Source organism: Polaribacter sp. Z014 (assembly GCF_023555435.1).
Lineage (GTDB): Bacteria > Bacteroidota > Bacteroidia > Flavobacteriales > Flavobacteriaceae > Polaribacter.
This window is the reverse complement of sequence record NZ_JALCZP010000001.1, coordinates 288,356-346,026: the sequence shown is the minus strand read 5'-3', so window position 1 is coordinate 346,026 and position 57,671 is coordinate 288,356. Positions and strand designations below refer to the sequence as shown.

Annotated in this window: 55 protein-coding genes (2 of these 55 running past the window's edge); 14 read left to right on the top strand and 41 right to left on the bottom strand. The window is 29.8% G+C overall.

What is annotated here, in order from left to right; translation table 11 throughout:
• The 21 genes from MPF19_RS01585 to dinB form a co-directional block, all read right to left on the bottom strand.
• Positions 1 to 2,536: the 5' portion of a SusC/RagA family TonB-linked outer membrane protein gene (locus MPF19_RS01585; protein WP_249986493.1), read on the bottom strand. The gene continues 755 nt to the left of window position 1, outside the view; only the first 2,536 of its 3,291 coding nucleotides appear in the window; it begins with the start codon at positions 2,534 to 2,536; its stop codon lies beyond the left edge, outside the window.
• A 205-nt stretch (positions 2,537 to 2,741) separates the two neighbouring features.
• The gene (locus MPF19_RS01580; protein WP_249986491.1) at positions 2,742 to 3,914 is read right to left on the bottom strand and encodes a FecR family protein; all 1,173 of its coding nucleotides are present in this window, start codon (positions 3,912 to 3,914) and stop codon (positions 2,742 to 2,744) included.
• A 120-nt stretch (positions 3,915 to 4,034) separates the two neighbouring features.
• On the bottom strand, positions 4,035 to 4,592 hold the full coding sequence (locus tag MPF19_RS01575) for an RNA polymerase sigma-70 factor (RefSeq protein WP_249986490.1): 558 nt from the start codon (positions 4,590 to 4,592) through the stop codon (positions 4,035 to 4,037).
• Positions 4,593 to 4,771: 179 nt separating this feature from the next.
• Positions 4,772 to 5,512: a succinate dehydrogenase/fumarate reductase iron-sulfur subunit gene (locus MPF19_RS01570; RefSeq protein ID WP_203392905.1), complete on the bottom strand. Its 741-nt coding sequence runs from the start codon at positions 5,510 to 5,512 to the stop codon at positions 4,772 to 4,774.
• A 22-nt stretch (positions 5,513 to 5,534) separates the two neighbouring features.
• Complete coding sequence (locus tag MPF19_RS01565; protein WP_203392825.1) at positions 5,535 to 7,547, bottom strand: fumarate reductase/succinate dehydrogenase flavoprotein subunit; 2,013 nt, start codon at positions 7,545 to 7,547, stop codon at positions 5,535 to 5,537.
• 10 nt (positions 7,548 to 7,557) lie between these two features.
• Positions 7,558 to 8,223 carry a succinate dehydrogenase cytochrome b subunit gene (locus MPF19_RS01560; RefSeq protein ID WP_249986488.1) on the bottom strand — a complete coding sequence of 222 codons (666 nt, stop codon included), beginning with the start codon at positions 8,221 to 8,223 and terminating at the stop codon, positions 7,558 to 7,560.
• Positions 8,224 to 8,387: 164 nt separating this feature from the next.
• Positions 8,388 to 10,004 (bottom strand): aspartate:alanine exchanger family transporter, encoded by a 1,617-nt coding sequence (locus MPF19_RS01555; RefSeq protein ID WP_203392827.1) that lies wholly within the window; start codon positions 10,002 to 10,004, stop codon positions 8,388 to 8,390.
• Between the two features lie 207 nt (positions 10,005 to 10,211).
• Positions 10,212 to 10,829, bottom strand: a complete 618-nt coding sequence (locus tag MPF19_RS01550; protein WP_203392828.1) for a DUF6973 domain-containing protein — start codon at positions 10,827 to 10,829, stop codon at positions 10,212 to 10,214.
• 149 nt (positions 10,830 to 10,978) lie between these two features.
• Positions 10,979 to 11,437, bottom strand: a complete 459-nt coding sequence (locus tag MPF19_RS01545) for a 3-oxoacyl-ACP synthase (RefSeq protein WP_203392829.1) — start codon at positions 11,435 to 11,437, stop codon at positions 10,979 to 10,981.
• Positions 11,418 to 11,633, bottom strand: a complete 216-nt coding sequence (locus tag MPF19_RS01540; RefSeq protein ID WP_215602587.1) for a hypothetical protein — start codon at positions 11,631 to 11,633, stop codon at positions 11,418 to 11,420. Before MPF19_RS01540 ends, MPF19_RS01545 begins: the two co-directional genes overlap by 20 nt.
• Before the next feature lie 213 nt (positions 11,634 to 11,846).
• Positions 11,847 to 12,407: a 4'-phosphopantetheinyl transferase family protein gene (locus MPF19_RS01535; protein ID WP_249986487.1), complete on the bottom strand. Its 561-nt coding sequence runs from the start codon at positions 12,405 to 12,407 to the stop codon at positions 11,847 to 11,849.
• On the bottom strand, positions 12,400 to 12,651 hold the full coding sequence (locus MPF19_RS01530) for an acyl carrier protein (protein ID WP_249986486.1): 252 nt from the start codon (positions 12,649 to 12,651) through the stop codon (positions 12,400 to 12,402). The genes MPF19_RS01535 and MPF19_RS01530 overlap by 8 nt, the downstream gene beginning before the upstream one ends.
• Before the next feature lie 62 nt (positions 12,652 to 12,713).
• The gene (locus tag MPF19_RS01525; RefSeq protein WP_203392832.1) at positions 12,714 to 13,985 is read right to left on the bottom strand and encodes a beta-ketoacyl-[acyl-carrier-protein] synthase family protein; all 1,272 of its coding nucleotides are present in this window, start codon (positions 13,983 to 13,985) and stop codon (positions 12,714 to 12,716) included.
• Positions 13,986 to 14,038: 53 nt separating this feature from the next.
• The gene (locus MPF19_RS01520; protein ID WP_249986485.1) at positions 14,039 to 14,479 is read right to left on the bottom strand and encodes a 3-hydroxyacyl-ACP dehydratase FabZ family protein; all 441 of its coding nucleotides are present in this window, start codon (positions 14,477 to 14,479) and stop codon (positions 14,039 to 14,041) included.
• Positions 14,480 to 14,532: 53 nt separating this feature from the next.
• On the bottom strand, positions 14,533 to 15,093 hold the full coding sequence (locus MPF19_RS01515) for a transposase (RefSeq protein WP_249986482.1): 561 nt from the start codon (positions 15,091 to 15,093) through the stop codon (positions 14,533 to 14,535).
• Positions 15,094 to 15,167: 74 nt separating this feature from the next.
• On the bottom strand, positions 15,168 to 16,220 hold the full coding sequence (locus tag MPF19_RS01510) for a type III polyketide synthase (RefSeq protein ID WP_249986481.1): 1,053 nt from the start codon (positions 16,218 to 16,220) through the stop codon (positions 15,168 to 15,170).
• Between the two features lie 118 nt (positions 16,221 to 16,338).
• Positions 16,339 to 17,049 (bottom strand): methyltransferase domain-containing protein, encoded by a 711-nt coding sequence (locus MPF19_RS01505; RefSeq protein ID WP_249986480.1) that lies wholly within the window; start codon positions 17,047 to 17,049, stop codon positions 16,339 to 16,341.
• Positions 17,049 to 18,212 carry an NAD(P)/FAD-dependent oxidoreductase gene (locus MPF19_RS01500; RefSeq protein WP_249986479.1) on the bottom strand — a complete coding sequence of 388 codons (1,164 nt, stop codon included), beginning with the start codon at positions 18,210 to 18,212 and terminating at the stop codon, positions 17,049 to 17,051. Before MPF19_RS01500 ends, MPF19_RS01505 begins: the two co-directional genes overlap by 1 nt.
• Positions 18,213 to 18,228: 16 nt before the next feature.
• Positions 18,229 to 18,531, bottom strand: a complete 303-nt coding sequence (locus MPF19_RS01495; RefSeq protein ID WP_502924829.1) for a GNAT family N-acetyltransferase — start codon at positions 18,529 to 18,531, stop codon at positions 18,229 to 18,231.
• A 39-nt stretch (positions 18,532 to 18,570) separates the two neighbouring features.
• Positions 18,571 to 18,696 carry a hypothetical protein gene (locus MPF19_RS19450; protein ID WP_502924828.1) on the bottom strand — a complete coding sequence of 42 codons (126 nt, stop codon included), beginning with the start codon at positions 18,694 to 18,696 and terminating at the stop codon, positions 18,571 to 18,573.
• Positions 18,697 to 18,777: 81 nt separating this feature from the next.
• Positions 18,778 to 19,860 carry a DNA polymerase IV gene (dinB, locus tag MPF19_RS01490; RefSeq protein WP_203392838.1) on the bottom strand — a complete coding sequence of 361 codons (1,083 nt, stop codon included), beginning with the start codon at positions 19,858 to 19,860 and terminating at the stop codon, positions 18,778 to 18,780.
• 295 nt (positions 19,861 to 20,155) lie between these two features.
• Here dinB and MPF19_RS01485 point away from each other — a divergent pair, with 295 nt between their 5' ends.
• From MPF19_RS01485 to MPF19_RS01465, 5 genes are all read left to right on the top strand, one after another.
• The gene (locus MPF19_RS01485; RefSeq protein WP_203392839.1) at positions 20,156 to 20,485 is read left to right on the top strand and encodes a HesB/IscA family protein; all 330 of its coding nucleotides are present in this window, start codon (positions 20,156 to 20,158) and stop codon (positions 20,483 to 20,485) included.
• A gap of 15 nt (positions 20,486 to 20,500) precedes the next feature.
• Positions 20,501 to 21,949: a Fe-S cluster assembly protein SufB gene (gene sufB / locus MPF19_RS01480; protein ID WP_249986478.1), complete on the top strand. Its 1,449-nt coding sequence runs from the start codon at positions 20,501 to 20,503 to the stop codon at positions 21,947 to 21,949.
• A gap of 80 nt (positions 21,950 to 22,029) precedes the next feature.
• Positions 22,030 to 22,779, top strand: a complete 750-nt coding sequence (gene sufC, locus MPF19_RS01475) for a Fe-S cluster assembly ATPase SufC (protein ID WP_203392841.1) — start codon at positions 22,030 to 22,032, stop codon at positions 22,777 to 22,779.
• Positions 22,780 to 22,920: 141 nt separating this feature from the next.
• Positions 22,921 to 24,234: a Fe-S cluster assembly protein SufD gene (sufD, locus tag MPF19_RS01470; RefSeq protein ID WP_249986477.1), complete on the top strand. Its 1,314-nt coding sequence runs from the start codon at positions 22,921 to 22,923 to the stop codon at positions 24,232 to 24,234.
• Between the two features lie 93 nt (positions 24,235 to 24,327).
• A complete protein-coding gene (locus MPF19_RS01465; RefSeq protein WP_249986476.1) occupies positions 24,328 to 24,531 on the top strand; it encodes a hypothetical protein in 204 nt (67 codons plus the stop codon).
• A 46-nt stretch (positions 24,532 to 24,577) separates the two neighbouring features.
• Here MPF19_RS01465 and MPF19_RS01460 read toward each other — a convergent pair whose 3' ends face one another.
• Together MPF19_RS01460 and MPF19_RS01455 are read right to left on the bottom strand one after the other, a co-directional pair.
• Positions 24,578 to 25,933, bottom strand: a complete 1,356-nt coding sequence (locus MPF19_RS01460; protein ID WP_249986475.1) for a hypothetical protein — start codon at positions 25,931 to 25,933, stop codon at positions 24,578 to 24,580.
• Between the two features lie 75 nt (positions 25,934 to 26,008).
• Complete coding sequence (locus MPF19_RS01455; RefSeq protein WP_249986474.1) at positions 26,009 to 27,328, bottom strand: serine hydrolase domain-containing protein; 1,320 nt, start codon at positions 27,326 to 27,328, stop codon at positions 26,009 to 26,011.
• A gap of 100 nt (positions 27,329 to 27,428) precedes the next feature.
• Here MPF19_RS01455 and MPF19_RS01450 point away from each other — a divergent pair, with 100 nt between their 5' ends.
• Positions 27,429 to 28,643, top strand: a complete 1,215-nt coding sequence (locus MPF19_RS01450; RefSeq protein WP_284041328.1) for an aminotransferase class V-fold PLP-dependent enzyme — start codon at positions 27,429 to 27,431, stop codon at positions 28,641 to 28,643.
• 78 nt (positions 28,644 to 28,721) lie between these two features.
• Here MPF19_RS01450 and MPF19_RS01445 read toward each other — a convergent pair whose 3' ends face one another.
• On the bottom strand, positions 28,722 to 30,356 hold the full coding sequence (locus tag MPF19_RS01445; protein ID WP_249986473.1) for an SGNH/GDSL hydrolase family protein: 1,635 nt from the start codon (positions 30,354 to 30,356) through the stop codon (positions 28,722 to 28,724).
• Between the two features lie 14 nt (positions 30,357 to 30,370).
• A complete protein-coding gene (locus tag MPF19_RS01440; protein ID WP_203392847.1) occupies positions 30,371 to 33,226 on the bottom strand; it encodes a TonB-dependent receptor in 2,856 nt (951 codons plus the stop codon).
• A 193-nt stretch (positions 33,227 to 33,419) separates the two neighbouring features.
• Here MPF19_RS01440 and MPF19_RS01435 point away from each other — a divergent pair, with 193 nt between their 5' ends.
• The gene (locus tag MPF19_RS01435; RefSeq protein WP_203392848.1) at positions 33,420 to 34,355 is read left to right on the top strand and encodes a bifunctional riboflavin kinase/FAD synthetase; all 936 of its coding nucleotides are present in this window, start codon (positions 33,420 to 33,422) and stop codon (positions 34,353 to 34,355) included.
• Positions 34,356 to 34,363: 8 nt separating this feature from the next.
• Here MPF19_RS01435 and MPF19_RS01430 read toward each other — a convergent pair whose 3' ends face one another.
• The 4 genes from MPF19_RS01430 to MPF19_RS01415 all read right to left on the bottom strand — a co-directional run bounded on the left by MPF19_RS01430 (position 34,364) and on the right by MPF19_RS01415 (position 37,121).
• A complete protein-coding gene (locus tag MPF19_RS01430) occupies positions 34,364 to 34,804 on the bottom strand; it encodes a GNAT family N-acetyltransferase (RefSeq protein ID WP_203392849.1) in 441 nt (146 codons plus the stop codon).
• 99 nt (positions 34,805 to 34,903) lie between these two features.
• Positions 34,904 to 35,338 (bottom strand): ribose 5-phosphate isomerase B, encoded by a 435-nt coding sequence (gene rpiB / locus MPF19_RS01425; protein WP_249986472.1) that lies wholly within the window; start codon positions 35,336 to 35,338, stop codon positions 34,904 to 34,906.
• A 622-nt stretch (positions 35,339 to 35,960) separates the two neighbouring features.
• Complete coding sequence (locus tag MPF19_RS01420; protein ID WP_249986471.1) at positions 35,961 to 36,134, bottom strand: hypothetical protein; 174 nt, start codon at positions 36,132 to 36,134, stop codon at positions 35,961 to 35,963.
• A gap of 81 nt (positions 36,135 to 36,215) precedes the next feature.
• Complete coding sequence (locus MPF19_RS01415; RefSeq protein ID WP_249986470.1) at positions 36,216 to 37,121, bottom strand: diacylglycerol/lipid kinase family protein; 906 nt, start codon at positions 37,119 to 37,121, stop codon at positions 36,216 to 36,218.
• Between the two features lie 115 nt (positions 37,122 to 37,236).
• Between MPF19_RS01415 and rnr the strand changes: the two genes are divergently transcribed.
• From rnr to tatA, 3 genes are all read left to right on the top strand, one after another.
• Positions 37,237 to 39,462, top strand: coding sequence for a ribonuclease R (rnr, locus tag MPF19_RS01410; protein WP_249986469.1), 2,226 nt, complete (start codon positions 37,237 to 37,239; stop codon positions 39,460 to 39,462).
• Positions 39,463 to 39,748: 286 nt separating this feature from the next.
• Complete coding sequence (locus MPF19_RS01405) at positions 39,749 to 40,438, top strand: head GIN domain-containing protein (protein WP_249986468.1); 690 nt, start codon at positions 39,749 to 39,751, stop codon at positions 40,436 to 40,438.
• 56 nt (positions 40,439 to 40,494) lie between these two features.
• Positions 40,495 to 40,683, top strand: coding sequence for a twin-arginine translocase TatA/TatE family subunit (gene tatA / locus MPF19_RS01400; protein ID WP_203392855.1), 189 nt, complete (start codon positions 40,495 to 40,497; stop codon positions 40,681 to 40,683).
• 197 nt (positions 40,684 to 40,880) lie between these two features.
• Here the strand turns inward: tatA and MPF19_RS01395 are convergent, their stop codons facing one another.
• From MPF19_RS01395 to MPF19_RS01365, 7 genes are all read right to left on the bottom strand, one after another.
• Positions 40,881 to 41,750 (bottom strand): LytTR family DNA-binding domain-containing protein, encoded by an 870-nt coding sequence (locus tag MPF19_RS01395; protein WP_249986467.1) that lies wholly within the window; start codon positions 41,748 to 41,750, stop codon positions 40,881 to 40,883.
• Positions 41,751 to 41,769: 19 nt separating this feature from the next.
• Positions 41,770 to 42,435: a LytTR family DNA-binding domain-containing protein gene (locus MPF19_RS01390; protein ID WP_249986466.1), complete on the bottom strand. Its 666-nt coding sequence runs from the start codon at positions 42,433 to 42,435 to the stop codon at positions 41,770 to 41,772.
• Between the two features lie 223 nt (positions 42,436 to 42,658).
• Positions 42,659 to 42,976, bottom strand: coding sequence for a heavy metal-binding domain-containing protein (locus MPF19_RS01385; protein WP_203392858.1), 318 nt, complete (start codon positions 42,974 to 42,976; stop codon positions 42,659 to 42,661).
• Between the two features lie 172 nt (positions 42,977 to 43,148).
• Complete coding sequence (locus tag MPF19_RS01380; RefSeq protein ID WP_197482032.1) at positions 43,149 to 44,078, bottom strand: SPFH domain-containing protein; 930 nt, start codon at positions 44,076 to 44,078, stop codon at positions 43,149 to 43,151.
• Positions 44,079 to 44,240: 162 nt separating this feature from the next.
• On the bottom strand, positions 44,241 to 44,783 hold the full coding sequence (locus tag MPF19_RS01375; protein ID WP_249986465.1) for a hypothetical protein: 543 nt from the start codon (positions 44,781 to 44,783) through the stop codon (positions 44,241 to 44,243).
• Between the two features lie 208 nt (positions 44,784 to 44,991).
• On the bottom strand, positions 44,992 to 46,512 hold the full coding sequence (gene gltX, locus MPF19_RS01370; protein ID WP_249986464.1) for a glutamate--tRNA ligase: 1,521 nt from the start codon (positions 46,510 to 46,512) through the stop codon (positions 44,992 to 44,994).
• Positions 46,513 to 46,876: 364 nt separating this feature from the next.
• Complete coding sequence (locus MPF19_RS01365; RefSeq protein WP_249986463.1) at positions 46,877 to 47,716, bottom strand: hypothetical protein; 840 nt, start codon at positions 47,714 to 47,716, stop codon at positions 46,877 to 46,879.
• 135 nt (positions 47,717 to 47,851) lie between these two features.
• On the opposite strand from MPF19_RS01365, the gene MPF19_RS01360 reads away from it, so the two are divergent.
• Genes MPF19_RS01360 through MPF19_RS01345 form a run of 4 tightly spaced genes read left to right on the top strand, consistent with a single transcriptional unit; the run spans position 47,852 to position 54,460 of the window.
• Positions 47,852 to 51,205, top strand: coding sequence for a coiled-coil domain-containing protein (locus tag MPF19_RS01360; protein WP_249986462.1), 3,354 nt, complete (start codon positions 47,852 to 47,854; stop codon positions 51,203 to 51,205).
• 2 nt (positions 51,206 to 51,207) lie between these two features.
• Positions 51,208 to 51,618, top strand: a complete 411-nt coding sequence (gene ybeY / locus MPF19_RS01355; protein ID WP_249986461.1) for an rRNA maturation RNase YbeY — start codon at positions 51,208 to 51,210, stop codon at positions 51,616 to 51,618.
• Between the two features lie 49 nt (positions 51,619 to 51,667).
• Positions 51,668 to 53,545, top strand: coding sequence for a tRNA uridine-5-carboxymethylaminomethyl(34) synthesis enzyme MnmG (gene mnmG, locus MPF19_RS01350; protein ID WP_203392864.1), 1,878 nt, complete (start codon positions 51,668 to 51,670; stop codon positions 53,543 to 53,545).
• A gap of 57 nt (positions 53,546 to 53,602) precedes the next feature.
• Entirely contained in the window at positions 53,603 to 54,460 is an 858-nt protein-coding gene (locus MPF19_RS01345) for a class I SAM-dependent methyltransferase (protein WP_203392865.1), read from the top strand.
• A 144-nt stretch (positions 54,461 to 54,604) separates the two neighbouring features.
• Here the strand turns inward: MPF19_RS01345 and MPF19_RS01340 are convergent, their stop codons facing one another.
• The 5 genes from MPF19_RS01340 to MPF19_RS01320 form a co-directional block, all read right to left on the bottom strand.
• Positions 54,605 to 55,003 carry a DoxX family protein gene (locus tag MPF19_RS01340; RefSeq protein WP_203392866.1) on the bottom strand — a complete coding sequence of 133 codons (399 nt, stop codon included), beginning with the start codon at positions 55,001 to 55,003 and terminating at the stop codon, positions 54,605 to 54,607.
• Between the two features lie 15 nt (positions 55,004 to 55,018).
• On the bottom strand, positions 55,019 to 55,462 hold the full coding sequence (locus MPF19_RS01335) for a hypothetical protein (RefSeq protein ID WP_203392867.1): 444 nt from the start codon (positions 55,460 to 55,462) through the stop codon (positions 55,019 to 55,021).
• Positions 55,463 to 55,494: 32 nt separating this feature from the next.
• On the bottom strand, positions 55,495 to 55,881 hold the full coding sequence (locus MPF19_RS01330; protein ID WP_249986460.1) for a VOC family protein: 387 nt from the start codon (positions 55,879 to 55,881) through the stop codon (positions 55,495 to 55,497).
• 1 nt (position 55,882) lies between these two features.
• Entirely contained in the window at positions 55,883 to 56,341 is a 459-nt protein-coding gene (locus tag MPF19_RS01325; protein WP_249986459.1) for a DUF1801 domain-containing protein, read from the bottom strand.
• Positions 56,342 to 56,746: 405 nt separating this feature from the next.
• Positions 56,747 to 57,671: the 3' portion of a 2-hydroxyacid dehydrogenase gene (locus MPF19_RS01320; RefSeq protein ID WP_249986458.1), read on the bottom strand. Its footprint extends 14 nt past the window's final position; 925 of the gene's 939 nt are visible here — the last part of the coding sequence; the start codon falls outside the window, past its right edge — the gene reads right to left on this strand; it ends in the stop codon at positions 56,747 to 56,749.

Sequence of the window (57,671 nt, the reverse complement as noted above, 5' to 3'; positions counted from 1 at the left end):
CCTTGTTTTTAATGAAAGCAATGTTTCCACCAACACTAAAAGAAAAATCGTTGATTGTTTTTTTATAATTAGCTGTTAATTCTAATCCTTTGTTTTGAATATTACCAGCATTTTCAAATCCATTTTCTTTATTTCCTGAAGTTTGTAATACGGGAACTGCCAATAACAAATCTGTTGTGTTTTTAATAAAATAATCAGCTGTAAAAGTGATTGAGTTTGCCAAGAATCCCATATCAAAACCAATGTTTTTAGTTACCGTTGTTTCCCATTTTAAATCTGCATTTCCAGATCTAAAAGGTGCAACCCCAACTTGTGTAGACTCCTCATTACCAAACACATAATTAGAACTTAAATTTAATGTATTAGCAATAGCTGTAACGGGAATGTTTTGATTTCCTGTTTCTCCCCATCCTAATCTAAATTTTAACTGACTGACAGCATCAAGGTTGTAAAAATTTTCTTTATGAACATTCCATCCCAAAGCTAAAGAAGGAAATTTACCCCATTTGTTATTGGCTCCAAAACGAGAAGACCCATCTAATCTATAGGTTCCTGTTACTAAATATCTATCATCATAATTATAGTTTAACCTACCAAAGAAAGATAACAGTTTAGATTTAGAAATATCTCCTGAATTAGTAGATGTAGAAACACTACCAGACCCTAAAGTAGGGTTTGCTACACTTTCTGGAATACCACTACGCTGTGTGTTTACATTGTTGTATTCTAACTCTTGTATTTCTTGTCCTAACAGTGCAGTTATACTATGTTTTTTTGCTATTGTTGTGTTATAATTTAGTGTGTTAGACAGTACCATAGATCTGTTTTCTGATCTATTTAAATTATACGTACTTACATCAGAATTATATGTTGGTGAAACATCGTATACTGGAATATAATAATCTACCTTAACATTGGTAATATCTAATCCATAATTAGATCTAAACTTTAAACCTTTTAACACATCTACCTCTAAGAAAAGATTTCCTAAAAAGTTCTCTCTAGTATTAGGTCTTTGACCATATTTTGCCAAACCTAAAGGATTAATCGCTGAAGAATAAGTTGTAGAATTTAAAGAACCATCTGCTTTATAAATTGGAGTTACAGGATCTACTGCAAACCCAACAAAAGATGCTCTTGTCCATACATTTGGCCCATATTCTGGAATACTTACTCTGTCTGATAAAGCATATTGTATGTTATGCCCTACTTTGATTGCTTCATTTAATTTATATGTATTGTTAATTCTTAAATTAGTTCTTTTATAAGAAGACTCTTTTACAATTCCTTTTTGTGAAATATGACCTATTGATACGTAATAAGTAGATTTATCACTACCTCCAGAAAAAGATAATTGATGACTTGTCATAACTCCCGTTTGATACACTGCATCTTTCCAATTATATGATGGTAATGAAGCAGGATCTGATAATTCCGGATCTAAAGGATTACCATCATTAGTATTTGCTTCGTTTCTTATTTCTGCCCACTGTTGAGCATTCATTACCTCTAAATTGTCTATTTTATTTTGAAAACCTGTATACGTATTATACGTGATAGTTGGTTTGTTTTTAGTCCCTTTTTTAGTTTCAATTAATATAACTCCATTTGCACCTCTAGATCCATAAATAGCCGTTGCTGATGCATCTTTTAATACTTCTACAGATTTTGCATCTTCCATGTTAATATTGGTAACATCACTTACCGGCACTCCATCTACTACATATAATGGATTTGAGTTGTTTACGGTTCCTGTTCCTCTAATTCTAACTGTAGGAGCTGCACCTGGGCTTCCAGAGCTTTTAGAAACACTTACTCCGGCAGCTCTACCCTGAATAGCTTGTGCGATAGAAACATTTTGTGTTTTACTAATTTGTTCTGTATTTATAGAAGAAACAGAACCTGTCATATCAGATTTTTTTACAGTACCATACCCTACCAAAACAATCTCATCTAACTGCCCAACTTCTTCTTCTAAAGCAACATTAATATTCGTTTGGTTATTTACGGCAACTTCCTTTGTTTTATATCCCATATAAGAATACACTAAAACCGCACTTTTATCTTTTATAGAAATGGTATAAATTCCATCAAAATCTGTAGTTGTTCCGTTTGTCGATCCTTTTTCTAAAACACTTACTCCTGGCAAAGGATTACCAAATTGGTCTTTTACAATACCTTTAATAGCTATCTTTAAAGGAATTGCTTTTGCACTTTTTTTAATAGTGTTTGGTATCTTTTTATGAATTAAAACAATTTGTTTTCCAACAGTTCGATATTCAATACTTGTGTTCTTAAACAAGTTTTTTAAAACGTCAAACACGTGTGTGTTTTTCACATTTACAGATACCTCTTCTGCATTATTCAATTCATTATTATTGTATAATACATTAAATTCTGTTTGAGATTCTATTGCCCTAAACACTTCAAGATAGGTTACGTTATTCAGGTGTAAAGTTACCTTGCCATTACCTGAATTTGTACCTGCTTGAATTTGAAAAAGTGAAATAAAAATAAGATAAGCTGTTAATTTCATTTTACGACTTATTTTATGGGGAAAAAATGTGTCGCCCCATATATTAGTTAGTTTTTTCATACTTTTGTTTTAGTTAATTTGGTTTAATAAATGTGTTAAATCATACGAGTGTTAGATTGGGAAATGTTCCAGCATTTTCCGATCTTTTTTATACTCTAGTTTGGCGTTTTTTGTTTAATTCATTTGTTTCTTTTTTTTTAGTTGATTAATTAATTGTTATTGTATCTCCTTCAATGGTGTATTGGAAAGAGTAGTTTGTTTTAAAAGATTCTAGAACCTGCTGTATATTTTCTACTTGAAAAGTAGCTGTAAACACTTGATTCGCTAGCTTTTTGTTACTGTTAATGATTTTAATATTGTAGTGTCTTTCTAATCTATTAATTATTTCTTGGAATCTTAATTTCTCTATTACTAGCGTTCCGTTAATCCAACTTGTGTAATGAGAAGTATTTACTTTTTGAATGGATATTTTTTGATTTTCTTTATTCCAATCTGCTTTTTTTCCAGGTTCTAATAATTTAGATTTTTCATTAGAATACACCTCATCTTTACCATACAACCTAACAGCTCCTTCTACCAAAACTGTAGATATATTTGTATTCTCTGCATAAGAAGACACATTAAAACTAGTTCCCAAAACTCTAATATTTAAATCATTAGACTCTACAATAAAAGGATGTTCTTTGTCTTTACTAACTTTAAAAAATGCTTCTCCTGTTAAATATACTTGTCTATTTTGTCCTTCTAAGAATTTTACAGGGTACTTTAATACCGTTCCTGCATTTAAATGAACCTCAGTTCCGTCTGATAAAACAAGTGAAAAGGTTTTACCATAAGGCACATTCAATTCATTAAAAACAAGTTCTTTAGAAGTAGCTTTAGAATTGTTTCGGTAATTTATTTCTTTCCCTGTTTGGGCACCAATAACGACTCCCTTATCGTCTAAAATTTTAGACTGACCATTGCCCGTAATTATTTGGGTATCTCCGTTAGAGAGTTTTAAAACAATCTCTTCATTAGCTATAGAGTTCTCTTGAACAATTATTGCTGGTTTATTGTTGTACATAAAGTAAGCAATTCCTATGAAAACAATAAAAATAGCAGCTACTCTAGAGAATATTTTAAAATAATTTAATTTAGGCTGAGGATCTATTTCTCTTTTGATATTTTTCCAAGTGTTTTGTTTTTCTTTATCAATTTCAAGAGCAATGCCTACCCTTTTTTTACGCTCTTCCGGATCTTTTAATCTCCCTATTAGTTCTTTTGCGCTCTCTTTATCAAAGTCAGATTCCATTCTATCGAAATCGATACTTTGATTTATTAAAAAAGACGACGTTACGTCCTTAACTAACTTTAATAATTGACTAATTTTTTTCATTTACAATAGTTGTGAAGCGCTTATTCTATTAATAAACGAGTAAGTTATAGAAGTGGGTGAAGAAATATTAACTTTTTTTTAATATATCCATAATATTAGATATCTAAAAATGTTATTTACTTAATTATTTAGTAATAAAATAGCTATAATCTCAATATATGGAGTCTTTAGAATGCTACGCAATTTTTGGTAGGCTATTTTTTTTTGTGTTTTTACAGTATTGATAGAGATCCCTAGTTCTTCGGATATTTGATTGTTTTTATAGCCGTTGATACTTAAATCTACTATTTCTCTACATTTTGGAGGCAACATTTTAAGCCCCTTTTCTATGGCTACGGAAACTTCTTCAAAAAAAAACTCTTTGTCGAAATACAATTCAGATTCTAACTGCACAAAATCAAAAGAAGCTACTCTTTCTGTGAGTTTATACTCATTACTTTTAAGATAATCTAAACTCTTATTTTTAACGCATACGTATAAATAAGATTTAACAGCTACCTCATTTTCAAATGTTATGGTAGTGTTCCAAAATTTAATAAAAACATCTTGTACAATGTCCTTAGATTTTTCGAGGTCATCAATATATTTATTAGAAAATAAACACAAAGAAGTATATAATGAATTATACAATTCATTATATTTTTTTAATCGTTTTGTCTTTTCGGTTTTAAGATTCAAACTTCATATTTACAAACTAGGTGCCTTTATTCATTATAATTATGAACCTCCGAATTTAACTAATTAAATAACTAAAACAAAAAAAAGGATTAAAAACTTAAACACTGTTATTCACAGTTTATAAAAACAAAAAAAACCTGCAATAATGCAGGTTTTTCTAATAAAATATGATTTTTGTATTAAAGATTCGCTTTCATCAGCTCTCTATTCATACGTGCAATGTTTTCTAAAGAAATTCCTTTTGGGCATTCTATTTCACAAGCTCCTGTATTTGTACAGTTACCAAAACCTTCTAAATCCATTTGCGCTACCATGTTTTTAACACGATCTGCAGCTTCTACTTGTCCTTGTGGTAACAAAGCAAATTGAGAAACTTTTGCAGCAACAAATAACATAGCAGAAGAGTTTTTACAAGTTGCTACACAAGCACCACAACCAATACAAGCTGCTGCATCCATAGCTTCATCTGCTGCATGTTTAGAAATAGGAATGTTATTTGCATCTTGCGTATTACCAGAAGTGTTTACAGAAATGTAACCACCTGCTTGTTGAATACGCTCAAAAGACATTCTATCTACAATTAAATCTTTTATTACAGGGAATGCTGCTGCTCTAAATGGCTCTATTGTAATAGTATCTCCATCATTAAACATACGCATGTGTAACTGACACGTAGTAATACCTCTATCAGGACCATGAGCTTCCCCATTAATATACATAGAACACATACCACAAATACCTTCTCTACAATCATGATCGAAAGCAATTGGTTCATCACCAGAATTAACTAATTGTTCGTTTAAAACATCTAGCATTTCTAAAAAAGACATATGTTCTGAAATATCAGTGACTTTATAATCCACCATCTGACCCTTTGAGTCAGCGTCTTTTTGTTTCCAAATTTTTAACGTTAAATTCATTCCTTTACCTGACATATCTTTCTTATTTATATGAACGTTGTTTCAATTCAATATCGTTAAACTCTAATTCTTCTTTGTGTAAAACTGCATCTGCAGGTTCTCCTTTAAACTCCCAAGCAGATACAAAAGCGAAATCTTTATCATTACGTTTTGCTTCTCCTTTTTGAGGTCCATCTAACTCCGCAGATTCTTCTCTAAAGTGTCCTCCACAAGATTCTACTCTTACTAAAGCATCTTTAGCGAATAATTCTCCTAATTCTAAGAAATCAGCTACTCTTCCAGCTTTTTCTAATTCAGTATTCATTTCTGCTGCAGTTCCAGGAACCATTACATCTTTCCAGAATTCTTCACGAATTGCTTTAATTTCTGCCATAGCTTCTTTTAAATGCTTTTCGTTTCTAGACATTCCTACTTTATCCCACATTACTTTACCTAAACGTTTGTGGAAATAATCTACAGTTTTTGTTCCTTTATTGTTGATAAAGAAATCAATTCTATCTTTTACTTCTTTTTCTACTTCATCAAACTCTTTAGTATCGGTAGCAATTTTACCTGTTCTAATATCATCAGATAAATAATCACCAATTGTATATGGTAACACAAAATAACCATCAGCTAAACCTTGTAATAAGGCAGAAGCACCAAGTCTGTTTGCACCATGATCAGAGAAATTAGCTTCACCAATACAATATAAACCTTCTACAGTAGTCATTAAGTTATAATCAACCCAAACACCACCCATTGTATAGTGAGTTGCAGGATAAATCATCATTGGAGTTTCATATGGGTTTTCAGCGATGATTTTTTCATACATCTGAAATAAATTTCCGTATTTCTCTTCAATAATTGCTTGACCTAATTTTTTAATTTCTTCTTTAGAAGCGTTTTTAATACCATGAATTTTCGCTTGCTCTGTACCATAACGTACAAAAGCAGTTGCAAAATCTAAATACACAGCTTCACCTGTTGCATTTACACCATAACCAGCATCACAACGTTCTTTTGCTGCTCTAGATGCAACATCACGAGGTACTAAGTTACCAAATGCAGGATATCTTCTTTCTAAATAATAATCTCTATTTTCTTCAGCAATTTCAGTAGGTTTTAATTTACCCTGCTGAATTAATTTTGCATCTTCAATTCTTGCAGGAACCCAAATTCTACCATCGTTACGCAATGATTCTGACATTAACGTTAACTTAGATTGATAATCACCAGAACGTGGAATACACGTTGGATGAATTTGAGTATAACAAGGATTTGCAAAATAGGCTCCTTTTTTATGGATTTTCCAGGCTGCAGTAGCATTAGATCCCATTGCATTGGTAGATAAATAATAAACATTACCATAACCACCTGTTGCAATAACAACAGCATGTGCAGAATGACGTTCTAATTCTCCTGTAATTAAATTACGAGCAATAATACCTCTTGCTTTACCATCTACTTTTACAACATCTAACATTTCGTGACGATTGAACATTTCAATCTTTCCACGAGCAATTTGACGGTTCATTGCAGAATAACAACCTAATAATAATTGTTGCCCTGTTTGTCCTTTTGCATAGAATGTTCTAGAAACTAAAACTCCACCAAAAGAACGGTTATCTAAAAGACCACCATAATCACGTGCAAAAGGAACTCCTTGTGCCACACATTGATCTATAATATTAGAAGAAACCTCCGCTAAACGATAAACGTTTGCTTCACGAGAACGATAATCTCCTCCTTTTACGGTATCGTAAAAAAGACGATAATCTGAATCTCCATCTCCTTGGTAATTTTTTGATGCATTAATTCCTCCTTGCGCTGCAATTGAATGCGCTCTTCTTGGAGAATCTTGATAAGCAAATGCTTTTACATTATAGCCTAATTCTGCTAATGTAGCCGCTGCAGAACCACCTGCTAATCCAGTACCAACAACTATAATATCTATATTACGTTTATTTGCTGGGTTTACAAGGTTAATTTGGTCTTTATAAGTTGTCCATTTGTCTTTAATTGCACCTTGAGGTACTTTTGAATCTAAAGCCATATTTTTAAGATTAATGGTTATAATTAAAATGATGAAACAATGCAATAATTATAAATCCTAATGGAATAACTATTGAGAATACTTTACCAAAAGTTTGTAATGCTTTTTTTCTTCCCGCTGTAACTCCCATAGATTGAAAAGCAGAAGTAAAACCGTGTGCTAAATGCAATCCTAAGAAAACAAATGCTACCACATAAGCTGCAACTCTCCAAATAGGAACAAATTTTTCTTGTAACTCATGGAAGTATCTTGTTGAATCTTCTGGTAAAACAGCAATGTATTTATGGTTTAATTCTGGAATCCAAAAATCAATGAAATGTAGTGCGATAAAAGCTAAAATAGCCAATCCACTATAAATCATGTTTCTACTCATCCATGTAGAATTAGCTGCTCCATTGTTTTTAGCATAGGCAACTCCGTTTGCTTTTTTGTTTTTTAATTCTAACACAAAACCCATCACAAAGTGAAAAACAACTCCAAAAATTAATACAGGCTGCAAAGCAAATTGTATTAAAGGGTTTGTTCCCATAAAATGGGATAATTGATTAAATAGCTCTTCACTAAAAAGCGAAGTAAGGTTTACTGCTATATGTATAATTAAGAAAAACATGAGGAAGAATGCGGAAAGCGCCATGGCTACCTTTCTCCCAACTGAAGATTTGAAAAATCCGCTCATTGTATAAAAGTATGATTAAGTTATAATTGTTGTTTTACAAATGTACCATTTAGATATTCTTTATTGAAATATTAATGGTGGTATTTTGGTTATTTAGAATCGTTTTAATGTGATGATTTTGTTTTGCTTTTACCTTTTAAAATTAGGGGTTATATCGTTGATATTTATAGCATTGCCATAATTTCTGCTACAATAATTATTAGCACCAATGAAAAAGGATACACTGCTGCATAGGCAATTTGTGGTGCATCAGAATCGGTCATAGAATCTGTTGCACTTAACCCAGGCGTAGATGTCATACCTCCTGTTAACGCTCCTAAAATTGATAAAAAGTTAACTTTTAGTAAAAACCGACCTACAAGAACCGTTGTAATCATAGGTATTAAGGTAATAAGCCCACCGTATAAAAACAAAATTAAACCATGTTTTTCAATAGCCGAAATTAAACTTTGTCCTGCTTTTAGTCCTACAGGAGTTAGAAATAATAACAGTCCAAACTGACGTAATATTTGATTTGCAGGGCCCGATAAATTCCAAATTACCCCAGCAAATTTCCCTTTCCAACTTAAAAATATAGAAGCCATTAGTACACCACCAGTAAGTCCTAATTTTAGACTTATACCTCCCAAAGGTATTGCAATAGCACCAACAAGAACACCAATAACAATACCAAATGCAACTGGTAAAAAACTGGTGTGTCCTACTCTTTTTAAACTGTCTCCAAAGAGTTGTGTAACTGCAGAAACATTTCCTTTAGAACAAGAAACTAAAATTTTATCACCATATTTTATTAAAGTTGAAGGGTGAGGAGCTAAATCTATACTTGCTCTTCTAATACGTGTAATGGTAGCTGCATAGTTTTCTAGAAGGTTTAACTCTTGAATTGTTTTGTTTACAACAGTATCATTACTTACTACATACCATTTTACTTCATAAGTTCCACTACGTGGAATTTCTATATCGGTAACTTTACCTAATAAAACTTCTATTCTTTCTAAAGCATTAACCGTACCTACAGCTTTAATAATATCTCCCGTTTCTAAAATTGTATCTTTAGTTGGAGAAAATGGTAGTTGATTAGGTTTCATAACTCTAGAAATATTAGCCTTTGTCATAAAACGTATTCTTAACTGATTAATCGTCTTTCCGTTTATGTTTTCATTAGAGATAATTAAGTTTTTATTAATCACCTTTGGTGTGTTAGACATCGATTTCTCTGCGAAGTCTTTTTCTTCTTTTTTAACATCTACCCTAAATAATGCTGGGCCTAATTTTACAAATAAGATAACACCTAAAACTCCAAACGGATATGCAATACCATAACCTATAGAAGCTAATGAAGAATGAGAAGCCTCAATAGAAGCGGCCAAACCTGGAGTAGATGTTAATGCTCCTGTTAATAAACCACTCATCATATTCATATCTACATCATACAAATAAGAAATAGATATTGCAGTAATACCACCTGTTAAAACGGTTATTCCTGCCAAAATTATTAAATTCTTTCCTTGTTCTTTAAAAGAACTAAAAAAGGAAGGACCTGCTTGCATTCCTATCGTATAAATAAATAATACCAACCCTACACTTTGTATAACTGGTGGAATATTAAAAGTAATACCATTTAAATTATATAAATACCCGAAAAAAATTGCAACAAAAATAACAGCCGAAGTGTCAAAATTGATACCTTTTACCTTAATATTTCCAAGTGCTATTCCTAAACCAATAACAAGAAATAACACAAAGTAATCTTTAGAGAGTAATTCTGAAAAAAATTCCATAAATTTTAATATTTATTTTAATGTAATTTTATAAAAAACTGAATTTCATTTAAGTAGGCAAAAGTAGAGTTTTACTTCAGTAAATTTTTATGATATTTATCAATAGAAACCTTACCGTAGTTGCTTTTTTTAAGAGATACCCCCTATAAGCACCATGTCTATTGAACGAATACGTTGTAGTACTTTTTATAAATAAAAAATGAGGTTTTATTGTTTGTTAGAAGCTATTAAACACTTATTATTTTTCCATTTACCTTTAAGCTCCTCTCTCTTAATAACTTCACCCTTACAAGTTAAAAAATTCCCTTTTTTATCTTTTTTAATGATTTTCATTTTTCCTTTGTTAATCGCATTTATAATTCTATAAATTAATCCTTTTTTAGAAACAAGACTTCCTTTTGTAATTAACTTTAACCCCTCTTCATTATTATGTAAATCCATTTCAGATGAAATTTCATCTGGTACAACACCATCTTCTAATTTTTGTTTTTTGTAAGTTAAATAGTTTTCTTTTTCATGTGCCTCACCTAAAGAACGCGCAGAATTTTCACCCATTTCTTGTGACAATCTTGCCATCCAAAAAGCATGTCTAAAAGCATCTACTTGCCCACCTGCACCATCTTTATCTAATACATCTGTTTTGGCTATAGAATCTGACACTCTGTTTGTCTCTTTAGAAATTTTTAAAGACCTTGTTGCTTTAAAAGGATGAAAAAACACCCATTTTTTAATAGGTGGAGAAAGTTTAAAAAAACTTTTAAAATTAGATTGCCCAAATGTTTGTATCGTAAAAAGTATGATTAAAATAAATAGTGACTTTTTCATTTTAGAAAAATAATGGTTTATAATAAAAAGTAAAAATAATCCTTTTAATTGTAAAGTATTTCTAACAATTCTACAGAAAAGATAGATAGGTTCAGAAACTAACTTTAATGACGTAATTTTCGTTATAAAAACGTTTAATATACAGACTATTACCTTATCCTTTTAATACTGGAAGTATTACCGTTAAAAATAATTTTTTCATCTATCTTTTTACCTAATAATATTTTACCGATTGGAGATGAAACAGATACTGCAAAAAACACCTTATTAGCAACTATAAGTTTCCCCGCAGAAATAGACAAAAAATAATTAACCGAATCCGTTTCGATTACAGTACCTAAATGAGCAACTTTAGAAATTTTAGAAACATCAATTTTAGCCAAAATCTCTTTCATTATAGTAATTCCAGCAAGTTGCTGACCCGCTTTTTCCATTTCTAATTGCAACATTGCCCTACCAGTTTCATGTTTATCGCCTGCAGAACTTTTGGTTTCTGATTGCAACGCTTTTTGATTAGATGAAATGATCTCATTTACCGTTTGTAATCGTTTATTTACAAAAGTTTCACACTGCTTAAAAAGTGCCTCTTTAATTTTTAGTTCCGACATAGATTATTTTAATATTTACTTTTTTAGAAAGTACAAAACTGCTTCCTCCAACTACAAAATGTTTTCTATTGATCACAAAATTAGTTAAAAAACGAATACAGGTTTCTGTCTCTGTAATTTCTAAAGGTACTTCTAATATTTTTTGAATTTGTAAAAATTGAATTGACATTAATTTCTGAATTAACGAAACTTTCATTTAAATTATCAATATTAAAACTACTCGTAAAGGTAACATCACTAAAATTATCGTCTAATTAAAACCAAAATTTTTGATTTAAAAAGTAATTGCTATTTCTGTATTATTTTGGACCAACAACAGCATAAAACAAATGAACATACCAAAAACAGATACAAACACAATATAATTCACTCTTTTAAACATGTGTTTTTTTTATTAAGATGTTCTATTTTATAGCGCAAAAACAAATGCACCATAATTTCCATGATGAGAAATTGAGCAAGATTTGGTTAGTAGTTTTTCCTTATGATAAAACAAAGGAGCGCCAACCGTTGTTTTTACTTTTACGATTTCATCGGATAAAACGCCTGTTTCTAGGGCCAATTGTATTTTTAAATCGATATGTGTGTTTTTTAATGAACCTATCTTTGAAAAAATAGCAACTTCATTATTCGTTTCCTTGGCTATTGTATGAATATAAGATGGCTTAAAACTTGTACTTGTACAGTATTTACTATCTTCAAAAAGAACAAATCCTTCTGTTTTGGAAAGTAAACCACATTCAAATTTTTGTGGTGCAAAAAAACGTTTTTCAACCTTTTGAGTATAACATTTATAAGCAGCTTCTTTCATACTCCAAAACAACCAAACTTGTAAAAAAGGATTATCAGAATTTAGAATTTTTTTTTGTTCATATTTTGTAAACTGTTTCTCTAAAAACCCTTTACGTTGCCAATTACTTTGTGTTTTTGCTAACTGTAAATCTACAATATCATTGCCAATATTATACATTCATTTTTGTTTGAATTATTGCTATAGTTGCTTTTACAGAAAGCATTTTTTCCATAGAATCGTTATCTATTTCTATTTTAAACTCATCTTCTACATCTAAAATAATATCTACTAAATTTGCAGAATTTATTTCTAAATCATTTATAAAATCTGTTTCTTCTGATAAATTTTTAAAACCTTCTTCATTCTGAATATACGGCTTTACAATAACAGTTAATTTCGATATAATTTCTTCTTTTGTCATATTCTATTCTGAAAATTTTCAGACCACACAGGTTTTTAAAACCTGTGTGGTCTTTTAAAATATTAATTATATTTTTTAAAGATAACACAAGCATTTACATCACCAAAACCAAAACTTGCTTTTGCTAAAATAGTAATGTTTTTCTCAATCATTTTTGTAGGAATTTTATCCGAAGAAATTAATGCTGTAATTTCTGGATGCACATCTTTACAATTAATATTAGGAAACACAAATTGTTCTTTAATTTGCAAAACGGAAGCTACAGATTCAATAGCACCAGAAGCGGCCAAACAATGGCCAACCATAGATTTTAAAGAGTTAATAGTTGGAAAATCAGTTCCTTTTCTTTGCAATGCTTTGGTCCAATTTTCTATTTCTAAACTGTCTTTTGAGGTGGCTGTTAAATGTCCGTTTATTACATCAATTTCTTCCGCAGAAATATTAGCATCTAAAATTGCTTCTGTAATACATTTCTGAACTGCTTCTGCATTTGGCGCTGTTAACGTTCCTCCATTTCTTTGTCCCCCAGAATTTATATTACCACCTAAAACCTCTGCATAAATTGTTGCTTTTCTTTCTAAAGCGCTTTCTAACGATTCTAAAACTAAGGCACCTGCTCCACTTCCAGGAACAAACCCAGATGCAGTTTCACTCATAGGTCTCGATCCTTTTTCTGGCGTTTCATTGTGCTTATAAGTCATCACTCTCATTGCATCAAATCCACCCCAAGTATACAAACTACTGTCGCTCGAACTCCCAACCAACATTCTTTTTACTTTTCCGTTTTTAATACGTTCAAAACCCAATAACAGTGCTTCTGTACCTGTTGTACAAGCAGATGAATTTGTGGTTACTTGGTTTCCTAAACCTAAAATTCCGCCTAAATAAGCAGAAATTCCGCTTGCCATTGTTTGCACCACAGAAGTACTTCCTAAACGTCTTACATTTTGATCATCAATTTTATAAATTGCTTCTCTAAATTTCTCAATTCCCGAGGTTCCTGTTCCAAAAATTAAACCAGAATCATAGTCTAAATTAGAGTTTTCATCCACAGAAAAACCAGCGTCTTTCCAAGCGTCAATTCCTGCCATACAACCGTATAAAATTGAGGTACTATTAAAGCCTCGTAATTGTAAAGGTGTTAAATACGCTGCTTTTTTTTCTTCAGATACATCAGGGATTCCACCAATACAACAAGAAAACCCTTTATCTTTTAAATTTTGATGAAAGGTAATTCCTGAAATCCCAGATTTTATTGCATTTGTAAACGCTGGTATACCAACGCCATTCGGCGACACCACTCCTAAACCCGTAATTACGACTCTATTTTTCATTTGTTTATAGATTTTAGACCTCACAGGTTTTAAAAAACTGTGAGGTCTGCTTACTAAATTAATATCATTCCAGAAATAGTTCCTCTGCAAACCAATTCATTTTTCTCATTCATCATTTTTACTTTGCACTTCAATTTATTGAATCTAAAATATTCTTTTTCTGAAATTACCGTTACTTTTTCATTTGGTAAAACAGGTAAATAAAAATCAACCTGATTAGAGGTTAACGCAATTTGTGGTTTTTTTTCTTCGGAAGAAATTTCGTCTTTTAATAAATAAATACCCAAACAAACAACACCAATTTGTGCCATTGTTTCTGTTAAAATAACACCTGGCGTAATCGGATTTCCTTTAAAATGACCTTCATAAAAAAAAGCATTTTCTTTGAATGTGTAATTTCCAGTAACTCCGTTTTCTGAAATTTCTGTGATTTCATCAACAAACAAAAATGGATTTGTATAAGGAAGATTTTTTATAATTTCTATTGAGTTCATTTATTCGGTTTAACAGACCTCACTGGTTTTTAAAACCTGTGAGGTCTTCTTTATTACTCTAAAGTTAAGGATTCTAAAATAGTTACTTCCTTAATTTTATGAGCGTCGATAAAATTTTGTTTGTCTTCAAAAATATTAATAACAGAGTCTCTTAATAAACTTGTTATTTTATCTGATAAAATAGAATTGTAGGAAGAATGTTTATAGGTTCTAAAATCATCTACAAATTGATGATGTATTGGGTTTAAATGAATATATAAAATTAATTTTTTAAGATATTCCTCACTATCTAATTTTATTCTTGAAAACCGGTCTTTAAATAAGCTTCCACTTCTTCCATATTTTTTATTTATACTTTTTGAATACGCATTAAATAAGTTTGAAAATGATTGAGATATTTCTTTTGATGTTCTATTTTCTTTCGTTTTAATTAAAAAATGAAAATGATTTTTCAATAAACAATATACTAAAATATCAGAGGTTTTAGAAAGGTGCTTTTTTGCTAATTGTAAGAAATAAACATAGTTCTGTTCTTCAATAAAAATATTTTCTTTATTGTTTCCACAATTATAAATGTGATAAAAAGAATCTTCTATTAAAACTTCATATTTCATACTATTTTTTCTTTTAACAGACCTCACAGGTTTTAAAAACCTGTGAGGTCTTGTCATTACTTATCATCATTCAATTACCACTCCAACAAAATTCGTTGTGCCGAAAATCCAGGACCAAAACTCAACATTAAACCCCTTTCTCCTTTTGCCGGATTCCGATCCATAAATCGTTCTAAAACATACAAAACAGTTGCGCTGGACATATTACCGTACAAACGTAAAACTTCTTTTGTATCGTCTATATTTTTGCCTAAAACACCGAATAAATCTTCTACCGTTTGTACAATTTTCTTTCCTCCAGGATGAAAAATTAAGTGGTCTACATCATCAATCGTTAAATTATTTCGTTCTAAAAAAGGATGTACAATTGCCGGAAAATGGTCTGATATTTTCTGAGGAACTTCCTTGTCCAATATCATTTGTAAACCTGTATTTACCAATTTAAAACCCATCATAGCAGTGGCATCATAAAAATGATACATCGCTTCATCAATAATTGCTGGCCCTTTATCGTCATCATAAGAAGATAAAATAACTGCAGAAGCTCCATCACCAAAAATAGCAGCACTTACAATATTTGTCATCGAATAATCTTCTAACTGAAACGTTGCTGTTGGTGCTTCTACTGCAATTACGACTGCTCTTTTATTGGGATTTGCCTTTAAAAAATTCTTAGCATAAATAATTCCAGAAACTCCTGCTGCACAACCCATTTCTGTAACAGGTAAACGTACAATATCTTGTTTCATTTGCAGGGAATTAATCAAATATGCATCCATAGACGGAATCATAATTCCGGTACAACTTACTGTAATTATATAATCGATATCCGTAGGTTTTAAACTCGCTTTTTCTAATGATTTCTTTAATGATTGTTCTGCTAATTTTACGACTTCTCTTGCATAAATATCATTTTTTTCTTCGAAAGAAGTTGCCACAAAAACTGCTGATGGATCCATTATAGAATAACGTTTGTCTACGCCTGCTCCTTCAAAAAGTTTGATCACTTTTCTTTGAAAACGACTATCTTGATCTTGCATCCATAATTTTACAAACGGAATAATATCTTTTGTTTCTCTGTAATATTTTGGAAGTTGTTTTGCAACCGATGTTATTTTTACTTTCATATTAATTTATTACACAGAGATTCACAGAGCTTTTTCGCAGAGATTCTCGGAATTATTTATATATTTTTTCTCAGATTTAACTGATTGTTATTATTCAAATTTAAGAACTTTCAACTTTTTAACATTTCAGTATCCATTGAAAACGGAACGCCCATTTCCAAGAAATTTGTGATTTTACATTTAATTTTTGAGAGATTCTTTCTAAATCTTTTCTTTTAAACCCTCTTAAAACGGACGTTAATCCGTCTTCAATAATCATTTTATTTTTAATAAAAAGTGACAACAACATAAATAAATAATACGCCAATTTATGTCGATGTAAATCGTTTACAACAATTCCTATTTTAGTCTGTTTTAAAGTGTCTCCTAAAAAAGAAACCAATTGTTCTTCTTTAAAATGATGCAAGAATAATGTTGCTAATACCACATCAAATTGTCTGTTTTTAAAGGTATCAGAAAAAATATCTTCCGTTTTAAAACTGAGTTCTGGGAATTCTGTTGATAATTCATTTGCGTATGCTATTGCTGTTGGGTTTGCATCAATACCTAACAACGTCATTTTATAGCCTTTCTTTCTTGCAAATTTTGCTACATCTCTTAAAATATCTCCATGACCACAACCAATATCGACAATAGTTAACTCTTTTTCTTTTGGGTGATTTTTTAATACTTTTTTCAGGGAATTTAAAGTTACTAAATTTCCACCTAAATACCGATTTATATTTTCTAACTTATCTAAAGTATCTCGCAGCAAATCTCCACCAATAGAAAAATCGTCCATTAATTCTTCTTTGTCTGTTCTATTTTTTGTGCTGATAAAAAAATCCATTAAATTTTCATTGGTTTACCATGTGTTTGCTTAATTATAATTGGTAATAAAAAAGGTAGTTTCTTTAAAATTTGCAACAAAATAGCTGCAATTCTATCTTTTCGAAACAACATTGCAATAAAATGACCTGCTTTTAAACGCAAACTAAATTTTTTATTCCACTGTCTAATATATTGCTTTTCGAGCTCGTTTCTTGACTCAATTTCACCTTTCAAGTAATTTAAAATCAATTTAGAGGCAATTTGTGCAGACTGAATTGCCATACTCATTCCGTTTCCGCAAAGCGGATGAATCATTCCTGCAGAATCTCCGCACATTAAAATATGGTTTTCTACTGGTTTTTTGGTTTCAAAAGAAATCTGACTAATGGTTAATGGCTTCTCAAAAATAGCTTGAGAATTATTAAAAATTTCTTTTAAAAATTGATTTTTAAAAACGACTTGTTCCTGAAAATCATCAATATTTTTATACTTTTTAAAGGATGCGTAATTGGTGATGTAACACAAATTAATTGCATCATTTTCAACTTTAGAAACACCACAATAACCACCTTTAAAGTTATGAAGCGCCACTAAATCTTCTTTAAAACTCCCTTTTACATGAATTTTCACCCCTAAATAAGGTGATTTTTTTTTGATAAACTCACGTTCCATTTTTACATCTAACAAAGAACGTTTGCCAAAAGCCCCAATTGTAATTTTTGAAGTGAAGGTATTATTTTCTTTGGTTTCAACCGAAAAGATATCATTTTTAAAATCAACATTTATTACAGAATCTTTTAAAATTGTAACTCCGTTTTTTATCGCTTTTTCTGATAAAATAAGATCTAATTGATACCGTGAAATTCCGAATCCTCCCAAAGGTAATTTTGCCGAAATAAGATTATTCTTTGTAGTTGATAATTGAAAGTTTTCAATTTTAACAGCTCCAAAATCAAACGGATTAATCTCTAAAAAATCTAAATAAGGTAACACTTCATTCGAAATATATTCACCGCAAACCTTGTGTTTAGGGTATTCATTTTTCTCAATTAACAAAACCTTTTTATTAAATTTTGATAAATGAATTGCGTTGCATAAACCCGCTAAACCGCCACCAATAATAATTACATCTGCAACTAAATTGCTTTTATTATAGCTATCTGCTTTTATAGGTTTTTTCATTTTAATCTATTGACTTTTACAATGCTTTTTCTAAACAAATACTATTTTCTATATCTTTATATTGTCCGTAATTTGGAATCTTTTTATAATTACATTTGGTATAAAACCTAACGGCTTCAACTTGTCTTTTACCAGTTTCTAGCACACATTTTTCATATTCTAATTCTTTAGCCCATATTTCTAATTCTAGTAATACTTTTTGAGCAATTCCTTTTCCTCTTTCATCCTGGGAAACAAACATTCTTTTTACCTCAACAGAAGTAGCATTAAACCTTTTTATTGCTCCGCAGCCAACTGCTTTTTTATCAACATAAACCACCACCACATTCTTTAAAACATCAATATTATTAAACTGATTCTAAAAAGCATGCTCTGCTCCATCCATCATTTTTAAATAAGCATCTAATTTCATTACCAAATTGATGAAATCTGGATTTTCAGAATCTGTTCTGATATTTTCATTTTTAGGTGTTCTAGACCTCACAGGTTTTTAAAACCTGTGAGGTCTATTTTTAGTATTCATATAAATGTTGATACAAGTTAAAAATTCCAAAACTTTATTTTGTCAAAATTCAAACTTTAATTGCACCCAAACTGGTTCTTTATTCTCAGTGTTTAAATTACCAAAAGACAAGCCCAATAAACGTACTGAATTGGTAATTTTATCTTGAAATAACAATTCTTTTACTACAGGAAAAAAATCCTTCTTTGTCTGCATAAAATAATCTTTTGTCTTACTTCTTGTCTGTTGTGTAAAATCTGAATACTTAATTTTTAAAGTTATTGTTTTCCCTTTAGTATCAGATTTTAGCATCCGTCTTTCTAACTCTTCAGCAATTTTCTCTAACTTTTCTATCATAAAAATTTCAGAAGAAATGTTTTCGCTAAAAGTCCTTTCTGCAGCAACAGACTTTCTAATTCTGTTTGGTTTTACAGCACTATTATGGATTCCACGGACGATATTATAATAATGAGCACCAGATTTTCCGAAGGATTTAACCAATTCTTCTAACGTTTTTTTCTTTAAATCATTCCCAACAAAAATACCCAAATTATACATTTTTGCTGCGGTCACTTTACCCACTCCATAAAACTTATTAACTGGTAACTCTTCTAAAAACTGAATTACCTCATCTGGATGGACTGTTTTTTGTCCGTTTGGTTTGTTAATATCCGAAGCAACTTTTGCTATAAACTTGTTTATAGAAATGCCTGCGGAGGCTCTTAATCCAGTTTTTTCAAAAATTCGATCTCTAATTTCTCTCGCAATGGCATTTGCAGACGGATTTCCTTTTTTATTTTCTGTAACATCCAAATAAGCTTCATCTAAAGAAAGCGGCTCTACCAAATCTGTATATTCATAGAAAATTTCTCTAACCTGTTGTGATATTTCTTTGTAACGAGCAAAATCACTATCCACAAAAATTAAATGCGGACATTTTTGTTTAGCTAACATACCGCTCATTGCAGATTTTACACCAAATTTACGAGCCTCGTAACTTGCTGCAGAAATAACACCTCTTCTACCTTCACCACCAACTGCAATTGCTTTCCCCCTTAATTCTGGATTATCTAATTCTGCTACAGATGCATAAAAAGCATCCATATCAACATGAATTATTTTTCTAAAAGGTGGTTGCAATTTCATGATTCGAAAGTACAAAATGAGGCATGATTTTTACTAATTTCTTTAAACTTTATAATTAATGAGGGCTTATATGCAAAGATTAGCGTCTATAATAAAAATGCTTAACCGTTATGTATTAACAACAAAGATGACCAAACCTGCATTATTTAATAAAATCTTACCCTTTAAAATCTTAACTCAAAAGCACCATCAATAAAACCAATTGTTTAATTGGGTTTCATAATGAAAGTTTCCTATATTTATTCGACTTAAATCGTATATTTGCCCACAATTTAGATTTAATCTATTTAAAATTATGATAAAAGTTTCAGACACAGCAAAAAAGAAAGTCATAGAATTAATGACTGACGATGGCTTTAATGCAGTAACCGATTTTGTTCGAGTTGGTGTAAAAAGTGGTGGTTGTTCAGGTTTATCTTACGATTTAACTTTTGATAACAAACAAGAAGAAAACGATAAAGTTTTTGTAGAAAATGGTGTTAAAATCATAGTCGACAAAAAAAGCTTTTTATATTTAGTAGGAACAACCTTAGAATATTCTGGAGGTTTAAACGGAAAAGGGTTTGTCTTTAACAACCCAAACGCAAACAGAACATGTGGTTGTGGAGAAAGTTTCTCTCTTTAAAAATTTAAGAAAAAGATGGCAAAATATACCGAAGACGATTTAGAAAAAGAATTAGAAACCCAAGAATATAAATACGGTTTTTATACAGATATAGAAAGCGACACATTTCCTGTAGGATTAAGTGAAGATGTTGTACGTGCAATTTCTAAGAAGAAAAACGAGCCAGAATGGATGACTGAATGGCGTTTAGAAGCTTATAGAGTTTGGGAAAAAATGGAAGAACCAGATTGGGCAAATGTTAATTACGAGAAACCAAAGTTTCAAGACATTGCGTATTATTCTGCTCCAAAAAAGAAACCTAAATTAAATAGTTTAGATGAAGTAGATCCAGAATTATTGGACACTTTTAAACGTTTAGGAATTTCTTTAGACGAACAAAAAAAATTAGCTAATGTAGCGGTAGATATTGTAATGGATTCTGTTTCTGTTGCTACTACTTTTAAGAAAACATTAGGTGAAAAAGGTATTATTTTTATGCCAATTTCAGAAGCAATTCAAGAACACCCAGAATTGGTTAGAAAATATTTAGGAACCGTTGTACCCACAACAGATAACTTTTATGCAGCATTAAATTCGGCAGTTTTTTCTGATGGATCTTTCTGTTACATACCAAAAGGTGTTCGTTGTCCGATGGAACTTTCTACCTATTTTAGAATTAATGAAGGTGGAACAGGACAGTTTGAAAGAACTTTAGTTGTTGCAGACAAAGGTAGTTATGTTTCTTATTTAGAAGGATGTACTGCACCAAGTAGAGATGAAAATCAATTACACGCCGCTGTTGTAGAGTTAATTGCAATGGACGATGCAGAAATTAAATACTCAACTGTACAAAACTGGTATCCTGGTAATAAAGAAGGAAAAGGCGGTGTTTACAATTTTGTAACCAAAAGAGGATTGTGTGAAAACAATGCTAAAATTTCTTGGACTCAAGTAGAAACAGGTTCTGCTGTAACTTGGAAATATCCTTCTTGTATTTTAAAAGGAAATAACTCTGTAGGTGAATTTTATTCAATTGCAGTAACTAATAATTTTCAACAAGCAGATACCGGAACTAAAATGATTCACTTGGGTAAAAACACCAAGTCTACCATTATTTCTAAAGGAATTTCTGCTGGTAATTCTCAAAACTCTTATAGAGGTTTGGTACATGTTGGCGCAAGAGCAGAAAATGCACGTAACTTTTCGCAATGTGATTCTTTATTGATGGGTAATGCATGTGGAGCGCACACGTTTCCATACATAGAAGCTAAAAATAAATCGGCACAAATAGAACACGAAGCAACTACAAGTAAAATTGGTGAAGACCAATTATTTTACTGTAACCAACGTGGTATAGATACAGAAAAAGCAATTGCTTTAATTGTAAACGGATTTAGTAAAGAGGTTTTAAATAAATTACCAATGGAATTTGCTGTGGAAGCTCAAAAATTATTGGAAATCAGTTTAGAAGGAAGTGTTGGATAATTAATTACCAACCCTAAAAAATATATAATTATAAAAATAATGCTTCTAGCCAAAAGCTAAAAGCCAATAGCATAAAAAGAATGTTAAAAATAGAAAATTTACAAGCAAGTATAGACGATAAATCAATTTTAAAAGGATTGAATTTAGAAGTAAAAGCAGGTGAAGTACACGCAATTATGGGACCTAATGGAGCTGGAAAAAGTACCTTAGCAAACATTATTGCCGGAAAAGAAGATTATGAAGTTACTGCCGGAACTATTGAATTAAATGGTGAAGATATTAGCGAATTAGCACCAGAAGAAAGAGCACATAACGGTGTATTTTTATCTTTTCAATATCCCGTAGAAATTCCTGGAGTTTCTGTAACCAACTTTATTAAAACGGCTATTAACGAAACTCGTAAATCTAAAGGTTTAGAAGACATGCCTGCAAAAGACATGTTAAAAATGATCAGAGAAAAATCTGAATTATTAGAAATAGACCGTAAATTCTTATCTCGTTCTTTAAACGAAGGTTTTTCTGGAGGAGAAAAGAAACGTAACGAAATTTTTCAAATGGCAATGCTAGAACCAAAATTAGCTATTCTAGATGAAACAGATTCTGGTTTAGATATTGATGCTTTGCGTATTGTTGCAAACGGAGTTAACAAATTAAAATCTAAAGACAACGCTGTTATTGTAATTACACACTACCAACGTTTATTAGATTATATCGTACCAGATTTTGTACACGTTTTATACGATGGTAAAATTGTAAAAAGTGGCGACGCTTCTTTAGCTTTAGAGTTAGAAGCAAAAGGATACGATTGGATAAAGCAAGAACTTGTATAAGTTCACAGTAAAATCAGTAGCAGTTTGCAGTAAGCAACTGCGTGTAAAATTAAGTTAAGAATAAAAAATAGTCAGTCAACAATAGTTTTATGAAAATTCATAAACTACCAACTGAAGACTGAGTACTGAAGACTGAAACAAATGGAATTAAAAGAAAAATTAATATCATCATATGTAGCTTTTGAAAACGGAATTGACATTAATTCTGATGTTCATGAAATTCGTTCTAAAGCATTTCAAAATTTTGAAGCGTTAGGTTTTCCTACAAAAAAATTAGAAGAATGGAAATACACGTCTTTAAACTCAGTTTTAAAACAAGACTATAGTATTTTTCCTAATAAGGCGAATAATATTGAATTGGCTGATGTAAAACAGTATTTTATACATGATATAGACACCTATAAAATTGTTTTTGTTGATGGAAAATACAGCTCGTTTTTATCTGAAACAACGCATGATACTGTAGATGTTTGTTTAATGTCTGCCGCTTTAACAAAGCCACAATACAAAGCTACCATAGAAAATTACTTTAATAAAATAGCAAAACAAGACAATTTAACATCGTTAAATACAGCATTTGCAAACGAAGGAGCTTATATAAATATTCCTAAAAATACAGAGGTAAAAAAACCAATTCAAATTATCAATTTTACTACGGGATCAGAAGCAGCAACCATGCTACAACCTAGAAATTTAATTGTTGTTGGAGAGAATTCTCATGTTCAAATTATAGAACGTCATCAAAGTTTAACAAGCAACCCTGTTTTAACAAATGCGGTTACAGAAATTTTTGCTGATAAAAGAGCTTTTGTAGATTATTATAAGATTCAGAATGATGATATTAACGCATCGTTAGTAGATAATACTTTTGTAGAACAAAAGTCTAACAGTGTTGTTTCTGTGCATACTTTTTCTTTTGGAGGAAATATCACTAGAAATAATTTAAACTTTTATCAAAGGGGAGAATACATAGATTCTATCTTAAAAGGAATTACAATTATTGAAGGAAAACAACATGTAGATCATTGTACTTTGGTACATCATATAGAACCAAATTGCGAATCTCACCAAGATTATAAAGGAATTTATGATGATCGTTCTACGGCTGTTTTTAATGGTAAAGTAATTGTAAATAAAGAAGCACAAAAAACAAATGCTTATCAACAAAATAATAATGTATTATTAAGTGATAAAGCAACAATTAATGCAAAACCTCAACTAGAAATTTTTGCTGATGATGTAAAATGTTCTCATGGTTGTACTATTGGTCAATTAGATGAAGATGCTTTATTTTACATGCAACAACGTGGTATTCCTAAAAAAGAAGGGAAAGCATTATTAATGTTTGCTTTTGCAAATACCGTTTTAGAAAGCGTTAAAATACCAGAGGTAAAACAACGTATTACCAAATTAATTGCAGAGAAATTAAACGTAAATATCGGTTTCGATCTTTAAGCAACACAGTTGTTTTTTTGTATAAAAAAACCACGCAATTGCGTGGTTTTTTTATACGTTTTAATTTTTGTAACTTTATAAAAACAAAAATTTATGAACAAAACAATTAAGACAGTATTGTTACTAACTGGAGTTGTACTTCTTGTATACGGAACTTACACAATGATTCAGCCAGAAACGCAAGTTTCTATTGGAGATTTAGATTTAATTAAATCTCAAGACAACACAAACTCATATATTACTATTGGACTTGGTATTGCAGCCGTAGCGCTTAGTTTGATAAAAGGAAAAAGTTAACTTAAGCATTCAACTATTTTATAAATCCATTATTCTTAAGTGATTTTTATTCTTTAATCTCATCAATTATTTGCCAACGATACTTTTCTCTTATATATTTCTTTTGCTCTCTGTTTAAATTATTATAATCTGTAGCATATCCATTCTGAGAAAATGCATCACGAAGTTCGTTAATCACCTTTTTTGAGCTTTCTAAAACCTGAAAGTATTCATAAAACGTTATCTTTTCATTTTTATATATCCTTAATGATTTCACCCCTTTTTGGAAATATTTTTTTAGTTCTTTTGATAAATCAACCTTATTTATTTTTTTTCCATTAAAAGAATACTCTCCGTTTTCTAAAATTTTTATAGCAACTTCTTTAGACCCATTTATGTTAGAATATGGTATGTAATTTTGTAAATAAACTCCTACACCTTTATTAGTTTTATAATAGAAAGGTTCTTTAGAATTTAATTTACTCGTAGCATAATAAAGCCTTCTCCCCTCTATTTTAATTAATCGTTTTTTTAGCTCGTCTACAAACTTTACTTCCAAATTTTCATCAACAAAAAGTACATATTGTACAAATGGTATTTCGGCTTCTGAAATCCATTTCCAATACTTAGATATACTTTTTTCAAAATCTATTAAATCAATTTCTTTTCCATCAACAATAAGTTTTTGATTATTAATTTCATTCGGAATTACAATATTTAAAATCAAAGATCGATGTACAATTTCCGTAGCTACTTCAGATTTTACAACATGAATATTATTCTTATATAAAACATTTTTACTTAGAATGCTTTTATTTATAAATTCATCATTTAAAATATGTATTTGTGATAATGCAAAAGAAAAAGACAGTGTAATGAATAGCGTGATAAAAAACCACTTTAATTTATGGCTCTTGAAAAACCCACGAATAGACATCCAAATTTGACCATAAAAAGCAACGAAGAATAAAATAAAAATGTATTTATTTTCTGAATAAAAATTAAATCCCTCATATCCAAAAGCTAGTAAGCTAATTAGAATCCCTAATCTTGAAAACCAACTTAGAAAAATCCAATTTGTTAGTCTTTGTTGATTAATTATTGATTTTACTTTATAATTATACTTTGATAAAAATGTTCTTGGAGTATCTAAAAAATAAGTAAGAATAAGGCTAAAAGCAAAATAAACAGCGATAAATGCAAATAAAAAATTATAAAACTGATTTGCTTTTTCTGTAATTAAAAATAACTCATAATCATGTAACAAGGCATCAAAAACGATGATTAGTTTTCTAAACAATTGAAGAAAAGAATAAAACACAACTGAAAAAACAACTCCATAAAAACAACCCACAAAAGCTTTTCTTTTAGAAATATCTAAAAAAAGGTAATGCTTCTTTTTATATGGATTTTTTAATGACATAATGTTTATTAATAATAGGGTTTCTATCTATTAGATAAATAACCCCTCACTTTGTTACGTTTTCTATGAACTCTTTTATTCAATAGAAGAAATAACACCTTTCAAAAAAGTATTTTCATCAAAATTTTTCAAACCAAAACGTACAATTACCATGTCTTGATCTGGTAAAACATACACGCGTTGTCCTTGAAAACCATCTGCATAATACATGTTTTTGGGTACATCTTTAAAATGGTTTTCTGCATTTAACCAAAACTGCGCTCCATAGGTTCCATTAGATGTTGGCGTTGGTGTCGTTATATAAGCTACCCAATCTTTGGTAAACAATTGTTCTCCGTTCCAATTTCCGTTTTTAAGGTATAAAAGTCCGAATTTACCCCAATCTCTAGCAGTTGCCCAAGAATAAGAAGAACCTACGTAATTCCCGCTTAAATCGGCTTCTAGGACCATAGAGTTCATTCCTATTTTGTCAATAAAGTCAGTATACCAAAAATCTAAATATTCTTGATGGGTTTTAAACTGCGTTCTTAAAATTCCGGATAATAAATTGGTGGTTCCAGAAGAGTAATTCCAACTTTCGTTTGGAGTACCAACTAAAGGCTTATTTTCTTGCATTTTGGTCATATCTCTTTCTAGAAATAGCATTTTTGTTGCATCAGAAATTTCTTCATAATTTTCATCCCATTCTAAACCAGAATTCATTTGTAATAAATTACTGATGGTAATATTTTTACGCTCATCATTTTGCCAAGATGCAACAGGCGCTTTGTCTTTTACATTCAATTTTCCTTGATGTTCTAAAACTCCATAAACAGTGCTTAATAAACTCTTTGTCATAGACCAACCCAATAATTTTGAGTCTTTATGAAACCCATCTGCATATTTTTCTGATATAATTTGATCTTTATAAATAACTACAACCGCTCTTGTTTTATTTATTGAATCAAACAAAAAATCAACAGATTCATCTATTTTATCATAATCTACATTTTTAAAAATAGTATCTTTTTGTGGTGCATTTCCATAGGGATAAGGTGTACTATTATCTGATTTTGATCTTTTAGGCACTAAATAATCTGCAGTTTCATCACCTTCCTCTAAAGTTAATACGGCTCCTAAACCTTTTCTATAAACAGCTTTTCTAGTTAATAAACCAAAAGCAGAAGACGTAGCCGTTTTCTTTTTTAAATCAACTTCGTCAGAAGCCAAATTAACGGGAGAAAAATCATTGTCCGTTCTATCGGTAAATTCTAAAGTTCTGTTAGCCACATAAACAGAAGAAGCAATGTTTTTAGCGGAATAACCCGATAACATATTCAACTTTGGATAATTATAAATTACCGTAACTAAAAAAAGTATCAATACTAAAAGTAGAATTCGTTTAAATATTTTCATCAGAAAAAGAGTTTAGTTATGTAAAAATAAGAAAATCATATTGGCTTTCTTACAAGTTTAAAAAATCAACCTTTATCTTTGTGTTTTAAATTGATTTTGTATGATAAATGTTGATAAAATTAGAGAAGATTTTCCAATTCTAAAAAGAATGGTTCACGGAAAGCCTTTGGTTTATTTTGATAATGCTGCCACTTCACAAACACCACAAATTGTTATTGATACCATTGTAGATTATTATAGCAATTACAATGCTAATATTCACAGAGGTGTGCACACTTTAAGTCAAGAAGCTACAGATAAATATGAACAAGCACGTATTAAAATTCAGAAACATTTTAATGCAAAAGAAGCATATGAAATTATATTAACTTCTGGTACAACAGACAGTATTAATAGAGTTGCTGCTGGTTTTGCATCACTTTTAAATACAGGTGATGAAATAATTGTTTCTGCCTTAGAACATCATTCTAATATAGTGCCTTGGCAAATGTTGTGCGAAAAAACAGGCGCAATTTTAAAGGTGATTCCTATGTTAGAAGACGGTTCTTTAAACATGGAAGCGTATCATAATTTATTGAATGAGAAAACAAAATTAGTTTTTTGTAACCACGTTTCAAATGCCTTAGGAACGGTAAACCCTATTGAAGAAATTATTACTGCAGCGCATAAAGTAAATGCGGCTGTTTTAATTGATGGAGCTCAGTCTACACCTCATATTAAGCCAGATGTACAGGCTTTAAATGTTGATTTTTATGTGGCTTCTGCTCATAAATTATGTGGTCCAACAGGTGTTGGAATGTTATATGGTAAACAAGAATGGTTAGAAAAACTACCTCCTTATCAAGGTGGTGGAGAAATGATTGCTACCGTTACTTTTGAGAAAACTACCTACGCAGGTTTGCCTCATAAATTTGAAGCAGGAACGCCAAATATTTGTGGAGGAATCGCTTTTGGAGCAGCAATAGATTATATGAATGCAGTTGGTTTTGATAATATTGCTGAATATGAAAGTGAGCTTTTAGCCTACGGAACGCAAGAACTTTTAAAAATTGAAGGCTTAAAAATTTACGGAACTACAAAAGACAAAACAGCTGTTATTTCTTTTAATGTGAATGATATTCATCCTTATGATATTGGTTCTATATTAGATAAATTAGGTATTGCTGTAAGAACCGGTCATCATTGCGCACAACCTATTATGGATTTTTATAAAATACCAGGAACTATAAGAGCTTCTTTCTCTTTCTACAATACAAAAGAAGAAATAGATGTTTTAGTTGCAGGAGTAAAAAGAGCAGTAATGATGTTATCATAATTACTGACTTAATAAAACAAAAAAAGGTTAAGAATTAAATTCTCAACCTTTTTTTATGCTTAAAATTTTATTTATTTTTTATTGTAATGATGGCGAATAGTTTGTAGGATACTCTCCTGCTTTTGCTAAACCATTTGTAGCTATCGTAAAATTAGAACCATATTGGGTATCTATAGCCGCTAAAATTTTATTAGCCATTAATGCATATCCTCTTGTTGTTAAATGAATTCCATCTAAACTTATTAAACCACCCGTAACTAAATTTGAAGTCATTGTATAATTGTCAAATAGAACTCCGCTTGTTGAAGCTTCATTTAAAATAGCATTTAAATCTACAAAAGCTAATCCTTTTGCACTAGCAACACTAGCAATTGTAACATTATAGCCATCTGTAGCCGTTTTAATTTCTAATTGTTCTTCTGGTGTTAACACCCATTTATCTGCTAACGGAAGTGTTACTCCTTCTGCAGAAAACTGACCAGCTAAAGCTTGTGGCAACCCTTTACTCATTAAAAATTGTAAAGAAGTAGTATTTACTTTACCTATTATTCCACTACTAGATAACACTATTAAATCTTTTGCAGTTGCAGGTCTTGCTTGTCCATAATATTGACCAAATAAAGAAGCAACTAATGGAGCAGCTTCCTTAGTAAGTCCGAATTGCTCAACAAAAGGAACAAAAGTAGAGCTAGATAGTAATCCTCCAGTAATTTGAGCAGAAACATCTGTTAAACTTTCATCTTTTATTACAACTGGATTTGTATTTTCTAAAGAAAATTCAATAATTCTATCTGTCTCACCTAAAGCTGTAAAAACTCTATTTATACCTCCGTAAACAGTGTTTAATGTAGGTATTTGAGCTTTAAGAGCCGCCCCTGTATCTTTATCATTAGGATCTAAAGGATTAAAAGGTACCGTTGTAAAATGAGGTAAATCTGTAATATAAGGCACATTGGTAATAACTCCTTCAGGACAAACGGCTGTTAATTGATTTACCATATCATTAAAAACAAAATTGAAAGTTGCTATTGGTGTAATTGGGTCTGTTCCATCTCCTCCAGAAGTAGCATAACCTAATACATCATTTCCTCCAATTTCTGATAATGTAAAAAATGTTGGGTTTTGTGCAATTGCATATTCTAACATAGAAACGGATGGGGAATTAGCCATTCGTCCAAAATATGGGTTTAAACTTGCATAACCATTATAATCTATATGTGTACTTTTTGCTCCTGGCACTCCAACATTTGTAAAAATACTACCGTCTGCAGCCAAACTTTCTCCTGCATTTGTAGTTATTGTTGGAACTGGTGCACCTAAACCTGTTAAAAATTCATTTAACCTTTCTGGAGTTGCTCCATTAAAAATTAATCGATATGATAAATCATCAATTCCAGGAATTGGAATTATCATACCACCGGTATTATCATTCATTAAAGGTTGATTAAAATCTCCTCCGCCAGCCGCTTTAAATTTAGTTGCTAAGATATTTGGAAAAGAGTTTTCTTGTGCTGCTTTAAATAAAGCTCCGTCTGTATAACCCGCAGTAAAAGAAGCTCCAAGAGAAACATATTTAGATAAATCTAACCCATTTACATTTAATTGAACTTCAGGTACAACATCTGCTTCAATTTTATCTAATTCATTATTTACATCACAAGATGTAAAACCAAGTGTTAAAAGAAACAATCCTATATATTTATAATTCTTCATTAAATTTTGTTTTTTTAGTTATTAATTGTCCAAGAAATGTAGTACTGAGAACCAATTGCACCAACACCTGGCGCACTTAAATATTCTTTACCTGTTAAGTTTGCTCCTCCTAATTTAAATACAGATTTCCAAGAAGGAACGCTGTAGTTAATTTGTGCATCTAACACTGTTCTAGAAGCAATTGTTGCATCTAAGAAAGTAGATTCCCATCTATATTTATCTTGCCACCTTGCATTGATATTAAAACCAAAGTTTTTAAACAATTCTCTTTTACCAAATTGTAATTTTACTTTATGCTCTGGAGTATTAAATCCTGCTTCAAAATCTGGATCAGAAGCTTGGTCAAAATCAAATTTAGCAAACGTATAGTTTAAGCCTAAGTTAAAGTCATTAAAAATCTTAGTATTTAAACCAATAGTTGCTCCGTAAGAGCTTATGTCTGCCGCAGAGTTTGTATACGTTTGAAATGCTACAAAATCTCCACTACCTAAAGCAACTAAAGACAACGGAACAGCAGCTCCACCCGGTCCTACTGGTGCTGTTTGTGTCATAGCAACATCTCCATAAAAAGGAACTACCACATTTTTATTTGCTATAAAATCTTCATATTGATTGTAATACACACTTAAATCTACGGTAATTTTATTAGTATCACCTGTATTTACCAAACCTCTATAACCAACTTCAAAAGCAGTTACTCTTTCTGGTTTTACCAAAGCAACATTTGCAGCGGTTGGAGCTGCAATTTTACCTGCAGCAAAATTTTGAACAGAGGTTGCAGAAAAGGCATTTTCATATGCAGATCTACCTGACACAGTAGTAGTACCAGAACCTGTAAAGTTTTGTCCTGTTCCACTAACAATTAATGGCTGTGTAGTATATCTATCTAAATTATCTGGTGCAGAACCCACTAAATAAGCTCTTCCTGCATTTAAACCAATGTATTGGTCTTGTGTTGTTGGGTTTCTAAAACCTGTTTGAAAAGAAGCTCTAAAGTTTTGATTTTTATGTTCCCCACCAGCATAGGCAAATGAAACTCTTGGAGAGAAGTTACCTTCAAAATTTTGTGCTTTGTCATAACGAATAGAAGCGGTTACTTTTAAACGGTCTTCTTCTAAAAATTTCTTTTGTGCCTGTGTGTATACACCATATTCATTATATTCTATTGGACCATCATAATCTGTAAAAATACTTCCGTTAGAATTTAAAGAATACAATCTGTAAGAACCTCCTACTTGAAACTCTGCCCAATCTATATAATCTTGTAAATTAAGGTTACCATCTGCATGGTAATATTTTGTATTATCTTGAAATTTGGCTCCTGTAGCTAAATCTGGATCTGAGGTTACTTTATCAAAAGCAGCTTCAAAACCAGCTGTACCAGGAAGTAGCCTTCCTGTTTCTGCCGTTTGTCTTGCAATTGCATGTGCTTGATCTGCATTTAAACCTGCTAAGGTTCCTTGTACAAAGGCTCCTGCATATTGCCCAAACCAAGTATTATCATCTTTCCATTCTCTATTAATATTAATAGCAGCAAAACGGGTATCATAAGAATTACCCGCATCTTCATTTGTTACATATCCTCTAACAAAGAAATTTTTACCTTTCAATTCTAATTTATGCTGCTCCATAAAGAAGTCTTTAATATTGTATCTATTGGTACCTTGATAGATGGTATTACCAATACCAAATTTAGAATTCCATATAATTTCTAAACGATCATTACCCCAAGGGCGATAATTTAAAGACCCAGCAAATTTTACACTTTTTGCTTCGTAAGCCATTAAATCTCTTTCATTATATCCAGTTCTACTTATACTTTCATTAGGCACTAGTGCAGATGCTCCTGCTGGTAAAATACCTAAACCTTCTAAAGTTTGTGCAACCCCTCTTAAGTTTGTAGAAACCTCATCTCCATAAATATTTAAACCATCATAGTTTCTATCAGAATTTCTATCTCCAGAAGCATACACTCCATCTTTTGTATTTCTATAATCTGTTGCATGCCATTCTTCTCCTTTTAAATAAGATAAAGTAGCTTTTGCTGCAAATTTTTCAGAAAAAGCATAGGCCATTCTAATGTTAAAATCATAAAATTCATTGTCTCCTGCAGCCTCTTGACTTGTCATTCCTGTTTTTAAAGAAACACTAATTCCTTGATCATCAAAAGGGTTTTTACTTGTCATAAACATAATACCATTAAAGGCATTTGCACCGTATAATGCAGAAGAAGCTCCTGGTAATAACTCTACAGTGTTTACATCTAATTCAGACATTCCTAATAAATTACCCAATGCAAAATTTAATGCTGGCGAAGAATTATCCATACCGTCTACCAACTGCATAAAACGAGTGTTTGAAAAGGTTGCAAAACCACGTGTGTTTACAGATTTAAACGTTAAACTATTGGTATTTACATCAACTCCTTTTAAATTTTCTAAACCGTCATAAAAAGAAGGTGCAGAAGTGTTTTTGATAGCTCTACTATCCATTCTTTCAATGGTAACTGGAGACTCCATAATTCGTTCTGGAGTTCTAGAAGCAGAAACTACTATTTCATCTAGAGAGGTTTCATTCTCTAATAAATTAACCATTACTTTTTGGTTGTTTTTTGTAATTTCTACCTTTTCTACATGAAATCCTAAAACAGAAATTTCTAAAGTAAAAGGCGGGTTTTCTGAAACATTAAATACAAACTGACCATCAAAATCTGTGGTTGTTCCTAAAGCTTTTCTAGAAATCTTAATGTTTGCACCAGGAATTGTTTCTCCTGTTTTAGCATCTGTAACAGTACCTGTAACCGTGGTTTGACCAACCATTGCTACACTACTAAAAACTATAAACGCAAGAAGTATAATTTTTTTTATCATAATTTGATTTTTTTGTTAGTTAAATGCAAAATACAATTTTTTTTGAATAATTCAATAAACAGGTATTTATTTTAAGGTTTTAATAAAATATAGCTCATATATTATCAAATATAAATTTAAAAATCTACACTTTCTCTTATAAATAAAAACAGTTAGTTATTGTACATTTGTACAACATAAAATTAATTTTTATTTGAATACAATTCAGAATATTTCTAATTTTTCTACTTCAGAAAAAACTTACGTAACCATTGGTACTTTTGATGGGGTACATTTTGGGCATCAAAAAATTATTGACAAGTTAGTTTTAGAGGCCAAAAAAGCGAATAGAAAATCTGTTTTACTTACTTTTTTTCCGCATCCTAGAATGGTATTACAAAAAGATACTACCATAGAATTGATTAATACAATTGAAGAGCGTGCAGAATTGCTAAAAAAAACAGGATTAGATTACTTAATTATTCATCCTTTTAGTAAAGAATTTTCTAAAATGACTGCACTTGAATTTGTGCGTAATGTTTTGGTAAATAAACTGAATATTTCTAAATTAATCATTGGCTACGATCATCATTTTGGAAAAAATAGAGAAGGTAACATTGTACAATTAACAGCATATAGCCATTTATATGATTTTGTTGTAGAAGAAATTCCGGCACAAGATATAGATGATGTTTCTGTGAGTTCTACCAAAGTAAGATCTGCTTTAGCGGAAGGAAATATAGAAACTGCTAACAATTATTTAGGCTACAATTTTATGCTTAGTGGTACTGTTGTAAACGGAAAAAAATTAGGTGGAAAAATTGGCTATCCAACAGCAAATATTGATGTAAAAGAATCTTATAAATTAATACCTAAAACGGGTGTTTACGTTGTAAAATCTACCATTAATGATAAAACCGTTTTTGGAGTGATGAATATTGGAAACAGACCAACGGTAGATGGAACTTACCAAACTATTGAAGTTCATTATTTTGATTTTAACCAAGATTTATACAACCAAAACTTAACCATAGAATTACTTCATTTTTTACGTGATGAAAATAAGTTTAGTTCCATTGATACCTTAATTGTTCAGATTAAGAAAGACGAACAAACTGCAAGGGATTATATAGCTAATAATATTAAGTAAATTTCTAATTATTTTCTATCCATTCTAATATGCGGAATACCATCTTCTAAGTACTCCTCACCTACTTGAATAAATTGATGCGTTTCATAGAATTTCTTTAAATATTTTTGAGCAGAAATTGTAATTTTATCCACTTTAAAATCATCTTTAATAGCTTTAATAGAAGCTTTTAATAAATCGTGTCCAAAACCGTATTTTCTTTCTGAAGCAGCTACTACTACCCTACCAATACTGGCATTTTTAAAATAATCTCCTGGTTTAAAAATACGTGTATACGCCACAATTTTATGATCTTTTAAACCAAAAACATGTAGCGCTTTTTGATCTTTAAAATCTACATCTTGGTATACACAATCTTGTTCTACCACAAAAACTTCCGATCGTAATTGAAGTATACTATACAATTCTGTAGTATTTAATTCTGAAAAAGATTTTATTTTGAAATCCATGTTATATCAATTTAAAAGAAAAAATCACTCGATCTAATAGTTAGGTCGAGTGACATTTATTTATTTTTTATAAATTTTGTATCAAGAATATTTTAATAATTATCCAGCGCAAGAAATTTTATTTACTCTATCTCCATGTCTACCACCTTCAAATTCTGTAGAAAGAAAAATATCTACAAAACCCAATGCTTGTTGTAAAGACACAAAACGTGCAGGAATTGTAAGCACATTAGCGTTATTATGTTGTCTTGTTAATGCAACCAATTCATTATTCCAACATAAGGCAGCTCTAATACCTTGGTGTTTATTAGCGGTCATTTGTGCCCCGTTACCAGAACCACATAAAATAATTCCCATTTCTGCTTTACCACTTTCTACAGCATTTGCTGTTGGATGTATTGCATCCGGATAATCCATAGAATCATTTGTGTCGGTTCCAAAATTTAGAACTTTATACCCTTTTTCTTCTAAATGTTTTATAATTTCGAATTTGTATTCTGTACCTGCGTGATCGTTACCAATGGCAATTGTCATAATAAATTGATTTTAATTGTGTTGTGGTCACAAAAATACAGAAACTAACGGTTATCAACAGTTATAAACAATCAAAAAAATAACTTTTTTAATAACCTTTTAATTTTTAACTCTTTAGCTATGTTAGGTAATTGTTAAGAACTATCAGTAAACTTTTACAAGTAAATTTGGTAATTTAAATAATTATTACAATACAGCCACTACTGTGACATACACAACTTTTTTTATGAGTTTTTGATAAAAGTTTATCAACATAAAATTAACCATTTGTTTACATCGATTTGGTTGTTAACTATTAAGAATTTTAAGTTCATTACTGTTTATAACTATTGTTAATAACTCTAATTTTAAATTGATTTTTAAGCTTTTAAGTAACTCATAACTTGTCAATGGTTTTTAATAACTGAAATATAAAAATAAAAAGTGTTTTTTTTATAGTAGCTATTCACACACTATTATAACCATTATTGTTTTTTTAAAATTTATAAAAGAAAAATAATTATAATATAGAATGTTGATAACTGTTGAAAACGAAAAAAAGAGTTTCCTTTTAAAAATTAGAATTTAAGATTTAAAAAATAAAAATAGGGTAGGAGATAATAATATTAGGAGTACATAAAATTTAAACAAGTTCCTTTTCTGCTTTTAAAAGAAACAAAGTGTCTTTTTTAACTGCTACAGTAGTTTTTTGAGTATCAAATTTATTCAACGAAGTATTTACAGTTATTGCAGTACTAAAAATACCTACAATAAATATAAATAAGAATAATGCAATAATTTTACGCAGCTTTTTCATCTTAATAGATTGATACTCTTGCTATATAGACGTATAATTATTTAAAAATTACAAAATATTTAACATTTTATTAAGAAAAAGTTAATTCACCACAAAATTTATGGCTTTTTCAATAATTTTCACGGATACTTTTCCGGTATCAATCACTTCTCCATCTGCTTGAATAAAAGGTTTTGAGGTTTGTGGAATTACAGTTATCTCTTTCGTTTTATACGTTTCAATTTTTTTATGATGTACAATTGTACCAGAGTATAATTTAGGAAGATTAAAAATTAAATCTAAGATAGTGAGGTTTTTAGCAATGGTAATATCTAATAAACCATCGGTAGTATTTACATTTTTTGTAAACTGCATTCCGCCACCAGAAAATTTACAAATACCAAAAACAGTCATTAAACAATTAGTTTCTAGTATTTTATCATCAAAAATAATTTTAAACACTGTTTTTTTATAAAATAATAACCCCGCTATTCCGCTTAATATATAGGCTAAAGAGCCAAAATTTTTTAAAGTTTTAAGTTTATTAACAATGTAACCATCATAGCCTAAACCTGCTACATTATTAAAAAAAACAGTTTTATTATCAGTTTCTAAAACACCAATATCTTGTAAAGTAATGTTCTTTTTATGAATAATTTCAATTGCTTTTTCTACGTTATTAGGTATGTTATACGTCTTTATCCAATCGTTACCAGTTCCCTGTGGAATTACAGCAATAGTTATATCAGAAGTTTTTGCGTACCTTTGCGTCATTATTCCGTTAACTACGTTATGTAGTGTTCCATCTCCACCAATCGAAATAATATTTCTAAAACCTTGTTGAATTGCGGTATTCACCAATTCAATTTCGTGTTTAGAAAATTTTGTAAAAGCAAAAGAAAAGTCTATTTTCTTATTGTTTAATAATTGTTGAATTTCCTTCCATTGTTTAGAAAAATTCCGATTTCCAGAAATAGGATTTGCAATTATAAACCAAGATGTAGACATAAAAATAATAATTAAAGTAAGCCCAAAATACAATAATAGATTGATAACTATTTTTTAATAGGCAATCACAGTAAAAATTTGTAATTTGGTATCATATAATAAGAAGTAAGAATTAATGACAAAAAAGAAGAAAAAAATATATAAAAAGAAAGGGAATGTTGTAAAAGACTTAACCAGAAATATATTTAAAGTATTAAAACAAGACAGCGAAAAATCTTATAATCATAAGCAAATTGCTGCAAAATTAAAAATTTCTGATACGGATGGGAAAACCCAAATAATTAAGAAATTAGCAGAATTAGCTGTAACTAAAGAAATTAAAGAAGTAGAAAGAGGTAAGTTTCAAGTTAATCTTGATAGAAAATATTCTATTGGTACTTTAGATGTAACTTCTACCGGAAATGGGTATTTTGTAACAGATGATTATGAAGACGATATTTTTATACCAAATATTAATTTGGGTAAAGGTTTACATAATGATACTGTAAAAGCGTATGTTTATAAAAGACGAAGTGGAAAAAAATATGAAGCCGATGTTGTAGAAATTATTGAACGTGCAAAAACAGAATTTGTAGGTGTTTTACAGAAAAGTAAAACCAAAAATTTTGGTTTTGTAGTGCCAGATAATAACAAAATGTACGCAGATATTTTTATATCTGAAAGTAAATTAAATGGGGCAGTAGACGGAGATAAAGTGCAAGCTACTTTGTTAGATTGGCCTAAAAATTCTAAAAATCCTTTTGGAGAAATTACCACAGTTCTTGGTAAACCAGGAGATCATAATACAGAAATGCATTCTATTTTATTAGAATATGGTTTGCCATATGAGTTTGAGCCAGAAGTAGAAAAAGAAGCAGAATCGTTATCTACAGAAATTACAGAAAAAGAAATTTCTAAGCGTAGAGACATGCGTAAAGACTTAACTTTTACGATAGATCCTAAAGATGCAAAAGATTTTGATGATGCATTATCATTTACAAAATTAGAAAACGGGAATTACGAAATTGGAATTCATATTGCAGATGTTTCGCATTATTTACAACCAAAAACTATTTTAGACGATGAAGCTTATAAAAGAGCAACATCTGTATATTTAGTAGATAGAGTAGTGCCAATGTTACCAGAAATGCTGTCTAACGGAGTTTGTTCTTTAAGACCACATGAAGAAAAATTAACTTTTTCTGCCGTGTTTGAATTGAATGAAAAAGCACAATTAGTAGGTGAGTGGTTTGGTAGAACGGTAACGTATTCAGACCAACGTTTTGCGTATGAAGAAGCACAATCTATTATAGAAAATGTAAAATTATCTGATGATGTTCAGCCATATACAATGCCAGAAGATATTTCTATTACAGATGAATCTTATGTGGTAGCACCAGAAGTTGTAGAAGCTACTTTAAAATTAGATGAATTGGCAAAAATTCTTCGTAAAAAAAGAATGAAAGCTGGAGCCATTTCTTTTGATAGGGTAGAGGTAAAATTTAATTTAGATGAAGAAGCAAACCCAGTGGGTGTTTTCTTTAAAGAATCTAAAGATGCTAACAAATTAATTGAAGAATTTATGTTGTTAGCGAATAGAAAAGTAGCGGAGTTTGTTGGTTTTTCTAAAGGAAAAGCAACAAACAAAACATTTATTTATAGGGTACATGATGAACCAGATGTAGAAAAACTGGCTTCTTTAGAAAATATGGTTCGTAAGTTTGGGTATAAAATTAATACGGATACCAAACAAGCTATATCAGATTCTTTAAATAAGTTATTAAGTGATGTACATGGTAAAGCAGAATCTAACATGATTGAGACTTTAACCATTAGAACCATGTCTAAAGCTGTGTATACAACTCAAAATATTGGGCATTATGGATTGGCTTTTGATTATTACAGCCATTTTACGTCACCTATTAGACGTTATCCAGATGTAATGACACACAGACTGCTTCAACACTATTTAGATGGCGGAGATAGCCCAAAAGCAGATCCTTATGAAGAAAAGTGTAAACATTCATCCAACAGAGAAGAATTAGCTTCTAAAGCAGAAAGATCATCTATTAAATACATGCAAGTAAAATACATGCAAGATCATAAAGATGAAATTTTTGATGGTGTTATTACAGGAGCTACCGAATGGGGTATTTATGTAGAAATTTCTTCTAATAAATGTGAAGGAATGGTAAGACTTAGAGATATAAAGAGTGATCATTATATTTTTGATGAAAAACAATATGCAATTATTGGTCAAGCTTCTAAAAATATGTATCAATTAGGTGATGATGTTAAAGTAAGAGTTAAACATACAGATTTAGAAAGAAAGCATTTAGATTTTGCTTTAATAGAAGATTAAATATAAAATTGTAATAACAGGTATATATCCAAGTATTTAATTTACAGATAATTGTGTCAAAATTAAAAATAGTTGTTTCAGAAGCACACTTCTTAGCCTTGGATTGAGTTTGTTGATTAAATTTTTGATATAGAATTCCCGCAGCTGCGGGAATTTTCAATATAAATAATGAAATTTTACTACTTGAGAGGTAATAACTTTATTATTTTTGCGACAATAAAAAGCGTAAAAAGTCTTTATAGTGGTATACTTATTGATTTTAATATAGTAATCAAATTTTAAAATAATGAAAAAAATAATATTTATATGTGCTCTTATGTTAAGTTATATAACAATTGCACAGACAATGGTAACTAAAAATTTAGGAGATTATTCTGAATTGAAAGTGTATAACGGAATAGAGTTAGAGTTGATAAAATCTGCGGATCAAAAATTAGAAATTACTGGAGAAAAATCTGAAATGGTAAAAATTAAGAATGTAAATAACACCTTAAAATTATCATTACCATTTTCTTTAAAACCAGAAAATAATGCTGCAGACGGCAAAATTTTAATAAAACTATATTACAATAAAAATATAGCTATTATAGATGCAAATGAAGGTGCTACTATTACTGGTAAAGATGTAAATCAAGATAAATTAGAAGTAAAATCGCAAGAAAGAGCTTTTATTAATCTAACATCTAAAGTTAAATATTTAACGGTTAGGACGTCTTCTGGAGGGATTATTAAACTTACAGGTAGTGCAGAAAGCCAAGAAGTAGATGTAGATTTATATGGTGTTTATAATGGTTTTGAAATGAAAATTTCTGGTAATTCTAATATTTTAGCAGGAACAGGAGCAAAAGCAGAAATTTTAGCAGGAAAATCTTTAAGTGCTAAAGTAAGTTTTGGAGGATCTATATTTTACAAAGGAAATCCGGAAGTTGTTAAAGATAAAAAAGTAATTGGAGGTATTATTCAAAAAAGAAATTAACAACTGTTGCTATAATATGCTTTTTTGTATATTTGCAACATTAAATTAAAGAAAACATGTATAGTTTAGCAACAAATTTTGTATTCATTGGTGGTCCACAATTAATCATTATCGTAGTAGTAGTTTTACTATTATTTGGTGGAAAGAAGATTCCGGAATTAATGAAAGGTTTAGGAAGTGGAATTAAAGAGTTTAAAAATGCTGCTAAAGAAGAGCCGGAAGAAAAATTAGAAGAGAAGAAGTAAGTTTAATTTACTTTTTATAAATAAGAAAAGCTCAATTTGTATAAAACAAGTTGAGCTTTTTACTTTTGAATTAAAAAAATCCCCCAAAATTTTTAATCCATTTTTATCTGAGTCAAATATATATATGTTCTATGATATAAATAAATATTTGTTATAAACAGGAAGGTTTTAGGGATATTTGGGATAAATGGGAATACTTATTGTAACCATCTTAGTAAAGATTGTTTAGAAAAACTTCTAGAAACAGGAATAGATATAGGAATAAATTCTGATTCTAATAAATAACCTCGTGCATTACCCGAAATATCTGTTATATAATTTACATTAACAATATAACTTTTATGACATCTAATAATTTTAGAGTATTCTTTTAATTCTGTGGCTATTTTTGTTAAAGTAACTCTTAGTATTTTTTCTTTTAAATCATTTTCTTGTAATAAAAAGAAACTTGCATAGTTTCCTTGAGAAGTAACATAAACTAAATCATCTATATTAAAAGTAATAACTTCTTTTCCATTATCTGAAGTAATAGAAATTTCACTGGCAAGTTTTTTAGAAATATCAATTTCTTTTTTTATTTCTTTAATTTCTAAGACCTTTTTTTCTCTTCTTTCTCTTATATTTTTTTCATTGATAAAAACAAAAAAGGTTAAAGGAATTAGAGTAATTAAAAACATGTAAGATAGAAATTCTAAAAGACCAAATTTTCTTAGGTTATAAGATGCTGTATATAGATTACTAAAATACCAAACAATAATTCCCATAATTGTAATACCTACCGCCATTAAAAATAGATTTCTACCAATAGTCCAATTATCTTCATTAAAATAATCTTTAAAAATAAGTGCTGGTATATATAAAATAAGAAAAGTAGATATAAAGGCTATAATACCCATACCTAAAGTATATTCTAAAATAATTATTTTAAATAGATTTAAATAAAACGGTCTAAAAATATATAAAAAAAGGAAGATGAATAACCCAAGAGAAAAACTTACTTTAAGTTTAAATTTTATAGATGGATTAAAATAATAAGGCATTGTGAGCCATTTAATAAATTTTTTCATAGAAAATTAAATTTTTAAATTAGCCAATAATTTTTAGAAGTTCTTCCTTTTTAAAACTTCTAGAAACCGGAATTTGTGTTGTTAACAATGTAGATTCTAAATAATATCCTCTGGTATTTCCTTTTAAAGAGTAAAAAAAAGAAGTGTTTATCATATAAGATTTATGACATCTAAAAAACTGAGGATGACTGTTTATTTGAATAAAAATTTTAGATAAAGTATTTCTTAACACCATTTCTTTTATTCCATTTTTAGTATTTAAAAAGACACTTGTATAATTACCTGATACAGATGCATAAACTAATTCATCAATATGTATTGTTAAATTATCTTTTTTATTTTCGGAATAGATTGTTATTTCTTGTGTCTTTGTTTCATTAATTTGTTCTTTTATATTGCTATTTTTCTTGCTCTTAAATACTGTTATTCTATCGTTTAAAATATAAATAGTAGCTATAGATAATATTGCTAAACTAGCAGAATACTTATAAAAAAGTAAAAAAGATAATTTTACCAAACCGGTAATATCCTTATAAATACCGCTAGAAAACCATAATATGTAGCTATAAACTATAATAAAAAAAAATAAAAGAAAGGTAAGAGAAGTTAAAGTCCATTTTTTATAATTTATTTTTTCTAAGAGTACAAATAGTAAAAAAGGAATTATAAAAGTTAAAATACCCATTAAAATAGTATAACCAAATAAAAGTTCTTTTAAAAGGTATAATTTAAATGGTTTAAAAACATTTAGAAATATAAAAACTAGTATTCCATGAAATATAGTTATTGGTAGCTTATTTGATATATAAGTTTCTAAATTAATTTTTTTTTTATAGAATTTTTTAATCGTTTTAATCAAGGGGTTATTTTGGGTAGAAATATAATAAATATTTTGGAATATTAAATTATTATAGTTTTACAGCGGTACCAGATGCTGTAACCATTAACATTCCTCCATTTTTACCTACGGTTTCATAATCTAAATCTACACCAACAATGGCTTGTGCACCTAAAGAGTTTGCCATTTCTTCCATTTCTTTTAAAGCAGAATCTTTGGCTTCTCTTAAAACCTTTTCATAAGAACCAGAGCGTCCACCAACTATATCTCTAATTCCTGCAAAGAAATCTTTAATAAAATTAGCTCCAATAATTGTTTCGCCTGTTACAATGCCTAAATATTGGGTTGCAGGTCTGTTTTCTATGGTGGGAGTTGTTGTTACAATCATTTATTTTTGTTTTATAAGAAACTTCATCTTTTATAAGATAGATAAAAGATGAAGTAAGGTTTTGTTCAATTTTAGGGTTATAGGCTAGTGTTTGTTACCACAATTATTCCCTCTAAATATTAAATATTTGTTATAGAAGCATATCTTTTACCTTTGGTTTAAGGTTGTTTAATTATTTATCTAATTTTTTTGGTTTTGCATTTTTCATAGCTTCACCAATTTGGTTACTTGCTGTAAAACTTGCAACCATATCGTTTAGCATTTGACTACCTGCTTGTGGCGAATTTGGTAGCAATATTAAGTTACTATTTGTTTCACTACCTATAGATTGTAAAGTATCATAATGTTGTGTTACAACGATTAATGCAGAAGCTTCTTGACTGTTTATACCAACTCTGTTTAAAACGTCTACAGACTCTTCTAAACCACGTGCAATTTCACGTCTTTGGTCTGCAATACCTTGTCCTTGTAATCGTTTACTTTCTGCCTCTGCTTTTGCTTTTTCTACAATTAAAATTCTTTGTGCATCTCCCTCATATTGTGCTGCTGTTTTTTCTCTATCGGCAGCATTAATTCTGTTCATGGCAATTTTTACCTGTGCATCCGGATCAATATCGGTAACTAAAGTTCTAATAATATCAAAACCATAATCTAACATGGCATCATTTAATTCTGTTTTTACAGCAATAGCAATATCATTCTTTTTAACAAAAACGTCATCTAATTTCATTTTTGGTACTTCTGCTCTTACCACATCAAAAACATAAGAAGTTATTTGATCATGCGGATAATCTAATTTATAAAAAGCATCATATACTTTTTCTGTAATTACTTTATATTGTACAGAAACTTTTAATTTTACAAAAACATCATCTAAGGTTTTTGTTTCAATAATAACATCTAATTGTTGAATTTTTAAACTCAATTTTCCAGCAATTTTATCAACAAAAGGAATTTTTAATTTCAGTCCAGATTGTTTAATGCTATGAAATTTTCCAAAACGCTCAATAATAGCAGCAGTTTGTTGCTTCACCATAAAAAATGATGAAAACAAGATAAGTGCAATTATAACAATAGGAATAATAATAGAAGTTGGTATCATAGTTTATTTTTAAATAAGTTAATAATTTGTTTTATGTAAAGATACTGATTTTCAGTAGTTATTTATAGGACGCACTTTTATATAAATGTTACAATTTTTTAAAAAGAAAATCCTGTAAAACGTAAATTTTACAGGATTTTTAAAAGTTGTTAAGTGTTTTCTTTATGCTTCTTCTTTCGGAAAAATTTTATATATTTTTCTATTGTATTTAATCCACTTTTTATATTGTTTTTCAGAAAGTAAAACTTTCATTTTTTTATCTAATATTAAATCTTCTTTCTTTAGAATTTCAGAAATTGGTTTTAGGTTTTCTCCCATTTTTGTCATTACTTTTTTCTGAGAAGAATTATCCCCCGTTTTTATGACCTTTTTCTGATAGTTCTCAACCAAATCTTTAGTGCTTTTTAATACAAAAGTGTTAATTCTAGTAATATCTTTAATATCTTTATTGTATTTGGTTAATACCTTAGAAAATTCTTTACCTACGTTAGATGAAAGCTTTATACTCGATTTTTTAGCTGCTTTTTCTATATCATAATTTACAATACCAATATATCTTTCTACATCAAAATTAGGTTCTGGAGCCTTTTGTTCGGTTTGCGGCAATTGATTTTGTCGTTGTCTACCATTATTGTTTCCGTACCCATATTGAGCTTTAGTTGTAAAAACACAACTTAATGCTATAAGTAAGATTATTTTTTTCATGATAATAATTTTATTTTTCCTGCAAGATATTAAAAACATTTCGATTCAATTTTACAAAAAAAAAGAATAATACGTCCAATTGTCATTTCTACGATAGGAGAAATCTCATAATTTATGATATCTGAAATTATCTAACTTTATGTGATTTCTCTCTTCGTTCGAAATGACAAAACTGTATGTTATCATTCTTATATGGTAAAATTGTTAGCTACAATTTTTCAATTGCGTTTTCTATTCTTTTAATTGTTTCTTTTTTACCAATCATTGCAATGATATCAAATAGGTGAGGACCAGCTAATTTACCAACTAAAGACAAACGTAAAGGTTGCATTACTTTACCAAAACCAATTTCTTTAGCAGTAATCCATTCTTTAATTTCTTTCTCGGTATTTTCTGATGAAAAATCTTCGATTTTTTCAATAACTGATACTAACTCTTGCATTAACGAGCCAGTTTCTGGCTTCCAATTCTTTTTGGAAGATTTTGCATCGTATTCTGTTGGAGTTTTGAAAAAGAAACTAGATAAATCCCAAAAATCATGTACAAAAACGGCTCTTTCTTTTATTGCTGAAACTACTTTTAAAACATACTCTTTGTCTTTTGTAATTCCTTTTTCAGATAAAATAGGCAAGTATAAATCAGTCAATGCATCATCAGACTTGGTCTGCATATATTGTTGATTGAACCATTTAGCTTTATCCGGATTAAATTTTGCGCCAGATTTACTAACACGTTTTAATTCGAAAGCTTCAATTAATCCTTCTAAATTAAAAATTTCTTGTTCTGTTCCAGGATTCCATCCTAAGAAAGCCAACATGTTAATAAAGGCATCAGAAAAATAACCATCTTCTTTATATCCACGTGAAACATCGCCAGAAACTTCGTTGGTATATTCTAAAGGAAATACTGGGAAACCTAATTTATCGCCATCACGTTTGCTTAATTTTCCTTTACCAACTGGTTTTAAAATTAATGGTAAATGCGCAAATTTAGGAGCGTCCCAACCAAAAGCTTTGTATAATAAAACATGCAAAGGCATAGAAGGTAACCATTCTTCACCACGAATTACGTGAGAGATTTCCATTAAATGATCATCAACAATATTAGCTAAATGATACGTTGGCATTCCGTCTCCTTTAAATAAAATTTTATCATCTAAAGTATTGGTGTCAATTCTAATATTACCACGTATTTCATCTTCCATTCTTAAAAGCTCATCTTGTGGCGTTTTAAAACGGATTACATAATTCTCTCCAGCATTTATTCTGTTTTGTACTTCTTCTTCAGTTAAAACTAAAGAATTTATTAAACGTCCTTGTGCTCTGTTATGCCAATTGTAAATAAAGGTTTTTCCTTCTGCTTCGTGTGCTTTTCTTTCTGCATCTAAGGCTTCCGGAGAATCAAAACAGTAATATGCCCAATCAGTTGCTATTAGTTTATCTGCATATTCTTTGTACAATTCTTTACGTTCCGATTGTCTGTAAGGACCAAATTTTTCGTTCTTTCCTGGACCTTCATCAAAAGGAATATTACACCATTCTAAAGCGTCTATAATATATTGTTCTGCATTTGCAACATAACGCGTTTGGTCTGTATCCTCTATACGAAGTACAAAAGTTCCATTATATTTTTTAGCAAATAAATAATTGTATAAAGCTGTTCTTACACCTCCAATATGTAAAGGTCCTGTAGGACTTGGTGCAAAACGAACGCGAACATTAGATTCCATTTTTTTTATTTTTAAATTCCTGATTTTTCAGGAAAGACATTGTTAATGTACCTTAAAAAATATTTAAGGTATTTTTTTTAATGTGCAAAGATACTTTTTAAAAGAGAGAATAGAAATTAGAGAAAAGAAAAAATAGCGGTGTTTTTGAATTACAAAAGAGGAATAAATATAAATAATCTTATTAGGTTCTAAATGAATGGTGATAAAAAGTCTTCGACAAGTTCCAACAGACATTGGTCTTTTTAATTGGATGCATAGATTTTTTATTAATTTTATAATAGTATAAATTAAATACGAATATCAATTTATACTCAAAATGTCAAACTGAGCTTGTCGAACTTTTAATATATTGAATTGTAATTTTCTAAAACTTCTTATAAATACCAACAGATAAAGCAACTTGTTTGGCAACATTATTTCCAAAAAAGGCAGCTGGTAAACTTGCTGTAATTCCAAAATTATTAGAAAACTCTCCAATTGCTTTTACACCAACTACACCATATTCTTGGTTGTTAACATATAAACCTATATCTAAATTTGAATTAGGTAAAATAACATCACCATTTTTAAATGATTTTTCGATATCTAGAAAACCTATCAACCAAATGTTTTTAGAAACTTTACCACCATACTCACCACCAACTTTAAAGTTAGAACTATAGTTGTTAGTTCTAATTTTAGTTCCTATAAAAGTTTGTAAATAAGATTTCTTAAAACTTTTTCCAGCTAAAAATAGGGGAGTGAAAGTAAATGCATCATAACCCGTTCTAATTCCCGAACTTTTATCAAAAGAACCCGTGTTTGCTTCAACAGAAAACTGAGCAGAAAGTAGCCAGTCTTTTTTATAATAATTGTGTTTTATCCCAATTTCAATATTTCCTAAATTATTTTCTTTATTTGAATGTTCTGGGCAAGGACCAATTAAACAAGGATTTACTAATCCTTTATGTTTAATAATTTTATAAGGCACATTTACAATCAATGTTGTATTATCTGTAATACCATATTCACCATAAAGTTGAATTGTGTTGTCTGTTATTTTACCTGGAATTTCATAATCTGGGTTGCCAAATAATTCGTTATAACTAGGTATTGTAGTGAACGAAATTTGTGTGTAAAATTTTCCTTTTTCTTGAGTCCAAGGTCCTTGAGAAAATATTGATAAACTTGTTAAAAGGAATAATAATAGCGTTACTTTTTTCATATAAATGGATGTAATTTTGATTGTAATTGACAGGTTAATTTTTTGGTGGAACAAGTTTATAAATACTTACAAAAATCGTTTTAACAATTATTTGATGGTGTATCGAAGTAAAAATAGTATTTTTATTAGTTAATTATGAGCGGATTTAAAAATATTGAGGAAAAATTACGTCAGTTTACACGGAAGTATTACATAAGTGAATTGATAAAAGGAAGTATATTATTTATTTCCTTAGGATTTTTGTATTTTTTTTTCACGGTATTTATAGAATATTTTTTGTGGTTAAAGCCAACCGCTAGAACTATTTTATTTTGGGTTTTCTTATTAGTAGAGTTGTTTTTGTTAGTTCGATTTATTTTTATCCCAATTTTTAAATTAGTTGGTTTAAGAAAAGGAATTTCTTTTGAACAATCTTCTAAAATTATTGGAGATCATTTTCCTGCGGTTCAAGATAAATTATTGAATGTTTTGCAATTGAAAAAAAACAGTAATAATTCTGATTTATTGTTGGCTAGTATTGATCAAAAATCAGAAGAGTTACAACCAATTCCATTTGTAAAGGCTGTAGATTTTAAAAAGAATAAAAAGTACTTAAAATATGCTATAATTCCTATTTTAATTTTTTTAATTACCTTATTTACAGATAATAACGATAAATTATCTCAAAGTTTACAACGTGTTGTACATCATAATACGGCATATAATCCGCCTGCTCCATTTAAATTTTTATTAAATAATACGAATTTAAAAGTGGTACAAGGAAAGTCTATTTCTATTTTGGTTGAGACTCAAGGAAAAGTGTTACCTATGGAGTCACAGATCCATTTTGAAAATCAGCAATATTTTTTACAAAATAATGGCAACGGAACGTTTTCTTATACGTTTTCTGATGTTCAAAATCCAATTGATTTTTTTATTGAAGCAAATGGGGTTCAATCTCAAAATTATAATATAGAAGTAATAAAAACACCTACCATTAATAGTATTTCTTTAGATATTAATTATCCAAGATATCTAAATAAGAAAAATGAAACTATTAAAAACTCTGGTAATATTATAGTTCCCGAAGGTACAACCATTACTTGGAATGTATCTACAAACCAAACAGATTCTGTGGCTTTTATTTACAATAAAATGAGATTTTTTTTTAGGCAAATAAATGAGCATCAATTTAAATATTCTAAAACAATTAAAAATACACTGAATTACAATATTGCTTCTTCAAATAATAATTTAAAAGATTTTGAGAATTTACAATTTTCTGTAGATGTTGTAAAAGATGAGTTTCCTTTAATTAGTGTGCAATCAAATATTGATAGTGTTTCACGTGGAACATCAGAATTTGCTGGTCAGATTTCTGATGATTATGGTATTAGAAAATTACAGATTGTTTATTATAATGAGTTACAATCAGCAATTAAAAATAGCTGCAATTTAGAAATATCCAATCAAAATATTCAATCTTTTTTTTATCAATTTCCGATAGGATTAAATCTTATAGAAGGTGTTAATTATGAATTCTATTTTCAGGTTTCAGATAATGATGCTGTAAACGGAGGTAAAAAAACTAAGAGTAAAGTTTTTAATTTTCGGCAAAAAACAAGTGATGAAGTAGAGGAGGAGTTATTGCAAGAACAAAAAAATACCATTAATAATATTGAAAATTCTATACAGAAACAAAAGAATCAACAGAAAAATTTAGAAAAGGTTCAGCAAGATTTACAAGGAAAGAAGAAGTTTAATTGGAATGATAAAAAGAAAATAGAAAAGTTAGTAGAGCGTCAGAACAATTATAATAAAATGATGCAACGTCAAACTGAAAAATTACAAGATAATTTAGAGGAAAAGAAAGAAGAAAATGAGGATCTTCAGAATAAAAAAGAAGAGTTAAAAAAGCGTATTGAGGAATTAAAGAAATTAGACAAGCAACAAAAGCTTTTAGATGAAATTCAGAAAATGGCAGAGAAACTTAACAAAGATGATTTGTTAAAAAAAGCGAAAGAATTATCACAACAAAATAAGCAACAAGAAAGAAGTTTAGAACGTATTTTAGAATTGACGAAGCGTTTTTATGTAGAGCAGAAAACAATGCAAATTGCAGATAAGATTGATAAATTATCTAAAAAACAAGAGGAGTTATCAGAAAGCAAAGAAGCTACTTTAGATGCTCAGAAAGATATTAAAAAGGAGTTTGATGCTATTAAGAAGGAATTAGATGACTTAAATAAGGATAATGAAAAATTAAAAGAACCTATGGAACTTCCGGATGTGGAAGATGAAAAAGAAAATATAGAGGAAGAATTAAATAAGTCTGAAGAAGAACTTTCTAAAGAGAATAAGAGTGAAGCAAAAAGTAGTCAAAAGAAATCATCTAAAAAGATGAAAGAAATGAGCGCTAAAATGCAAAAAGCGATGCTGGATATGGAAGGGGAATCTATGGAAGAGAATATGGATGACTTGCGAAAAATTTTAGAAAACTTAGTTATTTTTTCTTTTGGTCAGGAAAAATTAATGAATAAGTTTGAAGAAAGTTCTACGTCACACCCAAATTTTGGTAAGGACTTAAAGAGGCAAAATGAACTAAGAACTTATTTTGAACATATAGACGATAGCTTGTATGTGTTGTCTATGCGAGTGCCTAAAATTTCATCTAAAATTAAGGATGATTTATCTACTACTCATTATAATTTAGAACAGTCTTTATATAATTTTTCTGAAAATCTCTTTATAAACGGAGTGTCTAACCAACGTTATGTAATGACTTCTGTAAATAGTTTAGCAGATTATTTAAGTAACATTTTAAGTAGTATGAAAAATTCTATGTCCATGAAAATGGGTAAAGGAAAGAAAGGAAAAGGACAAGGATTTAGTCTGCCAGATTTAATTAAGAAACAGGGAGAATTGTCTAAAAAGATGAAGGATGGAATGAATAAAGGAAAGAAACCTGGAGAAAAGGGTAAGCCTGGAGAGAAAGGTGAAAAAGGAAAAGAAGGTAAAGGGGGTAAACCAGGTAAAGATGGTAAGAAAGGTGAAGATGGAGAAGGTGGTTCTAGTGATGATTTAAATGGAGAAATCTATGAAATTTATAAGCAGCAAAGTTTATTAAGGCAAGAATTGCAAAAACAAATTAGGTTGTCTGAGGGAGATGGTAATGGTGGTAATTCTGATGCTAAGAAAGCTTTAAAGAAGATGGAGGATTTAGAAAACGAAATTTTAGAAAAAGGTTTTAATGCTGGAACGCTTCAAAAAATGGAGCATTTAAATTACGAATTATTAAAATTAGATAAGGCGGCGTTAGAGCAAGGAGAAGATAAAAAGAGAAAATCGAATGCTAGTTTAAAGGAATCTCAAAAACGGAATATAAAAGCTATTCAATTTAAAAAGCAGTTTTACAATCAAACAGAAATATTAAATAGACAATCGTTACCTTTGCAGCTAAATTATAAAAAGAAAGTCAGACATTATTTTTCTGACATAAAAAAAGAGTAGGTATGGTAACTTTTAATTACGAAACTGAATTTAAATTAGATCATGAAAATCTGCTAGAATATTGGGTAGATACTATTGTTTTAAATCATGATTATAGTATTGGTGAAATCAATTATATTTTTTGTGATGATGCATATCTTCATAAATTAAATGTGGAGTTTTTACAACATGATACACTTACAGATGTTATTAGTTTTGATAACACTTTGGGGAAGTTGGTGAGTGGTGATATTTATATTTCTGTAGAACGGGTAGCAGATAATGCAACAGATTTTAAGGAAGATTTTATAGATGAATTGCATAGAGTAATGATTCATGGTGTATTGCATTATATGGGTTATAAAGATAAGTCTGAAGAAGAAAAAAAGAAGATGAGAGCAGCCGAGAATAAAGCATTGGCAGCCTTTAATTAAGAAATTAGTAATTAAAAATTAAGAGAGTTTCACGTGGAACTATAAAAAAATGAGTTTATTTTCAACAACATACGATGTTATTGTAGTAGGAGGTGGTCACGCAGGAAGTGAGGCTGCTGCATCCGCTGCTAATATGGGTGCGCATACCTTATTAATTACAATGAATTTGCAAAATATTGCACAAATGAGTTGTAATCCAGCCATGGGCGGAATCGCAAAAGGACAAATAATAAGAGAGATTGATGCACTAGGAGGTTACAGTGGAATTGTAACTGATAAGACCGCTATTCAATTTAAAATGCTTAACAAATCTAAAGGACCTGCAATGTGGAGTCCAAGAGCGCAATCCGACAGAATGCAGTTTGCAGAATGTTGGAGAACGATGTTAGAGCAAACAGAAAATGTAGATTTTTATCAAGATTCTGTAAATGGTTTATTGTTTGATGGCAACAAAATTATAGGAGTTAAAACGGCTTTAGGTTTAGAAATAAAAGCAAAGACCGTGGTAATTACTGCAGGTACTTTTTTAAACGGTTTAATTCATATTGGTGATAAAAGTTTTGGTGGAGGTAGAGCAGGAGAAGGAGCATCTACCGGTATTACAGAAGATTTAGTTGCTAAAGGTTTTGAATCTGGTAGAATGAAGACTGGAACGCCACCAAGAGTTGATGGACGATCTTTAGATTATTCTAAAATGATTGAGCAACCTGGTGATGAAGTAACAGAAAAGTTTTCTTATTTACCAACTACTAAAGCATTGGTAAAACAACGTTCATGTTGGCTTACGTATACCAATTTAGATGTGCACGATTTGTTGCGTACAGGGTTTGATAGATCGCCAATGTTTAATGGTAGAATTAAATCTACAGGGCCAAGATATTGTCCTTCGATAGAAGATAAGATAGATCGTTTTTCAACTAAAGATAGACATCAAATGTTTATTGAGCCAGAAGGATGGACTACTTGTGAAATGTATGTAAATGGGTTTTCAACTTCTCTTCCAGAAGATGTCCAGGACAAAGCAATTCGTTCTGTAGCTGGTTTCGAAAATGTAAAATTCTTACGTTATGGGTATGCAATAGAATATGACTTTTTTCCACCTACACAATTAAAACATTCTCTAGAAACAAAAATTATAGAAAATTTATTTTTCGCAGGTCAAATAAACGGAACAACAGGTTATGAAGAAGCGGCAGCACAAGGTTTAATGGCTGGTGTAAATGCAGCATTAAAAACGCAAGAAAAAGAGCCATTTATTTTAAAAAGGAACGAAGCTTATATAGGTGTTTTAATAGATGATTTAATTACTAAAGGAACCGAAGAGCCTTATAGAATGTTTACATCTAGAGCAGAATATAGAACCTTGTTAAGACAAGATAATGCAGATTTAAGATTAACTCCGTTAGGGTTTAAATTAGGTTTAGCATCTCAAGAGAGATTAGATAGAGTAATAGAAAAACAAGAAAAAGCAGATTTATTAATTCAGTTTTTACAAAATACAAGTGTAAAGCAAGAAGAGATAAATCCTATTTTAGAAGCAAAAGGTTTGGCTTTAATTAATCAATCTATGAAGCTTTATAAAATAGCAGCAAGACCTCAATTAGATTTTTCTGATTTTAAAAGTGTCGAGAAATTAAACGTCTTTTTAGAAGAAAATAAAATTGACAAAGAAGCAATTGAGCAAGCTGTTATTCATTTAAAATACTCTGGTTATATAGAGAAAGAGAAAAACAATGCAGATAAATTAAATAGATTAGAGAATGTAATGATTCCTTCTAAATTTGATTATCAAAAAGTAAAATCGATTTCATTTGAGGCGAGAGAAAAATTAAGTAAAATTCAACCAACATCTATATCACAAGCAAGTAGAATTAGTGGCGTTTCTCCCAGCGACATTTCTGTGCTTTTAGTGTATATGGGTAGATAGTATAATGAAAAAAAATGTGAATGTTCCTCGTGGAACATTTTGAAAAGAAAAAGTATTATGGGGAAAAAAAGAGTGCTTCATACAAAATTAGAGCCTTTTTTAAATTGTAAAGATTTTACGGTTTCAGATGAAACTTATGAAGTAATGTTTAATACAGAATACGATATGTTGGTGACTTCACCAGTGCCTGTAGATTTAGAAAATTACTACAAAAGTGAAAACTATATTTCACATACTGATAGTAAAAAATCATTGATGGATAAAGTATATCAAGCTGTAAAAAATATAACCTTAAAAAGAAAACTAGCGCTAATTAATTCTTTTAAAACGGAGTCTAAAAATATTTTAGATGTTGGAGCAGGGACAGGAGATTTTTTAAAAATATGTGATGTTAATGGGTGGAATGTTTTAGGTATAGAACCAAGTGCTGATGCAAGAAATATTGCCAATGAAAAAGGAATTGTTTTACAAGAGGAATTACTTGAAATTGAAAATAAAAAGTTTGATGTAATTACTCTCTGGCATGTTTTAGAACATGTAGAAAAATTATCGGAATATATTATAAAGTTAAAAGAGCTACTTTCTGAAAATGGAAGGATTGTAATTGCGGTTCCAAATTATAAAAGCGACGATGCAAAATATTATAAAGAATACTGGGCTGCTTTTGATGTACCAAGACATCTTTGGCATTTTTCTCAAACCTCAATTCATAAACTGTTTTCTGAAGAAAATATGGTGGTAGAAAAAACGATACCCATGAAATTTGATTCTTATTATGTTTCTCTTTTAAGTGAAAAATATAAAACTGGTAAAATGAATCCGCTTAAAGCTTTTCATAGAGGTTTTGTTTCAAATCTTAAAGCAAGAACAACTTCTGAGTACTCTTCCTTAATATATGTAGTTAAAAAGAGCTAAAATCGATTTTAAACTATTTGTAAATCATTTTTATATAAGGAATAGTATTAGTTGTTTAATAAAATTTAAAAAGCCCTTAAAACGATTGTTTTAAGGGCTTTTTTTATAAATATTATTTATAGGATAATTAAAAAACTATCAATTTTACTTATTTAATAAATATACACCACAAAGTGTAATGATAAAATAGACACCTAAAGACATTGCTCCTGGATAATCTTTTGCCAAACGTTGACCAATAAGCATAAAAATTATACTTACCGCAGAAAGCTCTATTCCGAGTAATGCAATTTCTTTTATTTGAAAAATGTAAATTTGATACACTCCAATTATCATTAATATCGATGCAATAATTTCTGTTATGAAAAGAATTGTCAATAAAAAAGAAACTTTATTTTTTAAAGGAGAATTTTTAAAATGACTTTCTATATAATTCACACTTCCTTTCCAATCAGAAATTTTTTCAAAGGCAGATATTAAATAAGTGATTATTAAAAAGAGTAAGATTAAAACCTCCGTTGGGTATTCAGATAAAAAACGCATAATTACTTCTCTTTATTATTTTCCGAATAAGCGTTGTAAAAAGCTTTTAGACTTTTCTTTGATCTCTTTTAGTTCCTCTTTGGCATCTTCTGCAAAATCAGTTAAATGTTCTGCAGCTTCTCCAGCTAATTCAGATGCATTTTCTTTAATGTCTTCAAAAGTTTCTTTGGCGTCTTCTGTAAACTCAGTTGTTTTTTGTTTTGCTATTTCTGTATATTCTTCTGCTTTGTGTTTTACCTTTTCTATATTTTCATCAGATAAAAGCTCGTTTACTTTTTCTTTTGCACTCTCTAAAGCTTCTTTAGCATCATCTACAAACTCGGTTGTTTTCTCTTTTGCAGTATCTGCAAATTCGTTAGATTTCTGTTTGGTATTTTCAATGTTCTCTTTTGTTTCATTAGCAATAGAACTTGTTGCTTTTTTTACTTCTTCGTCTGAATTTTTATTTTTTTCTTTCATGATTTTTTTGATTATATTATTGTTATGTAAAACTAAAGAAAAGCTTTATCAATAGGTTCCCATAGCTCAATTTTATTTCCTTCGTTGTCTAAAATCCAACCGAATTTACCATAGTCGTATTCTTCCATTTCACCTACAATAGTAACACCTTCTTTCTTTAATTCAGCTAATAATTGTACTAAATTTTCTACTCTATAATTAAACATAAAGTCCTTTTTAGAAGGTTCAAAATGTTTGGTATCCTCTGCAAACGGACTCCATTGTGTAGAGCATTTATTTCCGTTTTCATCTTTCCACCAAAAAGTACATCCCCATTCATCTGTATTAAAACCTAAGTGATTTTTATACCATTCTTTGGCTGCTTTTGCATCTTCAGATTTAAAAAATAAACCTCCAATTCCTGTAACTCTATTTTTCATTTTATTTCTTTTTTATTTTAGATTCGTAAACAGCGATCCACTCATCAACAGTTATTTTTTTACATAATTCAGCAATTAATTCAAAAGGAATTTCTTCTATTTTTTTAAATCGAACACAGCTTTTTCCCATATCTAATGTATGTTTGCAATGTTTTTGATATTTGTTGCCAAACCAATCTTTAATTTCTGGAATGGCATAAATACCGCTATGATATAAATTTATAGAATTTTTTTGTGAAGCAAAACTCATAAAAGGTAAGGGCTCTTTTGGGGTACAATGATATCCGTCTGGATACAATTTATGAGGAACATAAAACCCAATCATTCCGTATTGAATGCCTTCTTCAAAACCATTTGGTAGGTTTTCTTTAATGATTTTACGTAATTTATGTAACGCACTTTTACGTTCTTCCGGAACCTGATCTATATAATCTTCTGATGATGTGGCTTTGTATTGCATAATTTTAGGTGTATACAATTGTCATTTTGAAATGAGACTTTTTTTGTTGATTGATAAATCTCTTCAAATTTGACAATAATAAGGTTCTTCTTATTCTTTGTTCGGAAAGATAAAGGATTACAAGTTAAACATATTTTGTGAATTAGAAGTTTTGAATAAACCTATAAAGAAGCTAATGTAAAACTGAGCAACTTTATGAGATTTCTCCCAAAAGGGTCGAAATGAGAAATCTGGTTGTAACCACAGCTGAACATAAAAAACACACAAAATTGTTATTTCGACTTTAGGAGAAATCCCATAACAGTGATAACACAAACCTATGTAATTTCTTGTTAGGTTTTATAATATAAAAAGACCCTTCAGGTTTTAGAAACCAGAAGGGTCTGAATGATGTAATAAAAGTATCTAACAAAATTTAGCCTTAATTTTATCTACGATGGTTTGTGCCAATCTTTCTTTACTTTCAATAGTCCAACCAGCAACATGAGGCGTTAACAAAACGTTTTCTGAATTGATTAAATATTGAAAAGCTGCTGGCATTTTATCATCAGAAAAAAGATTTTCAAAAGATGCTTTTTCATATTCTAAAACATCTAAACCTGCACCTAAAATTTTACCCGTTTTTAAAGCTGAAACTAAATCTTTGGTGACTACAGATTTTCCACGTGCAGTATTTATCAACCAAAAATTATTTTTAAAACCATTTATAAAATTGGCATTGATCATTTTTTGAGTAAGTTCGGTTTGTGGTATGTGCAAACTTAAAATTGCTGCTTTTTCTTGTAATTCTTCTAAAGAAACTTGTTTGCAATTAGCATCGCCAACATTTGGTTTTATATCATAACACAGTACTTCAACATCAAAACCACGTAGTTTTTTAGCGAAAGATTTACCCATATTTCCATAACCAATTAAACCAACTGTTCTTCCGTCTAGTTCAATACCTCGGTTTTCTTCGCGTAGCCATTTTCCGTTTCTAACTTCTTTATCCGCTTTGTTTAGCTTGTTAAATAATGATAATAGCATTCCTAAGCTATGTTCTCCTACAGCGTTTCTATTTCCTTCAGGCGCGGCAATTAAAGTAATTCCTAAGCTTTCTGCATATTCACAATCTATATTTTCTAATCCAGCACCAACACGTCCAATAAACTTTAGATTGGTTGCTTTATCTAAAAATGCTTTATCAATAGAAAAACGACTTCTAATTATAAAACCATCGTAGTCGTGAATTTTAGCTAAAATTTCTTCTTTTGAAGAAGTGTAATCTTCATCGTTTTGATATCCTAAATCATTTAATTGATTTAATAATAAAGGATGATTTGAGTCTAGG

Coding starts and splice junctions, on each gene's coding strand:
- mnmG (WP_203392864.1), top strand. CDS start 51,668: ATGAGTTTATTTTCAACAACATACGATGTTATTGTAGTAGGAGGTGGT.
- MPF19_RS01385 (WP_203392858.1), bottom strand. CDS start 42,976: ATGATTGTAACAACAACTCCCACCATAGAAAACAGACCTGCAACCCAA.
- dinB (WP_203392838.1), bottom strand. CDS start 19,860: ATGAAATTGCAACCACCTTTTAGAAAAATAATTCATGTTGATATGGAT.
- MPF19_RS01500 (WP_249986479.1), bottom strand. CDS start 18,212: ATGAAAAAACCTATAAAAGCAGATAGCTATAATAAAAGCAATTTAGTT.
- MPF19_RS01455 (WP_249986474.1), bottom strand. CDS start 27,328: ATGAAAATATTTAAACGAATTCTACTTTTAGTATTGATACTTTTTTTA.
- rpiB (WP_249986472.1), bottom strand. CDS start 35,338: ATGACAATTGCCATTGGTAACGATCACGCAGGTACAGAATACAAATTC.
- MPF19_RS01485 (WP_203392839.1), top strand. CDS start 20,156: ATGATAAAAGTTTCAGACACAGCAAAAAAGAAAGTCATAGAATTAATG.
- MPF19_RS01550 (WP_203392828.1), bottom strand. CDS start 10,829: ATGAAAAAGTCACTATTTATTTTAATCATACTTTTTACGATACAAACA.
- MPF19_RS01445 (WP_249986473.1), bottom strand. CDS start 30,356: ATGAAGAATTATAAATATATAGGATTGTTTCTTTTAACACTTGGTTTT.
- ybeY (WP_249986461.1), top strand. CDS start 51,208: ATGGTAACTTTTAATTACGAAACTGAATTTAAATTAGATCATGAAAAT.
- MPF19_RS01395 (WP_249986467.1), bottom strand. CDS start 41,750: ATGAAAAAATTTATTAAATGGCTCACAATGCCTTATTATTTTAATCCA.
- MPF19_RS01330 (WP_249986460.1), bottom strand. CDS start 55,881: ATGAAAAATAGAGTTACAGGAATTGGAGGTTTATTTTTTAAATCTGAA.
- MPF19_RS01430 (WP_203392849.1), bottom strand. CDS start 34,804: ATGGATTTCAAAATAAAATCTTTTTCAGAATTAAATACTACAGAATTG.
- MPF19_RS01380 (WP_197482032.1), bottom strand. CDS start 44,078: ATGATACCAACTTCTATTATTATTCCTATTGTTATAATTGCACTTATC.
- sufD (WP_249986477.1), top strand. CDS start 22,921: ATGGAATTAAAAGAAAAATTAATATCATCATATGTAGCTTTTGAAAAC.
- MPF19_RS01515 (WP_249986482.1), bottom strand. CDS start 15,093: ATGAAATATGAAGTTTTAATAGAAGATTCTTTTTATCACATTTATAAT.
- MPF19_RS01525 (WP_203392832.1), bottom strand. CDS start 13,985: ATGAAAAATAGAGTCGTAATTACGGGTTTAGGAGTGGTGTCGCCGAAT.
- MPF19_RS01340 (WP_203392866.1), bottom strand. CDS start 55,003: ATGCGTTTTTTATCTGAATACCCAACGGAGGTTTTAATCTTACTCTTT.
- sufB (WP_249986478.1), top strand. CDS start 20,501: ATGGCAAAATATACCGAAGACGATTTAGAAAAAGAATTAGAAACCCAA.
- MPF19_RS01450 (WP_284041328.1), top strand. CDS start 27,429: ATGATAAATGTTGATAAAATTAGAGAAGATTTTCCAATTCTAAAAAGA.
- MPF19_RS01560 (WP_249986488.1), bottom strand. CDS start 8,223: ATGAGCGGATTTTTCAAATCTTCAGTTGGGAGAAAGGTAGCCATGGCG.
- MPF19_RS01505 (WP_249986480.1), bottom strand. CDS start 17,049: ATGGATTTTTTTATCAGCACAAAAAATAGAACAGACAAAGAAGAATTA.
- MPF19_RS01345 (WP_203392865.1), top strand. CDS start 53,603: ATGGGGAAAAAAAGAGTGCTTCATACAAAATTAGAGCCTTTTTTAAAT.
- MPF19_RS01570 (WP_203392905.1), bottom strand. CDS start 5,512: ATGAATTTAACGTTAAAAATTTGGAAACAAAAAGACGCTGACTCAAAG.
- MPF19_RS01465 (WP_249986476.1), top strand. CDS start 24,328: ATGAACAAAACAATTAAGACAGTATTGTTACTAACTGGAGTTGTACTT.
- MPF19_RS01440 (WP_203392847.1), bottom strand. CDS start 33,226: ATGATAAAAAAAATTATACTTCTTGCGTTTATAGTTTTTAGTAGTGTA.
- MPF19_RS01415 (WP_249986470.1), bottom strand. CDS start 37,121: ATGTCTACATCTTGGTTTATAATTGCAAATCCTATTTCTGGAAATCGG.
- MPF19_RS01365 (WP_249986463.1), bottom strand. CDS start 47,716: ATGAAAAAAGTAACGCTATTATTATTCCTTTTAACAAGTTTATCAATA.
- rnr (WP_249986469.1), top strand. CDS start 37,237: ATGACAAAAAAGAAGAAAAAAATATATAAAAAGAAAGGGAATGTTGTA.
- MPF19_RS01390 (WP_249986466.1), bottom strand. CDS start 42,435: ATGGGTATTTTAACTTTTATAATTCCTTTTTTACTATTTGTACTCTTA.
- tatA (WP_203392855.1), top strand. CDS start 40,495: ATGTATAGTTTAGCAACAAATTTTGTATTCATTGGTGGTCCACAATTA.
- MPF19_RS01360 (WP_249986462.1), top strand. CDS start 47,852: ATGAGCGGATTTAAAAATATTGAGGAAAAATTACGTCAGTTTACACGG.
- MPF19_RS01510 (WP_249986481.1), bottom strand. CDS start 16,220: ATGAAAGTAAAAATAACATCGGTTGCAAAACAACTTCCAAAATATTAC.
- MPF19_RS01545 (WP_203392829.1), bottom strand. CDS start 11,437: ATGTCGGAACTAAAAATTAAAGAGGCACTTTTTAAGCAGTGTGAAACT.
- MPF19_RS01580 (WP_249986491.1), bottom strand. CDS start 3,914: ATGAAAAAAATTAGTCAATTATTAAAGTTAGTTAAGGACGTAACGTCG.
- gltX (WP_249986464.1), bottom strand. CDS start 46,512: ATGGAATCTAATGTTCGCGTTCGTTTTGCACCAAGTCCTACAGGACCT.
- MPF19_RS01565 (WP_203392825.1), bottom strand. CDS start 7,547: ATGGCTTTAGATTCAAAAGTACCTCAAGGTGCAATTAAAGACAAATGG.
- MPF19_RS01375 (WP_249986465.1), bottom strand. CDS start 44,783: ATGAAAAAAATAATCTTACTTATAGCATTAAGTTGTGTTTTTACAACT.
- sufC (WP_203392841.1), top strand. CDS start 22,030: ATGTTAAAAATAGAAAATTTACAAGCAAGTATAGACGATAAATCAATT.
- MPF19_RS01530 (WP_249986486.1), bottom strand. CDS start 12,651: ATGACAAAAGAAGAAATTATATCGAAATTAACTGTTATTGTAAAGCCG.
- MPF19_RS01420 (WP_249986471.1), bottom strand. CDS start 36,134: ATGAAAAAGCTGCGTAAAATTATTGCATTATTCTTATTTATATTTATT.
- MPF19_RS01535 (WP_249986487.1), bottom strand. CDS start 12,407: ATGTATAATATTGGCAATGATATTGTAGATTTACAGTTAGCAAAAACA.
- MPF19_RS01405 (WP_249986468.1), top strand. CDS start 39,749: ATGAAAAAAATAATATTTATATGTGCTCTTATGTTAAGTTATATAACA.
- MPF19_RS01540 (WP_215602587.1), bottom strand. CDS start 11,633: ATGAAAGTTTCGTTAATTCAGAAATTAATGTCAATTCAATTTTTACAA.
- MPF19_RS01520 (WP_249986485.1), bottom strand. CDS start 14,479: ATGAACTCAATAGAAATTATAAAAAATCTTCCTTATACAAATCCATTT.
- MPF19_RS01460 (WP_249986475.1), bottom strand. CDS start 25,933: ATGTCATTAAAAAATCCATATAAAAAGAAGCATTACCTTTTTTTAGAT.
- MPF19_RS01335 (WP_203392867.1), bottom strand. CDS start 55,462: ATGAAAGAAAAAAATAAAAATTCAGACGAAGAAGTAAAAAAAGCAACA.
- MPF19_RS01555 (WP_203392827.1), bottom strand. CDS start 10,004: ATGGAATTTTTTTCAGAATTACTCTCTAAAGATTACTTTGTGTTATTT.
- MPF19_RS01325 (WP_249986459.1), bottom strand. CDS start 56,341: ATGCAATACAAAGCCACATCATCAGAAGATTATATAGATCAGGTTCCG.